This is a genomic window from Agrobacterium salinitolerans (assembly GCF_002008225.1).
GTDB classification, from domain to species: Bacteria; Pseudomonadota; Alphaproteobacteria; order Rhizobiales; family Rhizobiaceae; genus Agrobacterium; species Agrobacterium salinitolerans.
Genome location: NZ_MRDH01000037.1, coordinates 115,344 through 172,310 on the forward strand (window position 1 = coordinate 115,344; position 56,967 = coordinate 172,310).

55 protein-coding genes and 1 riboswitch (1 of these 56 cut by a window edge) are annotated in these 56,967 nt (G+C 60.2%); of the genes, 28 read left to right on the top strand and 27 right to left on the bottom strand.

Going from position 1 to position 56,967, the window contains the following annotated elements; genetic code table 11:
- Positions 1-18: 18 nt before the first annotated feature.
- The 7 genes from BS627_RS20870 to BS627_RS20900 form a co-directional block, all read right to left on the bottom strand.
- Entirely contained in the window at positions 19-2,805 is a 2,787-nt protein-coding gene (locus tag BS627_RS20870) for a TonB-dependent receptor (RefSeq protein ID WP_077985073.1), read from the bottom strand.
- Between the two features lie 149 nt (positions 2,806-2,954).
- A complete protein-coding gene (locus tag BS627_RS20875) occupies positions 2,955-3,950 on the bottom strand; it encodes a FecR family protein (protein WP_077985074.1) in 996 nt (331 codons plus the stop codon).
- Between the two features lie 110 nt (positions 3,951-4,060).
- Complete coding sequence (locus BS627_RS20880) at positions 4,061-4,561, bottom strand: RNA polymerase sigma factor (protein ID WP_077985075.1); 501 nt, start codon at positions 4,559-4,561, stop codon at positions 4,061-4,063.
- Between the two features lie 190 nt (positions 4,562-4,751).
- A complete protein-coding gene (locus BS627_RS20885) occupies positions 4,752-5,504 on the bottom strand; it encodes an ABC transporter ATP-binding protein (protein ID WP_077985076.1) in 753 nt (250 codons plus the stop codon).
- Positions 5,498-6,565: a FecCD family ABC transporter permease gene (locus BS627_RS20890; RefSeq protein WP_077985077.1), complete on the bottom strand. Its 1,068-nt coding sequence runs from the start codon at positions 6,563-6,565 to the stop codon at positions 5,498-5,500. The genes BS627_RS20885 and BS627_RS20890 overlap by 7 nt, the downstream gene beginning before the upstream one ends.
- Entirely contained in the window at positions 6,562-7,701 is a 1,140-nt protein-coding gene (locus BS627_RS20895) for an ABC transporter substrate-binding protein (protein ID WP_077985078.1), read from the bottom strand. The genes BS627_RS20890 and BS627_RS20895 overlap by 4 nt, the downstream gene beginning before the upstream one ends.
- A gap of 96 nt (positions 7,702-7,797) precedes the next feature.
- A complete protein-coding gene (locus tag BS627_RS20900; RefSeq protein ID WP_077985079.1) occupies positions 7,798-8,931 on the bottom strand; it encodes an ABC transporter substrate-binding protein in 1,134 nt (377 codons plus the stop codon).
- A gap of 113 nt (positions 8,932-9,044) precedes the next feature.
- Here BS627_RS20900 and BS627_RS20905 point away from each other — a divergent pair, with 113 nt between their 5' ends.
- Positions 9,045-9,869 carry a class I SAM-dependent methyltransferase gene (locus BS627_RS20905; protein WP_077985080.1) on the top strand — a complete coding sequence of 275 codons (825 nt, stop codon included), beginning with the start codon at positions 9,045-9,047 and terminating at the stop codon, positions 9,867-9,869.
- Positions 9,870-9,881: 12 nt separating this feature from the next.
- Here the strand turns inward: BS627_RS20905 and BS627_RS20910 are convergent, their stop codons facing one another.
- The 5 genes from BS627_RS20910 to BS627_RS20930 all read right to left on the bottom strand — a co-directional run bounded on the left by BS627_RS20910 (position 9,882) and on the right by BS627_RS20930 (position 14,522).
- A complete protein-coding gene (locus BS627_RS20910) occupies positions 9,882-10,361 on the bottom strand; it encodes a pseudoazurin (RefSeq protein ID WP_077985081.1) in 480 nt (159 codons plus the stop codon).
- Entirely contained in the window at positions 10,358-11,158 is an 801-nt protein-coding gene (locus BS627_RS20915) for an ABC transporter ATP-binding protein (protein WP_077985082.1), read from the bottom strand. Before BS627_RS20915 ends, BS627_RS20910 begins: the two co-directional genes overlap by 4 nt.
- Positions 11,155-12,108 (bottom strand): FecCD family ABC transporter permease, encoded by a 954-nt coding sequence (locus tag BS627_RS20920; protein ID WP_374637545.1) that lies wholly within the window; start codon positions 12,106-12,108, stop codon positions 11,155-11,157. Before BS627_RS20920 ends, BS627_RS20915 begins: the two co-directional genes overlap by 4 nt.
- A 71-nt stretch (positions 12,109-12,179) precedes the next feature.
- Positions 12,180-13,211: an ABC transporter substrate-binding protein gene (locus tag BS627_RS20925; RefSeq protein ID WP_077985084.1), complete on the bottom strand. Its 1,032-nt coding sequence runs from the start codon at positions 13,209-13,211 to the stop codon at positions 12,180-12,182.
- A 158-nt stretch (positions 13,212-13,369) separates the two neighbouring features.
- Positions 13,370-13,604: riboswitch (cobalamin riboswitch) on the bottom strand.
- A gap of 39 nt (positions 13,605-13,643) precedes the next feature.
- On the bottom strand, positions 13,644-14,522 hold the full coding sequence (locus tag BS627_RS20930; RefSeq protein ID WP_077985085.1) for a GNAT family N-acetyltransferase: 879 nt from the start codon (positions 14,520-14,522) through the stop codon (positions 13,644-13,646).
- 203 nt (positions 14,523-14,725) lie between these two features.
- Between BS627_RS20930 and argE the strand changes: the two genes are divergently transcribed.
- From argE to BS627_RS20960, 6 genes are all read left to right on the top strand, one after another.
- Positions 14,726-15,850: an acetylornithine deacetylase gene (gene argE, locus BS627_RS20935; RefSeq protein ID WP_077985086.1), complete on the top strand. Its 1,125-nt coding sequence runs from the start codon at positions 14,726-14,728 to the stop codon at positions 15,848-15,850.
- Positions 15,851-15,873: 23 nt separating this feature from the next.
- Positions 15,874-16,797 carry a 2-hydroxyacid dehydrogenase gene (locus BS627_RS20940; RefSeq protein WP_077985087.1) on the top strand — a complete coding sequence of 308 codons (924 nt, stop codon included), beginning with the start codon at positions 15,874-15,876 and terminating at the stop codon, positions 16,795-16,797.
- 27 nt (positions 16,798-16,824) lie between these two features.
- On the top strand, positions 16,825-17,181 hold the full coding sequence (locus BS627_RS20945; RefSeq protein ID WP_077985088.1) for a cupin domain-containing protein: 357 nt from the start codon (positions 16,825-16,827) through the stop codon (positions 17,179-17,181).
- A 189-nt stretch (positions 17,182-17,370) separates the two neighbouring features.
- The gene (locus BS627_RS20950; protein WP_077985089.1) at positions 17,371-18,834 is read left to right on the top strand and encodes an aldehyde dehydrogenase family protein; all 1,464 of its coding nucleotides are present in this window, start codon (positions 17,371-17,373) and stop codon (positions 18,832-18,834) included.
- 13 nt (positions 18,835-18,847) lie between these two features.
- Positions 18,848-19,891, top strand: coding sequence for a tartrate dehydrogenase (locus BS627_RS20955; protein ID WP_077985090.1), 1,044 nt, complete (start codon positions 18,848-18,850; stop codon positions 19,889-19,891).
- A gap of 15 nt (positions 19,892-19,906) precedes the next feature.
- Complete coding sequence (locus BS627_RS20960; protein WP_077985310.1) at positions 19,907-21,364, top strand: NAD-dependent succinate-semialdehyde dehydrogenase; 1,458 nt, start codon at positions 19,907-19,909, stop codon at positions 21,362-21,364.
- Positions 21,365-21,457: 93 nt separating this feature from the next.
- Here the strand turns inward: BS627_RS20960 and BS627_RS20965 are convergent, their stop codons facing one another.
- From BS627_RS20965 to BS627_RS24655, 3 genes are read right to left on the bottom strand one after another with little or no spacing between them, the layout of a single operon-like run.
- A complete protein-coding gene (locus BS627_RS20965; RefSeq protein WP_077985091.1) occupies positions 21,458-22,732 on the bottom strand; it encodes an NAD(P)/FAD-dependent oxidoreductase in 1,275 nt (424 codons plus the stop codon).
- A 15-nt stretch (positions 22,733-22,747) separates the two neighbouring features.
- Positions 22,748-23,416 (bottom strand): haloacid dehalogenase type II, encoded by a 669-nt coding sequence (locus tag BS627_RS20970; RefSeq protein WP_077985092.1) that lies wholly within the window; start codon positions 23,414-23,416, stop codon positions 22,748-22,750.
- Positions 23,413-23,772 carry a hypothetical protein gene (locus BS627_RS24655; protein WP_165691333.1) on the bottom strand — a complete coding sequence of 120 codons (360 nt, stop codon included), beginning with the start codon at positions 23,770-23,772 and terminating at the stop codon, positions 23,413-23,415. Before BS627_RS24655 ends, BS627_RS20970 begins: the two co-directional genes overlap by 4 nt.
- On the opposite strand from BS627_RS24655, the gene BS627_RS20975 reads away from it, so the two are divergent.
- From BS627_RS20975 to BS627_RS21005, 7 genes are all read left to right on the top strand, one after another.
- Positions 23,737-24,573, top strand: coding sequence for a GNAT family N-acetyltransferase (locus tag BS627_RS20975; protein ID WP_077985093.1), 837 nt, complete (start codon positions 23,737-23,739; stop codon positions 24,571-24,573). The genes BS627_RS24655 and BS627_RS20975 overlap by 36 nt on opposite strands.
- Positions 24,574-24,587: 14 nt before the next feature.
- Entirely contained in the window at positions 24,588-25,961 is a 1,374-nt protein-coding gene (locus tag BS627_RS20980; protein ID WP_077985094.1) for an aspartate aminotransferase family protein, read from the top strand.
- A 256-nt stretch (positions 25,962-26,217) separates the two neighbouring features.
- Entirely contained in the window at positions 26,218-26,931 is a 714-nt protein-coding gene (locus BS627_RS20985; RefSeq protein WP_077985095.1) for an HAD-IA family hydrolase, read from the top strand.
- A 93-nt stretch (positions 26,932-27,024) separates the two neighbouring features.
- Complete coding sequence (locus tag BS627_RS20990) at positions 27,025-28,635, top strand: ABC transporter substrate-binding protein (RefSeq protein WP_077985311.1); 1,611 nt, start codon at positions 27,025-27,027, stop codon at positions 28,633-28,635.
- 92 nt (positions 28,636-28,727) lie between these two features.
- Complete coding sequence (locus BS627_RS20995; RefSeq protein WP_077985096.1) at positions 28,728-29,678, top strand: ABC transporter permease; 951 nt, start codon at positions 28,728-28,730, stop codon at positions 29,676-29,678.
- Positions 29,678-30,529 carry an ABC transporter permease gene (locus BS627_RS21000; RefSeq protein WP_077985097.1) on the top strand — a complete coding sequence of 284 codons (852 nt, stop codon included), beginning with the start codon at positions 29,678-29,680 and terminating at the stop codon, positions 30,527-30,529. Before BS627_RS20995 ends, BS627_RS21000 begins: the two co-directional genes overlap by 1 nt.
- Positions 30,529-32,184: an ABC transporter ATP-binding protein gene (locus BS627_RS21005; RefSeq protein WP_077985098.1), complete on the top strand. Its 1,656-nt coding sequence runs from the start codon at positions 30,529-30,531 to the stop codon at positions 32,182-32,184. Before BS627_RS21000 ends, BS627_RS21005 begins: the two co-directional genes overlap by 1 nt.
- 43 nt (positions 32,185-32,227) lie before the next feature.
- Here the strand turns inward: BS627_RS21005 and BS627_RS21010 are convergent, their stop codons facing one another.
- Positions 32,228-32,704 (bottom strand): Lrp/AsnC family transcriptional regulator, encoded by a 477-nt coding sequence (locus BS627_RS21010; RefSeq protein WP_003506856.1) that lies wholly within the window; start codon positions 32,702-32,704, stop codon positions 32,228-32,230.
- A 230-nt stretch (positions 32,705-32,934) separates the two neighbouring features.
- Here BS627_RS21010 and BS627_RS21015 point away from each other — a divergent pair, with 230 nt between their 5' ends.
- The 4 genes from BS627_RS21015 (at position 32,935) to BS627_RS21030 (ending at position 38,132) form a co-directional block, all read left to right on the top strand.
- On the top strand, positions 32,935-34,260 hold the full coding sequence (locus tag BS627_RS21015) for an NAD(P)/FAD-dependent oxidoreductase (RefSeq protein WP_077985099.1): 1,326 nt from the start codon (positions 32,935-32,937) through the stop codon (positions 34,258-34,260).
- Positions 34,261-34,667: 407 nt separating this feature from the next.
- Positions 34,668-35,816 carry a mandelate racemase family protein gene (locus BS627_RS21020; RefSeq protein ID WP_077985100.1) on the top strand — a complete coding sequence of 383 codons (1,149 nt, stop codon included), beginning with the start codon at positions 34,668-34,670 and terminating at the stop codon, positions 35,814-35,816.
- Between the two features lie 6 nt (positions 35,817-35,822).
- On the top strand, positions 35,823-36,452 hold the full coding sequence (locus tag BS627_RS21025; RefSeq protein ID WP_077985101.1) for an SGNH/GDSL hydrolase family protein: 630 nt from the start codon (positions 35,823-35,825) through the stop codon (positions 36,450-36,452).
- An 81-nt stretch (positions 36,453-36,533) separates the two neighbouring features.
- Complete coding sequence (locus tag BS627_RS21030; protein WP_077985102.1) at positions 36,534-38,132, top strand: ABC transporter substrate-binding protein; 1,599 nt, start codon at positions 36,534-36,536, stop codon at positions 38,130-38,132.
- Positions 38,133-38,366: 234 nt separating this feature from the next.
- On the opposite strand, the gene BS627_RS21035 is transcribed toward BS627_RS21030, so the two are convergent.
- The 4 genes from BS627_RS21035 to BS627_RS21050 are packed head-to-tail and all read right to left on the bottom strand — an operon-like array spanning position 38,367 to position 41,875.
- A complete protein-coding gene (locus BS627_RS21035; protein ID WP_077985103.1) occupies positions 38,367-39,125 on the bottom strand; it encodes an ABC transporter ATP-binding protein in 759 nt (252 codons plus the stop codon).
- Positions 39,125-39,961 carry an ABC transporter ATP-binding protein gene (locus tag BS627_RS21040; protein WP_077985104.1) on the bottom strand — a complete coding sequence of 279 codons (837 nt, stop codon included), beginning with the start codon at positions 39,959-39,961 and terminating at the stop codon, positions 39,125-39,127. The genes BS627_RS21035 and BS627_RS21040 overlap by 1 nt, the downstream gene beginning before the upstream one ends.
- Positions 39,962-39,965: 4 nt before the next feature.
- Positions 39,966-40,853: an ABC transporter permease gene (locus BS627_RS21045; protein WP_077985105.1), complete on the bottom strand. Its 888-nt coding sequence runs from the start codon at positions 40,851-40,853 to the stop codon at positions 39,966-39,968.
- Positions 40,853-41,875 (bottom strand): ABC transporter permease, encoded by a 1,023-nt coding sequence (locus tag BS627_RS21050; RefSeq protein WP_077985106.1) that lies wholly within the window; start codon positions 41,873-41,875, stop codon positions 40,853-40,855. The genes BS627_RS21045 and BS627_RS21050 overlap by 1 nt, the downstream gene beginning before the upstream one ends.
- Before the next feature lie 10 nt (positions 41,876-41,885).
- On the opposite strand from BS627_RS21050, the gene BS627_RS24375 reads away from it, so the two are divergent.
- Positions 41,886-42,173: a hypothetical protein gene (locus BS627_RS24375; protein ID WP_131829432.1), complete on the top strand. Its 288-nt coding sequence runs from the start codon at positions 41,886-41,888 to the stop codon at positions 42,171-42,173.
- Positions 42,166-42,801, top strand: coding sequence for a LysE family translocator (locus BS627_RS21055; RefSeq protein ID WP_077985107.1), 636 nt, complete (start codon positions 42,166-42,168; stop codon positions 42,799-42,801). The genes BS627_RS24375 and BS627_RS21055 overlap by 8 nt, the downstream gene beginning before the upstream one ends.
- Before the next feature lie 27 nt (positions 42,802-42,828).
- Here the strand turns inward: BS627_RS21055 and BS627_RS21060 are convergent, their stop codons facing one another.
- The gene (locus BS627_RS21060; protein ID WP_077985108.1) at positions 42,829-43,560 is read right to left on the bottom strand and encodes a FadR/GntR family transcriptional regulator; all 732 of its coding nucleotides are present in this window, start codon (positions 43,558-43,560) and stop codon (positions 42,829-42,831) included.
- Between the two features lie 90 nt (positions 43,561-43,650).
- Positions 43,651-44,634 (bottom strand): GlxA family transcriptional regulator, encoded by a 984-nt coding sequence (locus tag BS627_RS21065; protein WP_077985312.1) that lies wholly within the window; start codon positions 44,632-44,634, stop codon positions 43,651-43,653.
- A gap of 128 nt (positions 44,635-44,762) precedes the next feature.
- Here BS627_RS21065 and BS627_RS21070 point away from each other — a divergent pair, with 128 nt between their 5' ends.
- The 7 genes from BS627_RS21070 (at position 44,763) to BS627_RS21100 (ending at position 49,655) form a co-directional block, all read left to right on the top strand.
- Positions 44,763-45,590 (top strand): alpha/beta fold hydrolase, encoded by an 828-nt coding sequence (locus tag BS627_RS21070; RefSeq protein WP_077985109.1) that lies wholly within the window; start codon positions 44,763-44,765, stop codon positions 45,588-45,590.
- Between the two features lie 26 nt (positions 45,591-45,616).
- Positions 45,617-46,408: an SDR family NAD(P)-dependent oxidoreductase gene (locus tag BS627_RS21075; protein WP_077985110.1), complete on the top strand. Its 792-nt coding sequence runs from the start codon at positions 45,617-45,619 to the stop codon at positions 46,406-46,408.
- 13 nt (positions 46,409-46,421) lie between these two features.
- Positions 46,422-46,907 (top strand): hypothetical protein, encoded by a 486-nt coding sequence (locus BS627_RS21080; protein WP_077985111.1) that lies wholly within the window; start codon positions 46,422-46,424, stop codon positions 46,905-46,907.
- 264 nt (positions 46,908-47,171) lie between these two features.
- Positions 47,172-48,467, top strand: a complete 1,296-nt coding sequence (blh, locus tag BS627_RS21085) for a bifunctional sulfur transferase/dioxygenase Blh (RefSeq protein ID WP_077985313.1) — start codon at positions 47,172-47,174, stop codon at positions 48,465-48,467.
- Entirely contained in the window at positions 48,461-48,817 is a 357-nt protein-coding gene (gene bigR / locus BS627_RS21090) for a sulfite-sensing transcriptional repressor BigR (RefSeq protein ID WP_077985112.1), read from the top strand. The genes blh and bigR overlap by 7 nt, the downstream gene beginning before the upstream one ends.
- The gene (locus tag BS627_RS21095) at positions 48,814-49,221 is read left to right on the top strand and encodes a YeeE/YedE family protein (RefSeq protein ID WP_120649316.1); all 408 of its coding nucleotides are present in this window, start codon (positions 48,814-48,816) and stop codon (positions 49,219-49,221) included. Before bigR ends, BS627_RS21095 begins: the two co-directional genes overlap by 4 nt.
- Positions 49,218-49,655, top strand: a complete 438-nt coding sequence (locus tag BS627_RS21100) for a YeeE/YedE family protein (RefSeq protein ID WP_077985114.1) — start codon at positions 49,218-49,220, stop codon at positions 49,653-49,655. The genes BS627_RS21095 and BS627_RS21100 overlap by 4 nt, the downstream gene beginning before the upstream one ends.
- Before the next feature lie 77 nt (positions 49,656-49,732).
- Here the strand turns inward: BS627_RS21100 and gpmI are convergent, their stop codons facing one another.
- The 5 genes from gpmI to BS627_RS21130 form a co-directional block, all read right to left on the bottom strand.
- Positions 49,733-51,250: a 2,3-bisphosphoglycerate-independent phosphoglycerate mutase gene (gene gpmI / locus BS627_RS21105; RefSeq protein ID WP_077985115.1), complete on the bottom strand. Its 1,518-nt coding sequence runs from the start codon at positions 51,248-51,250 to the stop codon at positions 49,733-49,735.
- Between the two features lie 213 nt (positions 51,251-51,463).
- Positions 51,464-52,738, bottom strand: coding sequence for a dihydrolipoamide acetyltransferase family protein (locus tag BS627_RS21115; protein WP_077985116.1), 1,275 nt, complete (start codon positions 52,736-52,738; stop codon positions 51,464-51,466).
- Positions 52,739-52,740: 2 nt separating this feature from the next.
- Positions 52,741-53,754, bottom strand: a complete 1,014-nt coding sequence (locus BS627_RS21120) for an alpha-ketoacid dehydrogenase subunit beta (RefSeq protein WP_065118089.1) — start codon at positions 53,752-53,754, stop codon at positions 52,741-52,743.
- Positions 53,755-53,757: 3 nt separating this feature from the next.
- Positions 53,758-54,996 (bottom strand): 3-methyl-2-oxobutanoate dehydrogenase (2-methylpropanoyl-transferring) subunit alpha, encoded by a 1,239-nt coding sequence (locus tag BS627_RS21125; RefSeq protein ID WP_077985117.1) that lies wholly within the window; start codon positions 54,994-54,996, stop codon positions 53,758-53,760.
- A gap of 44 nt (positions 54,997-55,040) precedes the next feature.
- Positions 55,041-56,168, bottom strand: coding sequence for an acyl-CoA dehydrogenase family protein (locus BS627_RS21130; RefSeq protein ID WP_077985118.1), 1,128 nt, complete (start codon positions 56,166-56,168; stop codon positions 55,041-55,043).
- Positions 56,169-56,495: 327 nt separating this feature from the next.
- Here BS627_RS21130 and BS627_RS21135 point away from each other — a divergent pair, with 327 nt between their 5' ends.
- Positions 56,496-56,967 carry the 5' portion of an Lrp/AsnC family transcriptional regulator gene (locus tag BS627_RS21135; protein WP_077985119.1) on the top strand. The gene runs 2 nt beyond the window's last position, so the window shows 472 of its 474 coding nt (coding positions 1-472); its start codon is at positions 56,496-56,498; only part of the stop codon is in view: it crosses the right edge, with 1 base visible at position 56,967.

Sequence of the window (56,967 nt, forward strand, 5' to 3'; positions counted from 1 at the left end):
GAGAATTTCTTCCACGGTTCAGAACTTCATGTTCATCGTCGCGATAAAGGTGCGGCCGGGCGCCGTATAAGCGCTGGCTGCCGGGATGTATTTGCGGTCCGTCAGGTTGTTGACGGCAAAGCGAAGGGTGGCCTTGTCGTTGAAGGCATAGGACCCATAGAGATCCACCGTCGTGTAGGGATCGGTCACCTCGCGGAGATTGCCTTCCGTATCCAGTGTGCGCGACTGTGTCGGCGTGACATGGTTGAGCCTTGCGCCCAGCGAGAATTTCTCATCGAAGAAACGCATGCCGCCATCGAGCGTCAGCTTCACCTTGGGCGCGACATCGCCCGGCCAAGCGACGATTTCGCCCGTCGTGGTGGTCGTGCCGTTGGAAAAAACCTGCGTCTTTTCAGGCCATTCCGTCTTCAGAAGCGTCGCCGAGCCGCCGAGCCAGAAATTGCGGGCATCGTAATTGCCCTCGAATTCAAGCCCGCGCATATAGGTCGTACCGTCCAGATTGACGAAGCTGGTATAGGTGCGGTCGAGAACCTGATCGGTGACGAGATAACCGAGCGCGATATAGTCCTTCACCTCGCGACGAAAGGCGGCCATTTTGATGCGAATGGAATCGTCGTCCAGCAGCACGCCGTCGAAGCTCACATTCGCGCCGATTTCATAGGTCGTCGCCTTTTCGGCGCGCAGAGCCTGATTGGGAGCGTATTCGTATCCGGCGCTGTCGCCCGGACGCGCACCGGCAAAAAATGCCTCGAGGATTGTCGGCGGACGCAGGCTCTGGGAATAGCTTACGTAAGGACGGAACCAGTCGACGGGTTTCAGCTCGATGGTGGCGGAGGGCAGCCAGGCGCTGTAGGTGCGATCAATATCGACATTGTGCTCAGGGTACTCGATGACCGGTATCGGCCGCCCCGTTGTTCCGGTGCCAGGCATACAGCCTGCCGCGATGTTGGGCCAAGCCCGCGCCAGATAAAGCGCGTAGGGCCAGGCTGGGTTAGCGGGACGGAATATCTGATTAAAATAATCGAGAGGCGTGTAGTGGCTGCTGACCGGATCGCAAGGGATGGAAGTATCGATCTGATAGTTACGAGTACTGTAATAAGTCGCTGATCCCTTGAGACGCGACCAGTCGTAACGCACGCCGCCACTCAGCGTGATCCAATCGGCCGGCTCAAGCTCACCATTCAGGAACAGGCTGGCGACATCGCGTCGCCCTGCAGGGCTGAATGACGTGTAGCTGCTGGCGAAAGAAGGATTTTCGGCGATTTTGGCACTTGTCGCAACGGACGTGGCGATGTCCCGGAAGGCTTCCGCTCCGTAGTTCAGGCTGAGCGCGCCCGCCGCCGTATCAAAGCGACTGGTATTTTCCAGGCTGCCGCCGAAACTGCGCAGGCCCATATCGAGGTTGGTTTCCGCTGCATACCCGACGCTTCCATCAAGTTTATTGCGCGCCGCGCGCAGTTCATGCGTCATATTATCGTTCAGCCACAGCGACGACTTGAAATCGATGAGTTCACTCTCCGGGTCCCAGTCCAGCTTCGCGACGACGCTGTCGTTTCGCACGCTTTCCCGGTCGATCACCTCAGATGCGCCCTGAACGAAGTCATTCTCCTGATGCATCCAGGAGAGCGAAGCCTTCACGTCGCCAAATTCGCCTTCGCCCTTGAAGAAGGTGGACCAGCCGTCGCGGCCAAGCAAATCCTTCATCGTCAGCGCGGTGCTGCGGGCCTCGCCCTTCGTTCCGATCTTGTATTCATCCATGATCGTGCGGCTGTAACCGGCGACGAAGGAGAGAGGACCATCCGGCGAGCGAGCAGCGCCGAGAACCGAACCCTGAAAATCATAACCATTGGTGCCGCGGGAAACATTCACTTCCCCGCCCTTGTTTTCACCCTCGGCAATCAGATCGTCGGCGCTGACGGTTCGGAACTCGACCTTACCGCCCAGGGAGCCCGCATTACCCGACCGCGCATTGGTTATTTTTTCGATCTCGACGGCACGGATGAAAGCGACATCCACATAGCCCTGCCCGGCACTCGCAGTATAGCTTGCGGTGCCGCCGAAGGTCGCACCACGCTGCGCATTCTGCCGGGCCCCGTCGATTGAGACAACCACGCGGCCGCTTTCCTGCAAACCGCGCACATTCGGCGAAACGGTTGGGAAGCTGCCATTGCCCTCGCCGGCATAAACACCGGAAACTCGGTTGAAAACATCGCGCGTGTTGCGCACGCCGGCCGACTGGATCGCCTCGCGGCCGACCACGCTGACGCTGGCGGGCGTTTCATAAACCCAGTCGGGCGTCCCCTGATAACCGGAACCGGCAATGGAGTTGCGCCCGGTCTTGCCGGTCAGGGTAATGGTTTCCAGAACCGTCGTACCCTCCGCCGCGGAAAGATCGACGGTCGATTGCCCCGTGCCGATGACGACGGTTCTGCCATTGCCGGCGATACGGAAATTGACGCCCGTTCCCGCCAACAGCCGTGACAGCGCCTCCCGCACCGTGAAACTGCCGGTGACGGCATTGGTGCGCACATTGCCCGCCGCCGGCGTGGCAAGCGTGACCTGAAGGCCGGATTGCCGCCCGAAAGCACCCACGACCGATGACAGCGACTGGGCGGGAATATTGAATGGCCTCGTCGCCCCCTGCTCGCCGCCTGGACGCTGGGAATTGGTGGCGTCAGCTCCGGTCTGGGCCAGAACGGGCGTCGCGAATGAAACAATGACCGCCGTTGTCGCCAGCAGCACGGCCCTGCGAGCCCGCTTTGCTGCTTTTTCCCCTGAACCGGTCTTGCATGTCTGGAGGCGCATATTGCTTTTGTCTTCCTGTCTTTCGCTCCGGATATATCTTGACCGGATTACTCAACAAAAAGACGATTGCCTCGTCGATTTTTTTCAGGATTTCGGAAGAAATTTTATAAATCACTGAAAATAAATATGATTTTTTGTTTTGGAATGTTTCAGAAACGGGTGATGATGCGGGCACTGTCCCCAATCGCATGCACCTTGCCCTTATAGGGTTCCACCAGGGCTTCCAGCGCGCGATCCGGGTCGCGCAGATCGTAAAACCCTGTCACTCTCTGCTCGGCAAGTCGCTTGTCGGCCATGGTAAGCCACGCCGGATGGTAACGCTGGATCTGCTCCACGACCGAGCCTATCGTCGCATCGACCACATAGAGTTCGCCATTGCGCCAGCCGCCAATATCCTCGACGGAAACGGTCTCTTTGCGGATCGCGCCGGAAGCGTCGACGATCAGCATCTCGCCCGGCACGAGCCGCGTTGGCGGCGCATTACGGAAGGACGCCTCCACGGAACCGTGCGCCAGCGCCACCTGGGTTACTCCATCCGTCAGGTCGACGTCGAAAGCCGTGCCCAGCACCTGAACGGTCAGGTTTTTTGCCTTCACGACGAAGGGACGCGTTTTATCCGGCACCACGTCGAAAAAAGCTTCCCCCTTCAACACCGTGACATTGCGACGGCCATCCGTGAAATCCGCTGAAAGCGCACTCGCGGCGGCGAGCTGCACTTTGCTGCCGTCTTCGAGGGTGATCGTGCGGCTTTCAGCAGTGGTGGTCTGATAGTCAGCCTGCAAGCGAACGAAAAATGCCGGAACGAACAGCACCGCAAGACAGAGCGAGGCCGCCGCCACGGCCGCGCCGGCATAGCGCCGCCCGGACCAGCGCCGCCGCTGCGGCTTTATCGCGGCCTTGCCCGGCAGATGCGGGGCACCTTCCCAGAGGCTCTTGAATTCTGGCTCCACCAGTCCGAGGTTTCGCCACGTCCTGCATGTTCGTTCCCAGGCGAGACGGTTTGCCGGCTCTGCCCCCAGCCATTGCTCAAATTCCGCCTTCAGCCGCGATTCCGCCGAGCCGGACTGCAAACGCAGCAACCAGTCGGCCGCCTCTTCCGCCTTACCGGCCGGCAATTCAGTTTTTTTCTCTGGATCAATGGTCATTGAACCGGGCCAGTTCCTTTGGGGCGCGCAGCAGGAGCGTCGTCTTCTGCATTGTTATAAAGACGTTTAACGAAGAGATTTTTTTCACAAGGTGGGACAATCGGGACTATTTACTTCATTTCTCTGGTGATCGCGGCAATGCTGCCCTTGATCAGACGGTGTGCGCTGGCCACGGATACGCCAAGGTGACGCGCAATCTCCTCCATATTGTAACCACCGAATCTGTGCATTTCCAACGCCACTCTTGCCTGAACCGGCAGGCCGGCCAAAACAGTCCGCATCTGGCGGACTTCATCGCAGAAAAGGGCGTGTTCCTCCGGCGTGCCATTGTCCTGCGGCACACCCCAGAACGGCGTATCGTCCGGCCGTTCGCGAATGTCCTGGCGGCTGCGCCGGCGATTGTCGAGGGCAAGATTGCGAACGATACGAAAGAGATAGGATTTGAGATTGGCGGGATTACCGGAGGCCTCGGGAACGAATTTCAGGAACGCTTCCTGAACCACGTCCTCCGCATCCGCCCGCGACCCCAATATGACGGTGGCGTATTTGATCAGGTCGACCCTATGCGCGACGTAAGCGTTATAACGCTTGTCATCTTCCCGTATGCCCATGTCTCAACCGAGAGAAATTTGAGGGGATCGACGAAACCTGCCGTCCGCCGAGTGGCCGCGCAGTTTTGCCGTTCAAAGCTCTAGCATTCAAACCATGGCTCGAACAGATATTTCATGACTATTATCATCAAGAATTTGTGCAGGCCGCATCGAGCGGACCCGGCAGCAAGGGCGGCCGGGCTTTGACCTGTCAGATGGCCCCGTCGACGATAACCATCGGCCTACCCTGCGAGCAGGGCTCGATACGCGCATCGATGCGATAGATATCGCGCAGCATCTCCGGGGTTATAACCGCCTCCGTGCTGCCGCTCACCACCATTTCACCGCGCGCGATCACCATCGTATTTTCGCAATAACGAAGTGCATGGTTGAGGTCATGCAGGGCGATCAGCACGATCATGCCGGTCTTCTGCGCCAGATCGGTGACGAAACCCAGGACCTCGATCTGCCGGTGAAGATCGAGCGCAGAGGTCGGCTCGTCCATCAGCAGCACTTCCGGCTTGCGCGCCAGCGCTTGCGCCAGCGACACAAGCTGCCGCTGGCCCCCGGACAATTCGCCAAGCCCGCGGAAGGCCAGATCGTGGATTTTCAGCGCCTTGAGAATGGCGTCGATCTCGAACAGCTCATCGTCGTGAACCCGCCAGCCGCCGCCCTGCTTGGCGGAAAGAAGTATGGATTCATAGACCGTCAGCACGGCGTTGGCGCCGGTATCCTGCGGCATATAGCAGATGGCGCGGTTGCCGCGCGCCGTGTCCGACAATTCGACCAGACCCGGACCGGAAATCAGGCTGGCGATGCGCTTGAAGAGCGTGGACTTGCCGGCCGCGTTCGGGCCGATCACGGCCGTAACACTGCCGCTTTGCAGCGTATCGATGCCAACCTTGGAGAGTACCGTGATGCGCCCATAGGCGGCGCCGACATCTTTCAGTGCGAGCGCTACCATGCGCGTCTCCTGTTACCGAAAATGAGCGCGAAGAAGAATGGAACGCCGACAAGCGCCGTGATGACGCCGATCGGCAGGATCGCGCCGGGAATGAGGATTTTACTGATGACCGAGGTAGCCGACAGAAGCAGAGCCCCGCAGATGATAGAACCGGGCAGGAAGAAGCGTTGGTCCTCACCGACAACCATGCGGGCGATATGCGGACCGACCAGCCCGACGAAGCCGATGGTGCCGACAAAAGAAACAGGAATCGCCGCCAGAAGACTGACCGTCAGCATGGTCGACAACCGCAGACGGCGCACATTGATGCCCATGCTGGCCGCCTTGTCATCGCCGAGCCTCAGCGCCGTCAACGCCCAGGCATTGCGCATGAACAGCGGCACGGTGACGAGGAGAATGGCGCCGGTGATGTAAACCTTTTCCCAAGTCGCTTTCGTAAGGCTGCCCATTGTCCAAAACACGACGGCAGCGAGCGCCTGTTCGGACGCCAGATATTCGAGCAGGGACAGCGCCGCATTAAAGGTGAAAACCAGCGCGATGCCGAGCAGAACGATGGTTTCCACCGTTACGCCGCGCATCGTTGAGGCGAAATGAATGAAGAGAGCCGCAATCATCGCCATAATGAAGGCGTTGATGGGCACCATATACTGCACGGCTCCCGGAAAGATCGCCACGCCGCCGACAAGCGCCAACGCCGCGCCGAAGCTTGCGGCGGCGGAAATGCCGAGTGTGAAAGGGCTTGCAAGCGGGTTGGACAGAATTGTCTGCATTTGTGCGCCGGCAACAGAAAGCGACGCTCCGACGGTAACCGCCATCAGCGCGATCGGCATGCGAATGTCCCAGATCACCACCCGAAGCTGGTTACCGACCGCCGCCGGGTCGGCAACGGTCGCCAGAACCTCTGATAGCGTGTAGCGGGCCGGGCCGAGCGCCATGTCTGCGGCCAGGCTGAAGCACAGCGCGATAAAAAGTCCGAAAAGGATAATGATCCTGCGCGCGGCAAGAGCGCGATATTGATCGCGCCCACTCATGCCAACTGCGCTTTCATTCAGCGACGTCATTGGTTCAAACCTTTGTCGAGCGAGGCGAAATAGCCCGGCTTGTAGGTGATGGGGAGGAATTTGCGGTGAAACTCCTCAAAATTCCTTTCCGGATCGAGATCGGCGAAGAGATCGGGATGAAACCACTTGGCGAATTGCTGGATCGGGAAGAATTCGTAGGGCGCGCCATAGAACTGGTGCCAGACGGCATGGACATTGCCTTCCTTCACGGCCTTCAACTCCGGAAACGGCGTGCGCTTCATCAGGTTGGCAAGTCTCTCACGGGAAAGAACCATATCCGCACCGCGTCCGACCGGAACGAACTGGTTGATGTCGGATTCGGCTGCCCAGTTGGAGCCGGTGACGATGACCTGGTCCGGATCGGCAATCACGAGCTGTTCGGGATTGAGGTCGCCGAACGTCGTCTTGATGATGCCGTCGGCAATGTTTTGGCCGCCGGCGAGATCGACCATCGCGCCGAAATTGACCGGTCCGAAAGTGCGGCAGCAATTGTTTTCGCCGGAAATGCCGGGGGCGCGTTCAATGAAGACGTTCGGGCGTTTCAGGTCCTTGACGCTGGCGAGCCGGTCGGTCACGCGGGCGATTTCGGCGCGGCGATAGGCGATGAATTCCTTCGCACGCTCTTCGGCGCCGAACAGCTTGCCGAGAATTTCAACCGAGGCTTCGCTGTTCTTTTCAGGATCGATGCGGAAATCGAGATAGATGACCTTGATACCGGCGGCGGCGGCCTTGTCTTCAAAACCGCTTTCCTTCGCGGACTTCTCAGCCTCCAGATTGAGGGTGATCACATCTGGCGAAAGGGTGATGGCGGTTTCGAGGCTGAAATCGCCCTGCGGCACATAGCCGAAACGCGGCAGTTTCTCGATCTGCGGAAAACGCTCGACATAAGCGGCATAGCTGTCGGGATCCTTCTTGAGAAGATCGTCACGCCAGCCGACGATGGTATCGAAGGTCTTGTCGCCCTTGAGCGCAGCGATCACATGCACCTGGCGGGCCTCACCGACGATGATGCGCTTGGCCGGCAGGTCCAGCTCGACCTTGCGCCCGGCGACGTCGGTAATCTCCCCGGCATGTGCCGTCATGGCGAGAAGGGAAAATGCCAGCACCGCAAGATGCCTGAGAGCGTTGAGCCGCATGAGAAATCCTCACTGAGTTCCTAAGCAGAACGATGAAGCCGCAGCGCTGCGGCTTCATCCATCGATCGGACGGCGCTCCCCTTCACCGTCCCTGAATTACTTCCCGTCCTTCAGCGACACGAAGTAGCCGGGCTTGTAGTCAAGCGGCAGGAAGCGCGCATGCAGCTCCTTGAAGGTGGCCTCGGGGTCGAGGTCCTTGAAGAGATCCGGATGCAGCCATTTGGCAATTTCCTGAATGGCCACGAACTGATAGGGATTGTTGTAGAACTGATGCCAGATGGCGTGGACATTGCCGTCCTTCACCGCCTGCACGCCGGTGAAAGCTGGACGCTTGGTCAGGTTTTCAAGCTTGCGATGGGCTTCCTTCAGATCCGCGCCATAACCGACGCCGACCCAGTTGCCGCCCGGAACATAACCGTTCCAGTTGCCGCCGGTGATGATGATCTGTTCTGGATTGGAGGCGATGATCTGTTCCGGGTTGACGGTGCCGAAGGTGCCGGGAATGATGTCCTTGGCCATGTTGATGCCGCCGGCAAGCTCCACCATCTTGCCGAAATTCTCGTTGCCGAAAGACATGCAGCAATCGTCGGAGTAACCGCCGGCGCGCTCCATGAACACGACGGGCTTCTTCGGATTGGCCTTTTCCAGCGTATCTGTGACCTTGGCGATGGAGTCGGCGCGGAACTTGATGAAGTCCTCGGCGATCTTTTCCTTGCCCGTCAGCTGGCCCATGAGGCGCATGCTCGGCTCGGTGTTTTCCATCGGCTTTTCGCGGAAGTCGACGTAGACCAGCGGAATGCCGACCTTGGCGAGCTTCTCGATATAGCCCGCTTCTTCGGTCGCCGTCTTGGCGTCGATGTTCATCAGGATCACGTCAGGCTTCAGTGCGACAGCCTGTTCTATGTCGAAGGTGCCGTCTTTCATGCCGCCGAAAGTCGGCAGCTTGGCAATCTCAGGATATTTCGCGAGATAGGCTGCATAGGTTTCCGGGTCGGCTTTCGCCAGGTCGTCGCGCCAGCCAACGACGTGCTGGAAAGGATTTTCCTTGTCGAGCGCAGCCAGGAAATAGATCTGACGGCCTTCGCCGAGGATCACATGCGAAACGGGCACATTGACTTCGACATCGCGGCCCGTCACATCCTTGACGGTGACCTTTTCGGCGAAAGCCGGCCATGCGGCGGATACGAGAAGGCCAAGGGCAAGTGCCGCGGATTTGGCTGAAATGCGCATCGGATATTGCTCTCCAGTGTTGACTGGCGCGGCTGTATTATTTTCTGACTGTACTAGTCAACATTTATGTTTTAGAGCCATTCTTAACTGACCGGTATATGAGTTTAAGGCCGATGATCGATACTACCCAATATGGCAAGAACGACAGTCTGAGAGACGAAATCAAATCCTATTGGTCCGGCCGCGCCGCGACTTTCGACCTTTCCCCCGGACATGAAATTTTCTCCCAAGACGAGCGCGAGGCCTGGCACGCGCTTATCTTGAAACATCTCGGCCACGGAGAAGGCCGCAAGGCGCTCGATCTTGCCAGCGGCACCGGCGTCATCTCGCACCTGATGGACGATCTCGGTTTTCAGGTCACCGGTATGGACTGGTCGGAGACGATGCTGGGGCTTGCCCGGGAAAAGGCAAAAAGCCGTGGGCGCAGCATCCGCTTTTTTGTCGGCGATGCCGAAAATACGATGGAGCCGGATGAAAGCGCCGACGTCATCATCACCCGCCATCTGGTCTGGACGCTGGTGGACCCGCAGGCAAGCTTTGCCGAATGGTTCCGTGTTCTGAAACCCGGCGGGCGGCTTCTGATCGTCGACGGCGATTTCGTGAATACCGGCTGGCGCGAAAAGCTGGTGAAGAAACTGGCCACCGGCCTGGAGAGCATCGGCCTCGTCAAACCGGACCAGCCGCACAAGCCGGCGGACCCGGAAAATACCTTCAACAGCATTCTTTCCCGCGTTTATTTTTCGAAGGGCGCAAGGGCCGGCGATGTCGCGGCGCTGTTGCGTGCGGCTGGCTTCGAACCTGTTGCAATCGATCAGGAGCTTCAAGCCATTCACCGCGCCCAGGCGAAAAACTTCAGCCTGCTGAAAGGCATTCTGCGCGGGCTGCAGCACCGTTATGCGGTCTGCGCGGTGAAGCCGGGTGTTTCCGTAAAGGGGTGAGGCGGTATCCCTTTATTTTTCCGCCTGCTCGAAGAGGTCCTCGAACCTTGGCTTTGCCCGGACGGGCACGTCCACAGTCCGGTAGCTCTGCGGCAGGGTGGCCTCGCCGACCTTGATCAGCATGACCATGCCCATGCCATAATGCGGCGAGCATTTGATGCCGTAAAAGCCCGGTTTTTCAAAGCCGGTCTCAAATTCGTCATTGATCCGGCTCTTGAAACCCTCGACACCTTCTGGAACCATGCCGTCAATGGTCGCGGCATTGTGGCTCTTGTGGGTCGGCACGAAGCGCACGCGGTCACCGGGGGCGATCTCGAGAAAATCGGGCTCGAACACCATCGGGCCTTTTTCGCCCCTGTTCATCATCTTCACCTCGAAGGTCTCGGCCAAAGCGTGAAGGGGAAACCCTGCGGCCGAAACGGCGATTGCGGCAGCGGCACAAAACCGTCTGGCCTTTGCAGCAGAGCTTGCGAACGTAATGACTGTCATCATCGTGCCAATACTTTCCTTGCATGCTCGGCCCGCCCATGGGCCGGCAAAAAACGAATATGGGAAAAGCCCCCCTCATCCGTGGTGACCACGCACTCCACCCCGAAGACGGCGGCTATTGTCGCCGGTGTCAGCACCTCGCGCGGCGGACCGACCGCGATCATCTCGCCCCGGTGCATGATGGCGACGCGGTCACAGAACATGGCGGCGTGATTGAGGTCGTGCAGCGCCGCTACAACGGTCAGGCCTTGTCGGCGCACCAGATCGAGCAGGCCGATCTGGTGACCTATGTCGAGATGGTTGGTCGGCTCGTCCAGAAGCAGGACATGCGGCTCCTGCGTCAACGCGCGGGCGATATGCAGGCGCTGCCGTTCGCCGCCGGAAAGATGGTGCCAGCTGCGCTCCGCCTTATCAGCCATATCCACATTGGCGAGTGCTGCGTCAACGATGGCGTCATCCTGCTGCGACCAGGCGGAAAGCGGCCCGAGGTAGGGCGTGCGTCCAAGCTCCACGGCCTGTCGTGCGGTGATGCGTTCGGTGGTTTCAGCCTGCTGCTCAACGAAGGCGAGCCGGCGGGCAAGGTCTCGCCGTCCCAGCGAGGCAAGCGGTTCATCTCCGAGCGTAACGTGACCCCGGCGCGGCTTGCGAATGCCTGCCAGCATGGAGAGCAGCGTGCTTTTGCCGGAACCGTTCGGTCCGATGACACCGAGAAACTCACCGGAACCGACATCGAGTGAAACGCCGCGCAAGATGTCTATATTGCCGGCGTGGAAATGCAGGTCGTGGGCGGACAGTTTCATGAACGCCCCCTCTTCTGCCCGAGGATGAAGGCAAAGGCGGGCGCGCCGACGAGCGCGGTGATGACGCCGATGGGCAGCACCTGGCCCGGAATGACGATGCGAGAGAGAATATCCGCGACGATCATGAAAACCGCGCCGGTCAGCGCCGTCACCGGCAGCAAGATACCATGGCGAACGCCGACGAAGATGCGCGCAGCATGCGGAATGACGAGGCCCACGAAGCCGATGGAGCCGACCAGCGACACCATCGCAGCCGTCATGATCGCCGAAACCGAGATCAGCACGGTATAGACCCAGCGCACCGGAATACCGAGCGAGGCTGCGGCCTGACCGCCGAATGCGAAGGCATCGAGCGCCCGCGCGTACCAGAGACAAACGATAAGGCCCGCAAGGCTGACCGGTAGCGCCAGCCAGACATCCGGCCAGCGCACGCCGGAAAGATTGCCGAGCAGCCAGAACATGATACCGCGCGCCTGTTCAGCATTGGCGGATTTGGTGACGATGAAGGAGGTCATGGCGTTGAACAGTTGCGAACCGGCAACGCCCGCCAGAATGATGGCGCTGTTGCCATGCCCCGCCCGCACGGCCAGAAGGCTGACCAGCGAAAAAGCGACAAAAGCGCCGATGAGCGCGCCCGCCGGCATCGTCAGAAAGCCCGCGCCGAAGCCCAGAAGTGCCACGGCGACGGCACCGGTGGAGGCCCCAGCGGAGATGCCGAGAATATAGGGATCGGCAAGCGGATTGCGTAAAAGAGATTGCAGCACTGCTCCGGCGAGCGCCAGCGACGCCCCGCAGCAAGCGGCAACAACGGCGCGGCTGAGGCGGTAACTCCAGACGATGCCTTCATCCAGCGGTTCAAGCGGATAACCCGCATGGAAAACGCGGTTGGCAATCGTCTTTGCTACAACATCCAAAGGGATGGCAGTCTCGCCGATGGCCGCCCCGGCCATCAGCGCGACGAGCAGCAGGGCGAGCGCGGCAAATGCCAGCCCCGCCCTACCAAGATGGGTGGTGAAACGGTTCACTTGGCGAGGCCAGCGGCCGAAATCGCCTCGGCCAGCGTTTCAATACCTTCGATGGTTCGAATGGTCGGGTTCATCGCCTGTGCATCCATCTCGAACACATGACCTTCCTTGACGGCGGGCATGATGCTGGCCACGGGATCGGTGGCGAGGAACTTCAACTTGACGGCGATGTCGTCGGCGGGGAAACGGCGGCGATCCATCTTGCCGGCGACGATGATGGACGGATTGGCCTTGGCGATGGTTTCCCAGCCGACGGTCGGCCATTCTTCATCGCTTTCGATGACGTTCTTTAACCCCAGCGCGGACATGATGTAGCCGGGAGCGCCATTGCGACCTGCGACATAGGGATCGATATCCAGCTCGGCGCTCGAGAACCAGAAGACGGCGGAAAGCTTGCCATTGGCTGAGGCGATCTTGGCACGGGCGGCTTCTTCACGCTTCTTCAGGTCGGCAACGACCTCTTCACCGCGGTCCTGCACGTCGAAGATTTTGGCGAGGTCGCGGACTTCCTGATAGATCAACTCCATGGTGAAGCCGGTGTTGCGTACACCATCACCACCGCCGGAATTGTCCTTGCCGACGCAATCGGCAGGCGAGGTATAGACGGGAATACCGAGTTCGGCGAATTGCGCCGGCGTTCCGACAACACCCTCGGGACCGATCTGCCACTGGAACTGCGTCGTGACAAGGTCCGGCTTCTTGCCGACGACCGCCTCGAAGCTCGGATCATTATCGGCCAGTCGCTCGACCTTGGCATTGGCCTCCTCGTAGCCCTTCAGAACCGGACCGATCCACAGCGCCGTGCCGACGACCTTGTCCGCAACGCCAAGCAGGTAAAGAACCTCTGTCGTGCTCTGGCCAACGGAAACGGTGCGGGTGGGCGCCTGCTTGAAGGTGATCTCCTGACCGCAGCTGTTGATTGTCAGGGGATAGGTGGTTTCGGCGGCATTGGCGCCGACCACAGGCAAAACCGAAAGCACGGTTGCCAGAAAGCCGGCGTGAACCGGCAGGCGTCTAGAATGAAACATGTGTTCTCCAGTCGAAAGTAAAACTTATTCCAGAGCAGCAGGCGTCAGAACGCGCAGCAACAGCGGGACGTCTTGTACGGAGAACGGTAATAGGACGCAAACGAAATGTTATGAAATAACATTACAAAATCCTCCTCCGGGCTTCCCCGCCCGTAACGATGGTTCATATTTTGACGGCAGGTCTCCTGGCTCACGGATTTGCGTCTCTCATCTGCCTTCCCGTATTCCGAAAAATACAGTGGCATGACGCCTTGAAGCGTCACGGGGATGAACGACAATCCGCTTACAGTTGCGGGGGCAGCCACGGCATTGGGCGAAAAAGATCGCCCGCACCATGTTCCCTATTAATCCCTTCGCCTTTCGGCTGCAGGAACCGTCGCTTTCTCACATAAGGGGCAAGAAGCGGGGCGTCAATTGCGATAGTGCCGCACCTCAGCACAAAGACGGGCCTGCCAGGGCGAAAATCATTGCGGAACCGCAGCCTGCCGGTTGCGGCGCGCCTTTCGACATGGTGGTGAGCGTTTCGATCACCACCAGCCCGGATTGCGCCAGGAAGTCGGTCAGAAGACCGCTGTCACGAACGGCATCAAGACGGACAAGCTGACCGCCCAAATCGGAAAAATGCCGCCTGACCAGCGCGATGGCCGCCGTTTCGTCGCCCGCAACGACCGGGCCGACAATATGGCCCCGCCCCGCTGCGCGTCGCAATGCAAATGCCTCAAGACGATCCGCCTCAAACAGGCCATAACCTTCGTCTTCCCGCAGGAGACGCTGCAGGACGCGCCGGCGCGAGACACCGAAAGCCGTCTCATCCAGATCCGCAACAGCGGACAAATGGTCCTCCGAAAGTGGCTCGATCCTCTGTTTTCTTCCAAGCGCCGGCATCTCGGCAAGGCAGCGCGCCTTGCCCCGAAGGAGATGTACTTTTTCCGTCTCTCCGGCAAAACCCAGCCCGGCAAACAACCGCCTCGACTCGTCCGTGGCGTTGAGCCTCAGGGATATGGCAGGGAATTTCGCCAGAAGCAGCCGCACCAGCCATGGTGCCACGCCCTGCCCCTGAAGGCGCGGCGAAACGATGACCATGCCGAGCGTCGCAAAACCCTCATCATAGCGAAACAGCATCGCAGTTGCGAAAACGCGGTCGATTTCGTCAAGCGCGGCAAGACCGACGCCACATTGACGCAGGAAACACCATTCATTCGCGTGATATCGCCACCCGACAGCCATGGAGAGGGCGTGCAGATGATCGGCCTCCACATCGGCGATATCCACGGTTCGCAACTCGAAACTATCGACCTTGAGCAGCTCCATGACAAACGGCTCTCATTTCCTCCGGCGCGGAACCTTGATCCCGGCAACCCAGCCCACGACATCCGAAGATAACCAGCCTTGCCGGCAGGAATTTTCCGAAAGCGCTGGAAGGACACAACAATCTACTGAAATCACCCCTATTTCAGCAGATAAACGCCGCAGGCCGCTCTAAGCTTTTCGGCGTTGAAGCGACGGAGACAGCCATGAACGCAATCGACATTCTGGAGCGTCTTGTCGGCTTCCCATCGGTCGTCGGAACCGCCAATGGCGATATCGCCGGATGGATCGCCGATTATCTGGAAAGCCACGGCGCGAAAGTATCGCTGCTTGCCGGCCCGGAGGGCGACCGCGTCAATCTCTTCGCGAGCTTCGGCCCGACGGATGTCGCCGGATACATCCTATCCGGCCATATGGATGTGGTACCTGCCGGTGAGCCGGAATGGTCCTCCGATCCCTTCACGCTGAGAGCCGAAGGCGAGTGTCTTTACGGGCGCGGAACCACGGACATGAAAGGTTTTCTTGCCACGGTTCTCGCCGCTGCACCGGCATTTTCGCGCATGGCGTCGAAGCGGCCCGTGCATATTGCCTTTTCCTATGACGAGGAGGCGGGCTGTCGCGGCGTGCCGCACATGATCGCCCGATTGCCGGAACTATGCGCAAAACCGGCGGGCGCGATCATCGGCGAACCGAGCAATCTGCGCGCCGTGCGCGCCCACAAGGGCAAGGCCGCCGCACGCATCACTATTCGCGGCTGCTCCGGCCATTCCTCACGGCCGGATCAGGGCGTGAACGCCATTCATCTGATGACCGGCATCATGGCAAAGGCGGTCGAGACCGCACGGGCTCTCACGGAGGGGCCCTTCGAAGCGACGTTCGAGCCGCCCTATTCCTCCCTGCAGATCGGCACGGTGAAAGGCGGACAGGCGATCAATATCATCCCCGATCTCTGCGCCATCGAACTGGAAGCGCGGGCAATTGCCGGGGTATCGCCGGTGGCTCTGCTCCAGCCGGTGCGCGACGGCGTCGAAGCGCTTGCCGCCGAGGGCATCGATATCGAATGGACGCCGATGAGCGATTATCCGGCTCTGTCCCTTGCCGCCAATGCACCGCTCGTGAAGCTTCTGGAAGAATTGACCGACGCGCCATGCATCGCCGCCGTCAGCTACGGCACAGAGGCCGGGCTTTTTCAGGCGACTGGCATCGACGCTATCATCTGCGGCCCGGGCGATATCGGCCGCGCCCACAAGCCGAACGAATTCATAACGGTCGGTGAACTGTCGGCTTGCCAGTCAATGCTGGAAACACTGGCGAACCGCTGCACGGTTTAAACCTTCGGAACCACGGATTTCAGATGACTTTCTTCTTCAATTCCGACGCGAAGCGCGGCGAGATTTTCCGGCAGGCTCTGGCCCGCGACTTGCCGGAACTGCCTTTTTCGATGGATGCAGCCAGCGTTGATCCGGATGCGGTTCGATACCTCATCACCTGGACTGTACCTGATGATATCGGCCGCTACCGCAATCTCGAAATCCTGTTTTCCATCGGTGCTGGCGTCGATCAGTTCCACATCGAAGCCGTCCCTGCGCATGTAAAAGTCGTGCGCATGGTGGATGACGGCATCATCCGCATGATGCAAGAATATGTGAGCCTCGGTGTGCTGGCGCTTCACCGCAACCTGCCGGTTTATTTGAAGCAGCAGCGCCAGCAACTCTGGAAGGCCCTGCCGCAGCGTCAGGCGGAAGAGTGCCGGGTGGGCGTTCTCGGCCTCGGCATGCTGGGCGTTGCGGCGCTGGAACAGCTGAAACCCTTCGGATTTCCGCTTTCTGGCTGGAGCCGCTCACCGCGCGAGATCGACGGCGTGACCTGCCATCATGGGGAAACCGGATTGGCCACCATCCTCTCGACAAGCGATATTCTCGTTTGCTTGCTACCGCTGACCGAAGAGACCACCGGGCTTTTGAACGGCGAACGTCTGGCGATGCTGCCCGAGGGCGCGGGGCTGGTTCATGCCGGGCGCGGCAAACAGCTCGACCACGACGCCCTTATCGATGCGCTGGATCGGGGCTTGCTTTCGGGCGCGATGATTGACGTCACCGATCCGGAACCGCTTCCGGAAAACCATGCCTTCTGGACCCATCCGAAAATTCTCCTGACGCCGCATATCGCCAGCGTCACCCAGCCGCATTCGGCAGCGCGCACCGTTGTCGAGAACATCAAACGATACCAGTCCGGTCTCGAGCCGCTCGGCCTCGTTGATCGTAACCGCGGATACTAACCCACACCGTTCCAGGAAAGGACACCCATGCCGCTTCTCAAGACCATAGACACCAATCCCGCCTTCGAACCCAAGGCCTCCAAGGCCCTGCCTGAACGCCTCATCGCCGGCGATCCGGCCTTCAAGACCTGGGCGCTGGACGAAGCCCGCAACGGCACCGTCCACACCGGCATCTGGGAAGCCACCCAGGGCGAAACCCGATCCATCAAGGGCGAGACCTTCGAATTCTGCCATATTCTCGAAGGCGTCATCGAAATCACACCGGAGGGCGGCGCGCCGCTGCGTTACACGGCGGGCGACAGCTTCGTCATGAAGCCGGGTTTCGTCGGCGTGTGGAAGACCATCGAGACCGTGCGCAAGATTTACGTCACCGTGAACGGATGAGCTGAGATCCTGCATTCCGGCATCGCCCGTGAGGGTTTGTGCCGGGAAAATACCGGCGGACACACGCACCGAAGATTGCGCTGTCCGCCGGCGGCAAAACAGGATTTTCGTTCACCGCCCCCACCGCAGTCGGTCGATGCTGCTTGCCATCAGGGACTAGGTTTGAGGCATCTCCACAGAGGGTTTCCCATGACGCTCAGCTTCGATCCAGACAGCCTGTCCTTGCCGATCGGCCATTTCATCGGCGGTCAGCTGATCCCGGCTCAAAACGGCATCGACATGCATCGCCCTTCGGACGGCGTCGAATATGCCGGCTGCCCCAGGGCGGATGCCGCGCTGGTCGATGAAGCGGTGCAGACTGCCAAGGCCGCGCTGAAAAGCAGCAACTGGGGTGGCGTGCGCCCGCGCGAACGCACGAAGGCCCTGCAGCGCTGGGCCGACCTGATCGAGCAGGAAGCCGAGACCCTGGCGAAGATCGAAGCGCTGTCCTCCACGCGGCCCGTCGGCCAGCTGATTGCCGGGGACATTGCCGTGACCGCCGAACAGATCCGCTTCTTCGCCGAATTCGCCGACAAGGAAGGCGGCGATCTCGTACCGACCGACGATACGAGCCTCGGCATGATCATGACCGAACCCTATGGCGTGGTCGGCGCGATTACCCCTTGGAATTTCCCCGTCTCCATGGCGGGCTGGAAACTCGGCCCGGCGCTCGCGGCCGGCAATGCCGTGGTGCTGAAACCATCGGAAATGACGCCTTTCTCCAGCATTTTCATGGCTGAACTGGCCATCAAGGCCGGCCTGCCCGCCGGCCTCATCAACATCGTACTCGGCGACGGGCCCGTGACGGGCAACGCCATCACCGGCCATCCCGAGATTTCCAAGGTCAGCTTCACCGGCTCAACCGCCGCCGGTGCCGCCATCATGGCCAATGTCGCCCGCACCGGCATCAAGCCCATGACGCTGGAACTCGGCGGCAAAAGCCCGCAGCTGGTCTTTGCCGATGCCGATATTGAAAAGGCGGCAGCAGCGATCGCCGGCAATATTCTTTCCAATGCGGGACAGGCCTGTGTCGCCGGCTCGCGCATCATCGTTGAGGAAAGTGCGGCCGACGCCCTTTGCGCCGCGATCATCGCCCGCATGAAAACGGTGAGGCCCGGCCCGACCTGGGATGAGACGACGCAATATTCCCCGATCATCTCCGAGGTGCAGCGCAAGCGCATCGATGGCATCGTGCAGGCGGCGGTCGCCCATGGCGGCGAATGCCTGACGGGTGGCGCAGTGATGGATGGCCCCGGCTATTTCTATCAGCCGACGCTGATCGCCAATGTCGACCAGACCTCCCCTGCCGTCACCGAGGAAATCTTCGGGCCGGTGCTGACACTACAGACCTTCCGCACGGAAGAAGAGGCTCTGGCGCTTGCCGATCATCCGACATACGGTCTGGCGGCGGGTCTTTTCAGCCGCGACGTCTCGCGTGTCCTGCGACTGTCGCGCGCGATCCAGGCCGGAACGATCTGGGTCAATCGTTACGGGCGTTCGCGCGACCACATATTGCCGACCGGCGGTTACAAACGCTCCGGCATCGGCAAGGATCTCGGACGCGCGGCCTATCTCGCCAACCGCAAGAGCAAAAGCGTCCTTATCGGACTGTAACAGGGGAATTCTCTTGAAAACGCATCGCATCGCACTCATTCCCGGAGACGGCATCGGCCAAAGCGTGACGGACGCGGCGTGGCAGGTCCTCAATGCCGTCGCCCAAACCTCCGGTTTTGCGCTCGAAGGAACCGAATTCCCCTGGTCCTGCGCCTTCTACAAGGAAACCGGGTCGATGATGCCGAAGGACGGCATCGAAACGCTGCGCGGCTTCGACGCCATCATGCTCGGCGCGGTCGGCTGGCCGGCGGAAGTGCCTGACTCGGTGTCGCTGCACGGTCTACTGCTGCCGATCCGCAAGGCTTTCGTGCAATATGCCAATATCCGCCCGCACCGGCTGCTGCCCGGCGTGCAAGGGCCCTTGAAGGCGGACGGCTTCGATATTCTCTGCATCCGCGAAAACACGGAAGGCGAATATTCCGGCGCTGGCGGGCGTGTGCATCAGGGCACGGACGACGAGGTCGCCGTCGAAACCTCGATCTTCACCCGCAAGGGTGTGGAGCGAATCCTGCGCTTCGGTTTCGAACAGGCGCAAAAACGTCGCGGCAAGCTCGCATCCATCACCAAGTCCAATGCCCAGAAATATTCGATGGTGTTCTGGGACGAGGTGACCCATAAGCTCGCGGCGGAGTATCCAGATGTCGAGGTCACGAGCTACCACATCGATGCCATGGCGGCGCGCATGGTGATGGCGCCGGAAAGTCTCGATGTCGTGGTCGCCTCCAACCTCTTCGGAGACATTCTGACCGATCTCGGCGCGGCCATTCAGGGCGGTCTGGGTTTTGCCGCCTCCGCCAATATCAATCCCGACCGCAGCGCGCCCTCGATGTTCGAGCCGGTGCACGGTTCCGCCCCTGATATCGCCCATCTCGGCATCGCCAACCCCATCGCCGCCATCTGGTCCGGCGCGATGATGCTGGAGCATCTTGGCGAAAAGGATGCGGCAGCAAGGATCATGACGGCGCTGGAAACGGCGACCGCTCGCGGCATCGGCACCGTGCCGGGCAAGGACAAGACGGACACCATCACCGCCGCGGTTCTCGCGGCACTCGCCTGATTTCGGAGACTTATGATGCAAGGCTTGAAGGACAAGGAACTCTTTCGCCAGACGGGCTTGATCGGTGGCGCATGGAAGGCGGCAGCATCGGGCAAGGTGGTGGATGTCATCGATCCGGCGACACAGGCGGTTATCGGCACCGTGCCTGATATGGGCGGCGCGGAAACCCGCGCGGCAATCGAGGCTGCCAACGCGGCCTTCGGTCCATGGAAGAAAAAGACCCATGCGGAGCGTGCCGCCCTTCTGGAAAAATGGTTTGCGCTGATGATCGAGAATATCGACGATCTCGGCCTGCTCCTCACCATCGAACAGGGAAAACCGCTTGATGAGGCCAAGGGAGAAATCCGCTACGGCGCATCCTTCGTCAAATGGTTTGCCGAAGAGGCCCGGCGCATCGGCGGCGGCACCATCCCCTCACCGACGCCAGACAGGCGCATCGTGGTGCTGAAGGAGCCGGTCGGCGTCTGCGGCATCATCACGCCATGGAATTTCCCGAATGCGATGATCACCCGCAAGGTCGCGCCGGCACTCGCCACCGGCTGCACCGTCGTTATCAAGCCTTCGGAATTCACGCCCTATTCGGCCTTGGCGCTTGGCGTGCTCGCCGAACGGGCGGGCATCCCCGCAGGCGTCATCAACATCGTCACCGGCATGCCGACTGATATCGGCAATGAAATCATGGCCAACGAGACGGTTCGGAAAATTTCCTTCACCGGTTCCACCCGCGTCGGTTCGCTGTTGATGCGCGGCGCTGCGGACAGCATCAAACGGCTGTCGCTGGAACTGGGCGGCAATGCGCCTTTCATCGTTTTTGACGATGCCGATCTCGATCTCGCCGTTGAAGGTGCGTTGGTTTCGAAATTCCGCAATGGTGGCCAGACCTGCGTCTGCGCCAACCGGATTCTGGTGCAGTCTGGCGTTTATGACGCCTTTGCGAAGAAGCTGGCGGATCGCGTCGACGCCATGCGCGTTGGCCCCGGAACGGAAGCGGGCGTTTCCATCGGCCCGATGATCAACCAACCGGCCATCGCGAAAATCCGCGCCCATATCGATGACGCCGTCTCCAAGGGTGCCACGATCATCACCAAGCCGCGCAATCTGCCTGATGGTCCGCAATATACAGCGCCCGTGGTGCTGACGGGCGCAACGACGGCGATGCAGCTGGCGAGCGAGGAGACTTTCGGACCGGTCGCTCCGCTCTTCCGCTTCGAGACGGAAGAAGAGGCGCTCGCCATCGCCAATGGAACACCCTTTGGCCTTGCCGCCTATTTTTACACCGAGAACCTCAAGCGCGCCTGGCGCGTGGGCGAAGCGCTGGAATTCGGCATGGTCGGCCTCAATACCGGATTGATCTCCACAGAGGTCGCCCCTTTCGGCGGCGTCAAGCAATCCGGTCTCGGCCGCGAGGGCGCGCAGATCGGGATCGAAGAATATCTGGAAACCAAGGCCTTTCATATCGGTGGGCTTGCCTGACGCCCACTTCTTTCCTCCCCGCCTAAAGGGCCGCTCTGCGGCCCTTCTTTTTTGCAGATGCAACAAAAAAGCGGCCCGGAGGCCGCTCTTGAATTATCGAAACGTGTCGAGCATCTTGTAATAATAGCCTACCAGCGGCAGGAACCAGGGCTTTCCGAAGTGCCCCGGCACCGCCGGCCAATCCAGCCCTTTTAGCGGGTTCCTGTCCGGCCGTCCCAGAATGGCGTCAGCCATGATCATGCCGAGATGGGTGGAAAGCTGTGCGCCATGGCCGGAATAGCCCATGGCGTACCAGACACCGTCATGAAAACCGGCGCGCGGATAACGGTCCTTGGTCATATCGACCAGTCCGCCCCAGCAATAATCGATCGGCACATGGGCAAGCTGCGGGAAGATGCGATGCAGGCTTTCAGTCAGGATCGCACCGCTCTTGGCGTCGGAACGCTGGTCCGATGTCGCGGAAAAACGGGCGCGGCCGCCGAAAATCAAGCGATTGTCCGGCGCCAGACGGAAATAATTGCCGATATTCATGGTATTGACGTAGGTTCGGTTGCCCGGAACCGAAGCCTTGATCTCGGCATCCGTCAGCGGCCGCGTGGCGATGATGAAACTGCCGACCGCGATGATGCGGCGGCGGAAATAACCAAAGCCGGAAGGCGTATAGGCACCGGTCGCGACCAGAACATTGTCGGCCGTCACCTTGCCGCGCGGGGTTTCCAGCTCATGGAGCTTGCCGTTCTGAGTATGCTTCGTCACGGCAGCATTTTCGAAGATCACCGCGCCATGCCGGCTGGCGGCTTCGGCAAGACCGGCGACATAACGGCCCATATGCATCATGGCGCTTTTTTTAGAGAGCATCGCGCCGTAGAAAGGCGAGCCGATTTCCGCCTTCAGATCAGCGGCGGACAAAAGCGCCGTATCAGGATCGACCTCGGCGTGAACGGCTTCGAAATTCCTGGCAAGTCCTTCGAAATGCTGTGGTTTCGATGCCATTTTAAGCTTTCCGGCGCGCCGGAAATTGCACTCGATCCCCTCCTCCGCAATCAGCGCCTCCAGCGTATCGATGGAGGAATCGAGCGCCTGGTAGAGCGCGATGGCCCGCTCCTTGCCGAGTTCCGCTTTGGCGGAGAGATAGGAATGGGCAAGGCCATTGTTGAGATGGCCACCGTTGCGGCCCGAAGCGCCCCAGCCCACGCGCTGCCCTTCCAGAACGACGACGCGCGCACCGGCTTTCACAAGCTGGCGCGCGGCACCGAGACCCGTGAAGCCGCCACCGATGACGGCCACATCATAATGGCCTTCGACAGGACCTTGCGCCGCCCCCGCAAAGAGGGGCGCCGTGTCGTGCCAATAGGAGACGAGCTTCATGATCAATGTCCTCTCTTACAGTCCGACAACGCCAGCAAGGCCGGAAATATCGGCAATTTCCGTGTAACCGTAATAGGGGTTTGCAGGTTCATGGCCACGGTTAACCCAGACCTTGTTCTTGATGCCGAGATCGTGCGCCGACATCAGATCGTAGCGGAAGGAGGACGACACATGCAGGATGTCCTCCGGGCCGCAACCGAGCATGTCGAACATATATTCGAACGCCTTGAAATGCGGTTTGTAGGCCTGTGCCTGTTCGGCCGTATAGACGGCATGGAACGGTGCGCCGAGTTTTGCAACATTCGACATGATCTGTGAGTTCATGGCGTTGGACAGAATGACCAGCGGAATCTCCTTGGCGACCTTTGAAAGACCCGCCGGAACGTCCGCATGCGGCCCCCAGGTCGGAACCCGCTCATAGACCATTGCCGCATCCTCGTCCTTGAAAGCGACACCATTGCGCTTGCAGGTGCGCGACAGGGCATTGTGAACGACCTCTGCGTAGGGCTTCCAGTCATGCATGACCTCATCAAGACGATAGGCGGAAAAATTCTTGATGAATTCCTCCATCTCCGCTTCTCCCAGACGATCACCGTAGAGATCGCGGGCAGCCTCTGCCATCTGGAAATGAATGAGCGTGCCGTAGCAATCGAAAGTGATGTATTTCGGGCGGAAGATTGTCATCTCGTCGTCATCCTTGCTTGGGGATTGGTGGTGGCTGCAATAATCAGATCATAGATGCCTTTGTCCGATCGGCGCACCGCAATTGCTGTTCGCGGAAGCAGATTGTTGCGTATCCAGCCGCCAGTTTGGCAGAGAGTTGCGCCGGGGCGGACTGGCAGATCCCCCTCTCCGGCACTCCGGACCGATGCGAACAAGACGCGGCATAAGATGCGGCGGCGGATAAAAGCAACAGCGAAACATATCGAACCTTCCCATTTGTCGGGACAATCTTCTTTCGGCATCGGTCTATCAATGAATAAGCAGAACAAGGGAGTACCGGCATGCAGGCGAGCCTGATCGATATCCAAACGTTTCAACCGGACCACCTCGACGCGGCCGTTGAACTTTCCCGCCAGGCCGGATGGCCGCACCGGAAAGAGGACTGGGCCATGGTCCTTTCCATCAGCAAGGGTTTCGTCGCCGTTGAGAACGGCCGCGTCGTCGGGACCGCAATGGCGAGCCTGCTCGGCGACAGTTGTGCCACGGTGAATATGGTGATCGTCGATGAGGCGATGCGTGGCCGCGGCGTCGGCCGTCAGTTGATGCAGGCGGCGCTGGCAGCAGCAGAAAATCGGGAATGCCGTCTGACGGCGACGTCCGACGGGCTGCCGCTCTACGAAAAAATGGGCTTTGTTGCCTGCGGCCAGGTGCTTCAGTATCAGGGTGTTCCACTCGCCACCGACAAACCGGCTGGCGTTGCATGGGCAGACAGGGTTGAGCCAGCCGAACTTGCAGTGATTGATGCGCAGGCCTTTGGTGCAGATCGAGGCAACCTATTTGTAGAGCTTGCAGAGAGGGCGCGCTTTGCACTCGTGCAGGAGCAAGGCGTCACCAAGGGTTTTGCCGCCCTGCGCGCCTTCGGACGTGGCGAAGTCATCGGCCCCGTCGTGGCGGAAAATGTTGAAATTGCGAAAGATTTGATTGCTTTCGTCATTTCCGAACGAGCCGGTGAATTCCTGCGTTTGGACACCACGGTCGATACGGGTCTTGCCCCCTGGCTTGCCGAACACGGCCTTGCCCATGTGGGTGGCGGCATCGCCATGCGCCGGCCGAAAGCCGACATCTCAGCCGACAAACAATTCAAAACATTTGCATTGACCAGCCAGGCACTCGGCTGAATCCGGAGAGACCCATGTTAAGCAATTCACTGATCGAACTGGATCGCGCCCATCTGGTGCACCCCGTCTCCTCCTTCCGCGGCCATGAAAAACTCGGCGTGCGGGTGCTGAAATCGGCAAGCGGCGCCACCGTCACCGACATGACCGGCCATCAGTTGATCGATGGTTTTGCCGGCCTGTGGTGCGTCAATGCCGGTTATGGTCACGACAGCATCGTTGAAGCGGCGGCAAAGCAGATGCGGGAATTGCCCTATGCGACGGCCTATTTCGACATTGGCAGCGAACCGGCGATCCGGCTCGCCTCCGAGCTTGCCGACCGCGCGCCGGGCGATCTCAACCATGTCTATTTCACGCTTGGCGGTTCCGATGCGGTGGACAGCACCATTCGGTTCATCCGCTACTACTGGCATGCCAAAGGTCAGCCGCAACGCGACCAGTTCATCTCCATCGAACAGGGTTATCACGGCTCCACCACCGCCGGTTCGGGCCTCACCGCCCTGCCCACTTTCCATGCCGGTTTTGGCGTGCCCTACGACTGGCAGCACAAAATCCTGTCGCACTACGCCTACCGTAACCCGGTGGGAAGCGACCCGGCCGCCATCATCGCATCCTCCCTGCAAATCCTGAAGGACAAGATCGAGACGATCGGTCCGGACCGTGTCGCCGCCTTCTATGCGGAACCGATCCAGGGTTCCGGCGGGGTTCTCGTACCGCCTCCCGGCTGGATCAAGGCCATGCGCGACCTCTGCCGGTCCTATGGCATCCTCTTCGTCGCCGACGAGGTCATCACCGGCTTTGGCCGGACGGGGCCGCTGTTTGCCTGCGCTGACGAGGATATCGTGCCGGACTTCATCACCACCGCCAAGGGCCTCACCTCCGGCTACGTGCCGATGGGCGCCGTCTTCATGGCGGACCACGTCTATGATACAATAGCCGACTTCGCAGGCGAGGCCGCAATCGGGCACGGCTACACCTATTCCGCCCATCCCGTCAGCGCCGCCGTCGGTCTCGAAGTGCTGAAACTTTACGAGGGCGGGCTGCTGGAAAACGGCCGCCGCGCCGGCCAAAGGCTGATGGCCGGGCTTGAGAGCCTGAGAAGCCATCCGCTGGTCGGCGATGTCCGCGGGCGCGGCATGCTCGCCGCCCTCGAACTCGTGACAGACAAGGACAGGAAGACGCCCTTGCCGACCGCGGCCGCCCCCGCGCGAAAAGTTTTCGACCGCGCTTGGGAAAACGGCCTGATCGTGCGTGCCTTTGCGAACGGTATTCTGGGTTACGCGCCGCCGCTCTGCTGCACCGACAGCGAGATCGACGCCATCATCGAGCGGACGCTGAAGACCCTCGATCAGACGCTCGAAGACCCCGCGGTGCGGGCCGCCATGGCCTGAGGCTATAGCCGGGAGGCGTTGCGCCACCCTCTCGAAATGTCGCAACGCACCGCATATTCGCAATATTCTGCCGAAGAGCTATTCCATTTCGGCGAATCCGGCGCGCCAAAAGTGCCAAACTATTAATGCAAACGGCAATAAACGCCATAAAAAAGGGCGTAATCGCAAATGGGAACGGGGCAAGGACCCCGTCCGGGAACAGAATAATCTGCCGCAGTCTCCCCAAGAGACCGAGGCGGCAAAGCGGAGACCGACATTGCCCAAAAAACTGAGCGACTTCAAATATATGAGCTTCGACGTGGTGGGGACCCTCATCGATTTCGAAGGCGGCCTGAAATCGACGCTGACCGCAATCGGCGCGGAAAACGGCGTGGAGGTCGATGGTGAAAAGGCGCTCGCGCTCTACCGTGCGGCCCGTTATTCCGACGCGACCGACCTGTTTCCGGATGACCTCGTGCGGGTGTACCTGATCATCGCTCCCGAACTCGGCCTGCCGGCGGAACGCGCATTCGGTGAGCGCCTGCGCGATGCGGCAAAAAGCTGGAAAGGCTTTGAAGACAGCCGCGCCGCCATGGCCGTGCTTGCCAAGACGCATCGCCTCATCGCCATGACCAACGCCCAGCGCTGGGCCTTCGAATATTTCTCGCAGGAACTCGGCAATCCTTTTCATGCCGCTTTCACGGCGGATGACACCGGCACCGAAAAGCCAAATCCCGCTTTCTTCGAAAAGGTCTTCGCCTTTGTGGAAAGCGAGGGCGCATCGAAGGACGACATTCTGCACGTTGCGCAAAGCCAGTACCACGATATCGGCATTTCCCGGAAACTGGGCATGACCAATTGCTGGATCGAACGCCGCCACGCCCAGAAGGGATATGGCGGTACGATAGAGCCGGAAAACTTTACCGAGCCGGACTACCACTTCACCTCGATGGCCGGCCTTGCCGAAGCATTGAGACAGACGGGCGGCTGAGCCGCCCCGCCAATGGCGCGCCGCGAACTGGGATGCGGCATGCCGGAAATTTATTCAGACGCATTTCAACAAATCATACAAAAGGGGAAGACCATGAGTGACAGGATTACAAACTGGACCCGTTCCGACGATGCCGCCGTTGAACAGGCCATCCGGCGCGGCGCAACGCGGCGTGAGCTGCTTCACATGCTGCTGGCGGGCGGCGTCGCCCTTTCCGCCGGTTCGGCCATTCTTGGTCGCGCCTCAAATGCCGTGGCCGCAACGCCGGTCTCCGGCGGCATGCTGAAAGCCGCCGGCTGGTCCTCCTCCACAGCCGATACGCTCGATCCGGCGAAAGCCTCGCTTTCGACGGACTATGTCCGTTGCTGCGCGCTCTATAACCGCCTGAGCTTCCTCGATGCTTCGGGCACGCCACAGATGGAGTTGGCCGAAGCCATCGAGACGAAGGATGCCAAGACCTGGACCGTGAAGCTGCGTTCCGGCGTCACCTTCCATGACGGCAAGGCGCTGACCGCCGACGACGTGGTCTATTCGCTGAAGCGCCATCTCGATCCGGCCGTCGGCTCCAAGGTCGCCAAGATCGCCGCCCAGATGACCGGCTTCAAGGCTCTCGACAAGAGCACGGTCGAAATCACGCTGGCGAACCCGAACGCCGACCTGCCGTCCATTCTGGCCCTGCACCATTTCATGATCGTTGCCGATGGCACCACGGATTTCTCCAAGGGCAACGGCACCGGCGCCTTCAAGCTCGAAAAGTTCGAGCCGGGCGTGCGTTCGATCATGGCCAAAAACACCAATTACTGGAAGTCCGGCGGCCCACACATCGACAGTTTCGAATTCATGGCGATTTCGGACGACAATGCCCGCGTCAATGCTCTTATTTCCGGCGACATCCAGCTTGCTGCCGCCATCAACCCCCGCGCGCTCCGCCTGCTCGACAAGCAGGAAGGTGTCGTGCTGTCCAAGACGACATCGGGTAATTATACCAACCTCAACATTCGGCTTGATCAATCACCGGGCAACAAAACAGACTTTGTCGCGGGCATGAAATCGCTGATCAATCGCGAGCAGATCGTCAAGGCGGCGCTGCGCGGCCTCGGTGAAGTCGGCAACGACCAGCCGGTTCCGCCAATGAGCCCGTATCATAACCCGGACCTCAAACCGAGGGCCTTCGATCTGGACAAGGCCAAGTTCCATTTCGAAAAAGCCGGCGTCATCGGACAGTCCATTCCGGTCATCGCATCGGATGCTGCGGGCTCCTCTGTCGACATGGCGATGATCATGCAGGCTTCCGCGGCGCAGATCGGCGTCAAGCTGGACGTTCAACGCGTGCCATCGGATGGCTATTGGAGCAACTACTGGCTGAAGGCGCCGATCCACTTCGGCAACATCAACCCGCGCCCGACGCCGGATATTCTGTTCTCGCTGCTTTATGCCTCCGACGCGCCGTGGAATGAGAGCCAGTACAAGTCGCCGAAATTCGACAAGATGATGCTTGAAGCACGCGGCATGCTCGATATCGAGAAACGCAAGCAGATTTACTTCGAGATGGAAAGAATGATCGCCGATGAAGCCGGCACCATCATCCCCGCCTATATATCGAATGTGGACGCCATCTCTTCCAAGCTGAAGGGTCTGGAAGCCAATCCGCTGGGTGGCATGATGGGTTACGCCTTTGCGGAATACGTCTGGCTCGAAGCCTGATAGACCACGGAGCCGGGCACGAAACTGCCCGGCGACCTTTCCGCCGATGCGGGAAGCCTCCACAATAAGGGTCGGTCGCAGGAGCATATGGAATGAACAGCCAAATAATGTCCCTTATCGCCAGGCGGCTGGTCGTCATGCTGACGACGCTGCTTATCGTGTCGTTTATCGTCTTTTCGGCCACCAGCCTGCTGCCCGGGGATACGGCGACGATCCTTCTTGGCCAAGCGGCCACGCCGGAAGCCGTGGCCGGCCTGCGCACCGCCATGCATCTCGACGATCCGGCCCTGCTGCGTTTCGTGCGCTGGCTTCTGGGCCTGCTGCAGGGTGAACTCGGCACGTCCTACGCCAACAACATGGCGATTGCCGATCTCATCGGTCCGCGCTTCGTCAACTCCATGAAGCTCGCCGGCATTACCACCGTCATCGCCGTGCCGCTGGCGCTGACCCTCGGCATCAGTTCCGCCATGCTGCGCGGAACGCTTTATGACCGGGCCGTCACCGTGCTGACCATCGGCGTCATCTCGGTGCCGGAATTCATGATCGCCACACTCGCCGTGCTACTTTTCGCCGTCTATCTGAAATGGCTGCCGGCGCTGTCGCTGGTGAGCGAAGTTCACACGCTTTTCGATGTGCTGCGGGTCTATGCAATGCCAGTCATCACGCTGACCTTCGTCGTTTCCGCACAGATGATCCGCATGAGCCGCGCCGCCGTGATCGAGACGCTGGATACGCCCTACGTGGAAATGGCGCTTTTGAAGGGTGCGCCGCGGATGCGCATCGTGCTTCGCCATGCGCTTCCCAATGCGCTCGGCCCCATCGTCAATGCGGTGGCCCTGTCGCTCTCCTATCTCGTCGGCGGCGTCATCATCGTCGAGACGATCTTCAATTATCCTGGTATCGCCAAGTTGATGGTCGATGGCGTCGCCACCCGCGACCTGCCGTTGATCCAAAGCTGCGCGATGATCTTCTGCGTCGGTTATCTCCTCCTCATCACGACGGCGGATATCATCGCCATCATGTCCAATCCGAGGCTGCGCTGATGGCCGACAATATCAAAACAACTTCGGGGACCTCGCGTTTGGGCTACAAGATCAACGCAGTCGGCGTTTTCGGCTTTCTCGTCATTTTTTTCTGGGCCATGGTCGCAATCTTCGCGCCCTATCTCATTCCGCATCCGGTCGGTGAAATCGTCGATCTCGATTATTTCGGGCCGATGACATCCGATCTCTGGCTCGGTTCCGATTATCTCGGCCGTGACGTATTTTCCCGCATTCTCATGGGCGCGCGTTTCACGGTCGGCATATCGCTCGCAGCCGTCACCATCGCCTGCACCTCCGGCGTTTTGCTCGGCATGTGCGCCGCCGTCATCGGCGGCTGGTTCGATGCAGCACTCAGCCGGTTTCTCGATGCGGTGAACTCCATTCCGAGCAAGCTTTTCGGCCTCGTGGTCGTCGCCGCCGTCGGCTCTTCCATACCGGTGCTGATCATCACGCTCTCGGTCATCTACACGCCGGGCGCCTATCGTTTCGCGCGAGCGCTGGCCGTCAATGTCAACACCATGGATTTCGTCACGGTCGCCCGGGTGCGCGGTGAAAGCCTGTTCTACCTCATCGGCTCGGAGATCCTGCCGAACATCGTCCGGCCCGTACTGGCCGATCTCGGCGTGCGCTTCGTGTTCATCGTGCTGCTTCTGTCGGGCCTCTCCTTCCTCGGCCTCGGCCTTCAGCCGCCAAATGCGGACTGGGGCGCGCTGGTGCGTGAGAACATCGGCGGCCTGCCGTTTGCGGCCCCCGCCGTCATCTTCCCGTCGCTGGCCATTGCCAGCCTGACGATCAGCGTCAACCTGCTGATCGACAATCTGCCGCAGAAAATCCGCGACAGGAGCGAATAATGAGCAATCTTGTTGAAATCCGTGGACTGAAAGTCGAGGCCACCACCGATTCTGGCCGCCGTATCGACATCATCAAAGGCGTGGACATCGACATCGCCGATGGCGAAATCGTCGCACTGATCGGTGAAAGCGGTTCCGGCAAGACCACCATCGCGCTGAGCCTGATGGGCTATGCCCGGCCGGGCTGCCGTATTTCCGGCGGCAGCGTCAAGGTGGCGGGCCAAGACATGGTGCAGCTTTCCGAAACCGAACGCGCCAAAGTCCGCGGCACAAAAGTGACCTATGTGCCCCAAAGCGCGGCCGCCGCTTTCAACCCGGCGCAGAAGATCATCGATCAGGTCATCGAAGTCACCCGCATCCACCATCTGATGCCGCCGCAGGAGGCGCGCAGACGGGCGGTAGAACTTTTCAAGGCGCTGTCATTGCCCAACCCCGAAACCATCGGCGAGCGCTACCCGCATCAGGTGTCCGGCGGCCAGCTTCAGCGCCTCTCCGCCGCCATGGCACTGATCGGCAATCCGAAGCTGGTCATCTTCGACGAGCCGACCACCGCGCTCGACGTCACGACCCAGATAGAGGTTCTGCGCGCCTTCAAATCGGCAATGCGCGAGAACGGCATCGGCGGCGTTTATGTCTCGCACGATCTCGCCGTCGTCGCCCAGATCGCCGACCGGATCGTTGTGCTGAAAGGCGGCGAGGTTCAGGAAACCGGTACGACCACGGATATCCTCGAAAATGCCCGGCATCCCTATACGAAGGAACTGCTGACCGCCTTTCATGACAAGGCGCGCGTCATCACACCCGCCAAACCGGAGCAGGCAACGCCGCTGCTAGATATCGAAAACCTGATCGCCGGCTACGGAACGAAGGGCGGAGACAAGATGCCGCTGGTGCGTGCGGTGGATAGCGTCAGCCTTTCGGTCTATCCCGGTCGCAATCTCGGCATCATCGGCGAGTCCGGCTGCGGAAAATCGACGCTGGCGCGCGCCATTGCCGGCATTCTGCCGGCGGCCGGTGGCCACGTCATCTTCGAAGGCCGGGAACTGGATGCGGATGCACGGCATCGAACCGGCGACCAGCTACGACGTATGCAGATCGTGTTCCAATATGCCGATACCGCACTCAACCCGTCGAAACCCATCGAGGATATTCTCGGCCGGCCGCTGACCTTCTATCACGGCATGAAAGGTAAGGCGCGCGACGCCCGGATCGATGAGCTTCTCGATATGGTGAAGCTGCCGCGCTCGGTCCGCCACCGCCACCCTTCCGGCCTTTCCGGCGGGCAGAAACAACGCGTCAATTTCGCCCGCGCACTTGCCGCCGAGCCCTCGCTTATCATCTGCGATGAAATCACCTCGGCCCTCGATACCGTGGTTGCGGCCGCAATCATCGATCTTCTCGGAGAACTGCAGCGGGAGCTGAACCTCTCCTATATCTTCATCAGCCACGATCTTTCGGTGGTGGAAACCATCTGCGACGAGATCGTCGTGATGTATGGCGGGCAGAAGGTGGAGCATCTGGAAACCGAAGCGATCAAATCGCCCTCCCACCCCTATTCGAAACTGCTGTTCTCCTCGGTGCCGAAACTCGACCCGACATGGCTCGACAATCTTCAGCAGGATGCGGAGCTGGTGCGGGCTTTTTCGAAAAGGTGAGAATGGAATGATACGGCCCTGCAAAGGGCCGTTTTCTCACAGCTCAAAGCGGAAACAGGCTGGTCAGCGGCATATGCGATTTGATGATCGGCGATTTCAGCACCACGAAGCTGAAATATTTGTCGATGCCCACGTCCATATCGGTCAGCCGCTCCATGATCGACTGATATTCAACGATGCCAGAGGTGACGAATTTCAGCAGATAGTCGTAACCGCCCGAAACGAGGTGGCATTCCACTACCTGGTCGATCTTTTCGACAACGCCGAGGAAGCGGGCGAAATCGATCTGGCGATGGTTCTTCAGCGTGATTTCCGTAAATACCGTCAGTGTCTGGCCGAGCTTGTTGATGTTGATCTGCGCGGAATAACCCTCGATATAACCTTCCGCCTGTAGCTTCTTCACGCGCATCAGGCAGGGGCTTGGCGACAGATTGACAAGCTCCGCCAGCTCGACATTGGTGATGCGACCGTTTTTCTGCAATTCGTAGAGGATCTTGATATCGATCCGATCAAGTTTCATCACGTGCGGAACCCCTTTTGTGTTTTTTGAACACGCGGCATAAAATTCTGGCGCGGCAAAGGAAATCTTACCACATGGGCGAGCCCTGTCGACGTGGGGATATTTTTTTGATGCAGCATAAAGAGTTGCAGAGGCGTCACCCAACAGCAGGAGATTCCGGCAAGACGCGGAGTCTGGCAGCGTTTACACGTCAGCTAGGGTAAATTAGGACGAATACAAGGAGTCCGACCATGCCCGCCCCGCTGCAACAGATCACGACATCGCCGGAACTGCCGACATCCGCAGACGCCGTCATTATCGGCGGCGGCATCGTCGGTGTCTTCGCCGCCTATTATCTTGCCCGGCGCGGCCTGAAAGTGGCGCTGGTCGAAAAGGGTCTGATCGGGGCGGAGCAATCCAGCCGCAACTGGGGCTGGTGCCGCCAGCAGAACCGCGACGCCCGCGAATTGCCGATTTCCACCAAGAGCCTGTCGCTCTGGGAAGAGTTTGGTGCAGAGAGCGGCGAGGACACGGGTTTTCGCCGTTGCGGGTTGTTTTACCTGAGCGACAATGAGGCCGAACTTGCCGGCTGGGCACGCTGGCGCGACTTTGCCATTACCGCAGGCGTGACGACCCATATGCTGAGCGCCGATGAGGCGAGCGAACGCGGCCGATCCACGGGAAAGCGCTGGAAGGGCGGCGTGTTTTCGCCGACCGACGGCACGGCCGATCCTTCCATGGCAGCACCCGCCGTGGCGCGTGCCATCATCAAGCTGGGCGGCACGGTGCATCAGAATTGCGCCGCACGCGGGCTTGAGACGGAAAGCGGCCGGGTCAGCGCCGTCGTCACCGAAAAAGGCACGATCCGCACCAATACCGCCATCATGTCCGGCGGGGCCTGGGCGTCGTCCTTTTGCCGACAGCTCGGAATTCGTTTCCCGCAGGCGTCCGTCCGCTCCTCCATCCTGTCGGTCGCACCAGGTGCTGAAGGCCTGCCGGATGCACTGCACACCGCCGCCGTTTCGGCAACGAAGAGAAAAAACGGCGGTTACACACTCGCCATCAGCGGGCTGGGACGCATTGACCCGACGGCGCAGCAGATGCGGTTTGCCCGAGAATTCATCCCGATGTTCCTCAAGCGCTGGCGAAGCCTGCGGCCAGGCGGGTTGGAGGGCATTCGCGGTGGCCACGAGACCCTGAAGCACTGGCGCCTCGATGCGCCGACACCCATGGAGCGGGTGCGTATTCTCGACCCGAAACCCAATGCCGCCGCCATCCGCGAGACCCATAGAAGGGCGCTGGAGCTTCTGCCCGCCCTGGGCAAAACGCAGATTTCCGCCGCCTGGGCCGGTTTCATTGACAGCACGCCCGACGGCGTGCCCGCCATTGGCGAAACCAGCGAATTGCCCGGCTTCATTCTCGCCGCCGGTTTCAGTGGTCATGGTTTCGGCATCGGACCGGGCGCCGGCCATCTGATCGCCGATATTGTGACAGGCTCGAGCCCGATCGTCGATCCCACGCCCTATCACCCCAGCCGTTTCCTTGGTTCTTCCTGGGGCAAAGTCGCGGATTTCTGACCCTCCCTTGGTAGGATGCGACGCACATCCGCGCCGGTCAGTTGCGGGATGGCTTCACGCCTTGATCCTCAAGGAGCGCGACGGCGGCAAGCCGGCCGGAGGCTTCCGCACCATCTGCACCGAGAATGCGCACGCCATCACCCGGCGCGAAAGATCATCCAAGCCGAGGTAGCTGCCATTCGGCTCAGCCCGCGCTCATGCGCCCCGCCAGATTTTCTTCCACCAAGACGCAAAACCTCCCTCATGAGCCAAGTTTCACCGATTCCCTGTGAAACAGCGTGCGCAAATGGTCTTGATTTTCGGCACCAACATGTAATACAGATTATCTTACATGTTGACAAATAACGCATACATGTATGACATTGCAGCAACCGCAAACGCTGCCATACCGGCATGAGGGAGGAATTATGATCATCACCGACGTCGAGGTCCGTGTTTTCCGCACGACGACCCGTCGGCACTCGGACAGTGCCGGTCACGCACATCCGGGTCCGGCGCATCAGGTGGAACAGGCCATGCTGACCATCCGCACGGAAGATGGTCAGGAAGGTCATTCCTTCACCGCGCCGGAGATCGTTCGCCCCCATGTCATCGAAAAATTCGTCAAGAAAGTCCTGATTGGTGAGGATCATCGCGACCGGGAACGGCTGTGGCAGGACCTTGCCCACTGGCAGCGTGGCTCAGCCGCACAGCTGACTGACCGTACGCTGGCGGTGGTGGATTGCGCGCTCTGGGACCTTGCCGGCCGCTCGCTCAATCAACCTGTATACAAGTTGATCGGCAGCTATCGCGACAAGGTGCTGGCCTATGGCTCCATCATGTGCGGCGACGAGCTGGATGGCGGGCTGGCGACGCCGGAAGATTACGGCCGTTTTGCCGAAACGCTGGTGAAGCGCGGCTACAAGGGCATCAAGCTGCACACCTGGATGCCGCCCGTCAGCTGGGCGCCGGATGTGAAGATGGACCTCAAGGCCTGCGCGGCCGTGCGTGAGGCGGTCGGCCCCGATATTCGCCTGATGATCGACGCCTTCCACTGGTATTCCCGCACCGACGCGCTGGCGCTGGGCCGTGGCCTCGAAAAACTCGGCTTCGACTGGATCGAGGAGCCGATGGATGAGCAATCGCTGTCCTCCTACAAATGGCTTTCCGATAATCTCGATATTCCGGTCGTCGGCCCGGAAAGTGCGGCCGGCAAGCATTGGCATCGCGCCGAATGGATCAAGGCCGGTGCCTGCGATATTCTGCGCACTGGCGTCAACGATGTCGGCGGTATCACCCCGGCGCTGAAGACCATGCATCTGGCCGAGGCTTTCGGCATGGAATGCGAGGTGCATGGCAACACAGCCATGAACCTGCATGTTGTCGCCGCCACCAAGAATTGCCGCTGGTATGAGCGCGGCCTGTTGCATCCCTTCCTCGAATACGATGACGGCCACGATTATCTGAAGTCGCTGTCCGACCCGATGGACCGCGACGGCTTCGTGCATGTCCCTGATCGGCCGGGCCTTGGCGAGGACATCGATTTTACCTTCATCGACAACAACCGGGTGAGGTAACGGGCGATGAAAACCGTGCTCGCCTTCGGAGACAGCCTCACCTGGGGCGCAAACCCGGCAACGGGCCTCCGGCACCCGGCCGAACACCGCTGGCCGGAGGTACTGGAGGCAGAGCTTGCGGGAAAGGCGAAGGTTTACCCCGAGGGCCTTGGCGGGCGCACCACCTGTTATGACGATCATACCGGCCCCGCCTGCCGCAATGGCGCGCGGGCGCTTGAAGTCGCGCTTTCCTGCCATATGCCGCTCGATCTCGTTATCATCATGCTCGGCACCAACGACATCAAACCGGCGCATGGCGGACGGGCGGAAGCGGCCGTTTCCGGTATGCGGCGACTGGCGCAGATCGTCGAGACCTTCATCTACAAACCGCGCGAGGCCGTGCCGAAACTGCTGATCGTCGCCCCGCCGCCCTGCGTTGCAGGTCCTGGCGAAGAGCCGGCGGGCGGGAGGGATATCGGGCAATCGCTCAGGCTTGCGCCGCTTTACCGCAAACTCGCCGCCGAACTGGGGCACGCCTTCTTCGATGCCGGGTCGGTTGCCAGCGCCTCACCTGTGGATGGCGTGCATCTGGATGCGCCGGCAACGACCGCAATCGGCCGGGCGCTCGCAGCTCAGGTCAGAGAGATTCTTGGCTGATCAAGCGACACCTGTGGAGGAACCAGGCGCGTGGATCAAAACGTGGAAAGGCCGTATGAACCGGCCGTATTGGGAGGAAAGATGAAACATTTTCTTGCAACCGCAGCGCTTGGCGCCTTGCTGATCGGCGCGATGCCGCTCGGTGTTTTCGCCGAAACGCCGAAAGACCAGCTCATCGTCGCCACGACCATGAGCAATATCCTGACCCTCGATCCCGCCGCCATTACCGGCCGCGAGACCGTACAGGTTCTGAACAACGTTTATGACACGCTGGTCGTGCTTTCACCAAAAGACCGCAGCGTCCAGCCACGCCTTGCCGAACGCTGGGAAATTGCCGAAGACCGCAAATCCATCCGTTTCCATCTGCGCGGCGATGCGAAATTCGCCTCCGGCAATGCGGTGACAGCAAAAGACGTGGCCTGGAGCCTGAAGCGGCTGCTCGCCCGCAATCTGGCGCAGTCGTCCTTCCTGAAAACCCGCGGTTTCAAGCTGGAAGAGGCCGACAAGCTCTTCGTCGCCGAAAACGACCAGACCTTCGTACTGAATATTCCGAAGCCGGACGATCCCAACCTTCTCCTGATGATCCTTGCGCAGAACGGCCCAGGCTCGATCATCGACAGCAAGATGGCTCTTGAGAACGAAAAGGACGGCGATCTCGGCGGCGCTTGGCTGACACTGAATTCGGCCGGTTCCGGCCCGTTCAAGCTGACGCAATGGAAATCCAACGAATATATCATCCTCACCCGCAACGATGATTATTGGGGGGAGAAGGCCAGCATGAAGCGCATCCTGATGCGCCATCTGCCGGAATCGCAATCGCAGCGGCTGATGCTGGAAAAAGGCGATATCGACGTCGCCTACTCCTTGCAGGCCCCGGATCTGAAATCGCTTGAGGCCGACAAGGCTATCACCATCGAATCCACGCCCGGCTCCGGTTTTTATTACCTCAGCGTTTCGATGAAGGATGAGAAATTTGCGAACAAGAAGGTGCGCGAGGCCCTGCGTTACCTGATCGATTACGCCGGCCTCGACAAGGCGGTCATGCCCTATTACGGCAAGCTGCATCAGCGCTCCCTCAGCACCGGTGTGATGGGTTCGCTTCCGGATCAGGGCTACAAGCTCGACATCGAAAAAGCCAAGGCGCTTCTGGCCGAAGGCGGTTATCCGAACGGTTTCAAGACGACGCTGCGTGTGCTTTCGGAAGACCCCTTCATGAAAGCGGCAACGGCGATCCAGAACACGCTGGCCCAGGCCGGCATTCAGGCCGAACTGATCAGCGGCTCCGGCGATCAGATTTACGGCGCGATGCGCGAGCGAAATTTCGAACTGCTGCTCGGCCGCGGCGGCGGCGGCCAGCAGCCGCATCCGGACAATAATCTGCGCTCCATCGCCTATAATCCCAACAATGCCGATGACGCGAAGCTCACCAATTACCAGAGCTGGCGCACCAGTTTCTTCGATGAGAAGCTGAACAAGATGATCGAGGCGGCGCTGGTCGAGCGCGACGTGGCGAAACAGACAAAGCTTTATGAGGACCTGCAGGGTTATATGGACGAGATCGTCATGTCCATTCAGCCCTTCTCCGAAGTCATCGACACCGCCGCCTTCCGCAGCGACGTCAAGGGCATGATCGTCAGCCCCTGGCTTTCGCGGTTTGAAGAGGTGAGCAAGGAGCGGTGATGCATCCATAAGCCTTCATCCTCGGGATTGACCCGAGGATGAAGGCGGAGGGAAGCCAATATGGTAGTAGAATGTCGTCTGCAATCCCTGAGGCGCGGCTAAACCCGCGCCTTTTCTTTTTTCACCCCACGCCCGGCATCACTCCCAAAAAAAGCCCGGCAGTGAAGCCGGGCAAGGAAGGAGGATGTTGTTATCGCAACGCCCCGGAGGAGCACGGTCAGGTTCTTGGAGCCGTCACGCGCCTTCATATTCCAGAGAGGCGCCGATCAGTTCGCGCGCATAGGGATGCGTCGCGCCATTGCCGGCGATAGCGTCGCGCGGCAGGGTTTCGGTGATTTCACCGCGCAGCATCACCGCGAAGCGGTCGCACATGTGATCGACGACGGCGAGATCGTGGGTCACCATGATATAGGTGAAGCCACGCTCTTCCCGCAGGCGCTGGAGGAGGTTGAGGATTTCCGCCTGCACAGAAACATCGAGCGCAGACGTCGGCTCGTCTAGCAGAAGCAGTGACGGTTCAAGGATCAGCGCCCGGGCAATCGCCACACGCTGCCGCTGGCCGCCGGAAAGCTGGTGCGGGAAACGATCCAGAAAGGCTACGGGCAGGCCTACATCCGTGATGGCCTTGCGCATGCGCTCTTCGCGGTCGCCGAGCTTGTGGATGGCTAGCGATTCCGAAAGCACGGTGCGCACCGACTGGCGCGGATGCAGCGACCCGTAGGGATCCTGAAACACCATCTGCAGCATGCGGCACCGCTCGATCAACGGCATATCGCGCACCGACCTGCCATCGATGAGGATGTCGCCGGTCCAGAAATCGTTGAGCATCGACACGCAGCGAAGGACGGTGGATTTGCCCGAACCGCTTTCGCCGACCAGCCCGAAACATTCGCCCGGCTCGACGCGGAAGGATACGGAAGGCAGCACGTTCAGCGCAGTAGGGCCGCTGCCGAAGGTGATTGAAAGATCGCGGGTTTCGACTGAAACGGCCATTATACGTTCTCCTCCAGCCATTCGGGGCGGCGGTCGAGCACCGCAAGTGGCGCACGCCTGCCGCCGATGCGCGGCTGCGCCGCCAGAAGGCCGCGCGTATAGGGGTGCTTCGCCTGATCGAGATCGCGTGCGGCGAGCGTTTCCACTACCCGGCCGGCATACATGATGAGTACCCGGTCGCAGAAATTGCGCACGAGATTGAGATCGTGGCTGATCATGATGAGGCCGATGCCGCGATCCCGCACCAGACCGTCGAGAATATTCAGGACCTGCAACCGCACCGTCACGTCAAGCGCCGAGGTTGGCTCATCGGCAATGACGAGATCTGGATCGGCGAGCAACATCATGGCGATCATCACACGCTGGCCCATGCCGCCGGAAATTTCATGCGGATATTGCTCGTAGACGCGGGCGGCGTCGCGGATTTTCACCGCATCCAGCATGGCCAGCGCCTTTTCCCGGGCTTCCGATTTCGAAGCCTTGAAGTGGCGCAGATAGGTTTCCGTTACCTGATCGCCGACACGGCGGATGGGATTGAGGGAAAATTTCGGATCCTGAAGGATCATCGACATGCGCCGGCCGCGAACCTTCAGCATCTCCTTTTCACTCAGAGACAGAAGATCGAGACCGTCGAAATCAAGCTTGTCGGCGGTTATTGTCGCCGATGGCAGGAGCCGCAGCAGCGCCCTGCCGACGGTGGATTTACCCGAGCCGCTTTCGCCGACAATACCAAGCCGTTCCCGACCAAGGGTGAAGGAGATGCCGCGCACCGCCTCGGTGGGCGAGCCGCCATAGCGAATGCGGAGATTTTCGACATCGAGGATTGGTTTTTCCATGGCCCTATCTCCGGTTCATCTGCTTTGGATCGAGCGCATCCCGCAGGCCGTCACCCAGCAGGTTGAAAGCAAGGCTGACGGAAAGGATCGCAACGCCGGGGAAGGTGACGAGCCACCAGCTGTCGAGCATGTAGCGGCGTCCGGTCGCGATCATCGCTCCCCATTCCGGCAACGGCGGCTGCGCGCCGAGACCGAGGAAGCCGAGGCCGGCGGCGGTGAGGATGACCGTCGCCATATTCAGCGTCAGGCGGATCAGGACAGAAGGCAGGCACATCGGCATGATCGATTTGACGATGATGCGCAGCGGAGAGGCGCCCTGAAGCCTTGCGGCGGCAATGTAATCCTCCTTGCGGAAGGTCATGGCCTCGGCGCGTGCGAGGCGCGCAATCGGTGGCCATGAAGTGAGCGCGATCGCGATGATCGCATTGTTGAGGCTTGGCCCAAGTGCTGCGACGAAGGCGAGCGACAGGATGAGGCTCGGGAAGGACAGGAAGATATCCGTGATGCGCATCATCACCGTATCGAACCTGCCGCCGAGATAACCGGAAGCCGTGCCGACCAGAAGGCCGACGGGACCGACGATGATCGACACCAGCGAGATGATGGTGAGCGTGATGCGTGCGCCCCAGAGAAGGCGGCTGTAGATATCCCGTCCCAACTCGTCCGTACCGAAGACGTGGCCATTACCCGGCGCCTGCAGCGTGTTGGCAAGATCCTGCGCGTAGGGGTCATGCGTCGCTAGCCAGGGAGCGAAAATCGCGGCGATGACGAGCAACAGCAGGACGGCCAGGCCGAAGACCGATGTCGGGCTTTTCAGCAGGAAAACGACGATGTTCTTCAGCGCGTTCAAGGGCGCCGGAAGGCGGAAAGAGGTTTCTGCGCGGGCCGTCATCAGCGGGTCCTCGGATCGAAAAAGCGGTAGAGAATGTCGGACAGGAGATTGAGCCCGATAAAGATGACGCCGACGATCAAAACGCAGGTCATCACGGCATTCATGTCACCGATGATAAGATTGCTGGTGAGATATTGGCCGAATCCCGGCCAGGCGAAGACGGTCTCGATGAGAACCGCCCCTTCCAGCAGCGAACCGTAAGCAAGGGCGATAATGGTGACGAGCTGCACGCGAATATTCCCAAACGCGTGCAGCCACACCGTCTGGCGTTGCGACAGGCCTTTAACGCGGGCGGTCGTCACATATTCCTGGCCCAGCTGGTCCAGCATGAAGCTACGCGTCATGCGGGTGATATAGGCCGAGGAGGAATAACCGAGCAGCGCGGCGGGAAGGATGAGGTGGTTGATGGCCGACCAGAACACTTCCATATCGCCCGCAAGCAGGCTGTCGATCAACAGAAAGCCGGTGCGCTCGTCCACCAGACCGATATAAAACTGGTCCATACGGCCACCGCCGCCGACAAGGCCGAGATGGGCGTAAAAAACGATCAGCGCGATCATGCCGGTCCAGAAAATCGGCATGGAATGGCCGAACAGGCTGAGGACGCGTACCAGATGATCCTGCCAGCGGTCTTTATTGACCGCGGCATAAACGCCCATGGGAATGCCAAGGCCAGCGCCGATCAGGATCGCGAAGGTCGCAAGCTCCATCGTCGCGGGCATGACGCGTATGATATCCTGGATGACGGGCTGGCCCGTGCGGATCGAGGTTCCGAAATCGCCGGTGAAGACATCGCCGAGATAATAGATGAACTGCTGCCAGAGCGGACGGTCGAAACCGAGCGCATGGTAGACCTGTTCATAGGTTTCGCGCGTCGCGTCCTCGCCCACAATCGCCCGCACGGGATCGGCGGGCATCAGGCGGCCGATAAAAAAGGTCAGCAGCAGCAATCCAAGCAGCGTAACCGCAATACTTCCGATCTGGCCGGAAAGGCCATAAAGCGAAAGGCGTCTTTTTGACATGATTCCTCCCTTGCCAGAGATCGATTGCGCAAGTGACCAAAGCGCAATCCTGTCTGACAACTATTCACAAGTTGTCACAGGTGTTGGAGGCTGTCAAGCGAGTACCGGCGAAATCCGTATTGCCCAGGAACCTGAAGGCGTGCCGAAACCGTCGGGCTTTCTTTCTGCTTTGGGAAAAGCACATGCATTGTGGCGCCAGCAAAAGCCTGTATTCTCCCACCGCGCAGAATGCACGGACGCCTGCTCCGGCGATGATGCCGATGACACCCGCGCCTTCAGGGGGGAGAAATATGGTTGACGTGACACTTCTGGCATTTGCCGTGGTCGCTTTTATCGGCATTGCCACGCCCGGCCCTACCGTTTTGCTCGCGCTTACAAATGGTTCAAGATTCGGAGTACGCCGCGCCATGAGCGGCATGGCTGGCGCCGTTCTCTCGGATTTTGTCCTGATCGGCGCAGTAGCACTAGGATTGGGGGCGTTGCTCGCCGCTTCCGAATTCTGGTTCGGTGTCGTCAAATGGGTGGGCGTCTGCTATCTAGCCTTCCTCGGCATCATGCTTTTGCGCTCAAGAGGCATGCTCGATGGCGCCCTTCAACCGGCAGAGGCCAACGGGGCTGCTTCCGTTCCCTCGATCTTCCTCAAAAGCTTTCTCGTGGCGGTCACCAACCCCAAGGGATATCTGTTCTTTTCCGCTTTCCTGCCGCAATTCATCGATCCCGCTGCACCGCAGCTCCAGCAATATGCGGCGCTTGCGCTGATCTTCGCCGCCGTCGATTTCATCGTGATGTTCGGATATGCCCTGCTCGGCTCGCAGGCCGTCCGGCTGCTGCGGAAATCCGGAGCCCTGTGGCTCGACCGGATTTGCGGCGGCGCGCTTCTGACGCTCGCCGCCTCGCTAGCCTTTTATCGGCGAGCGACCGTTTAACCCATTGACTCATGAGCAATTTCTGGATCACTCAGCGGCAGTGCGGGAGCGCAGAAGCACTTTGTAGCGCTCAAGACTGCCGCGCAAATGCGCCGCCATATATTGGCGGGCGCCATCGGCATCACCTTCGATGATGGCGTCGACAATCCTCGCATGCTCCTCCTGGAGATGCAGGTTGTAGTCCTTCGGACGCGATCCGGGCGCTGCCCCCTGCAATTCGCCGCGAGGAATGATGCCGGTGCGAATGAGCTGAAGAAACTCGGGAAACCTCCTGTTCTGCGTCGCCTGCGCAATGGCCAGATGGAACTCGAAATCAGCGTCCCGCGTCGGCAAACCGGCGGCGAGACAGTCGCCGACGCGCCGGTGCGCATCCACAATCGCCTCCACCTGCACGGCGGAACGGCGCGATGCCGCAAGCCCGGCGGATTCAACCTCAAAGACCGTGCGCAATTCCAGCAACTCGATCACCGAGGAAATCCGTCCCACGGCCAGATCGTTAAAAGGCAGCTCCTTGGCCGGCTTTACTTCGACGGCAAAAACGCCCGCGCCCTTGCGGGCTTCAACGAGGCCGTCGGCGCGTAGAATGGCGATGGCTTCGCGTACCACTGTGCGGCTCACCGAATATTCCCGCGTGAGTTCGCTTTCGCTTGGAAGACGGTCGCCGGGGCGAAAAACGCCTTCGGACAGATCCCGCCGCAATGCCGAACTGATTTTCGCCGCGAGCGATACCCCTTGCTTCGTGTTGCTCTCAACGTCCATTCCGGCCCACCTGTTTCAAACTTGTCTGGCATGTTAGCAAACACCCGCCACATTGCAAGGGCCGCGCACCGCCGGGACGGTCGGCCGCCCTCACGCCGCAGCCATGGCCGAACTGCTGGAAAAGCGGCTTCTATATTCACCCGGCGAGAGGCCGAGAATGCGGTGGAACACCCGGCGAAAGGCGGCCGCGTCCTCATAACCCACCGACCAGGCGATCTGATCGACAGAACGGCGGGTGAATTCCAGCAGTTCCCGCGCCTTGCCGATACGCAGATGCTGGACATATTCGATGGGCTTCATGCCGGTGGCGGCCTTGAAGCGGCGCAGGAAGGTCCGCTCCTCCAGCCCTGCATGGCCGGCCATGTCGGTAACGCTCGTCGCCCGCCCGGCGCGGGCCTGCAGCCAGTGCTGCACCTTCAGGATCGGCTCGTCGCCATGCGTCAGCCTTGGGGCGAAGCTGCTATAATGGCGCTGTTCACGCCCCGAGGGATCGATCAGCAGGAACTTGCCGGTCTCGATCATCACCGAAGGTCCGAGAAGCCGGTCGACGATGCGCAGGCCAAGATCTGTCCATGCCATCAGCCCGCCAGCCGTGATGATATCGCCATCCTCGATGACGATCTTGTCTATCTCCAGCCGGATATCGGGAAAACGCTCGCGGAAACGCTCGGCAAACAACCAGTGGGTGGTAGCCGGGCGGCCGGACAGGAGGCCCGTTGCCGCAATCATAAAGGAGCCGCCGCAACTGGCGGCAAGCGTCGCCCCCTGCGCATGCCGATCCAGCAGCCAGCGGGCGTAAGGCTCGGCTTCCTCGATTTCGGCTGGCCCGGTCAGCCTCCCGGGTACGATAAAGATATCGGGATGCCCCGGCCCTGGATCGGTATCCTGACAGCGCGCGAATTCACCGCCCTCCCCCATGCTCCAGTGACTGACCCGCAATTTCGGCCCGCCGCGATCCTGAGAAAATACCGACGCGATGGCAAAAAGATCGGTGATCCCATGCACCATGGCGATCTGACAGTCCCTATAGAGGACCAGTCCCACTTCCAGCGCGCTTCCCGTTACACCTGCCATGACCCACACCCCGTTTTGTCAGTTTTGGCTCGTTTTCTGTCAGAAGCGCCAATCCAGTCCCGGCTGTCTCCAGAGTATCTCTATTCCCACGGGACGCAAGCAAGCTCCCTGCAACAGGAGAGAAAGCCATGACAACGATCACCACCAGAGACGGAACGCATATCTTCTACAAGGACTGGGGCCCGAAAGACGGGCAACCCATCATCTTCTCCCATGGCTGGCCGCTCAGCGCCGATGCCTGGGATGCGCAGATGGTGTTCTTCGCCAATCACGGTTTCCGCACCATCGCCCATGACCGCCGCAGCCACGGCCGCTCCGATCAGGTCTGGCATAACAATACCATGGATCAATATGCCGACGATCTGGCCGAGCTGATCGAACAGCTCGATCTTCACGACATCATTCTGGTCGGCCATTCCACCGGCGGCGGCGAGGTGACGCGCTATATCGGCCGTCATGGTACGGCCCGCGTCGCCAAGATCGCCCTCATCGGCGCGGTGCCGCCGCTGATGCTGAAGACGGAAAGCAATGCCATCGGCCTGCCAATCGATGTTTTTGACGGCATCCGCAAGGGCACCTATGACAATCGCAGCCAGTTTTTCAAGGACCTGACCATTCCCTTCTACGGCTACAACCGCGAAGGCGCCGTGATATCCGAAGGCATCCGCGACGAATTCTGGCGGCAGGGCATGATGGGCGGCCTGAAAGGTCAGCTCGACAGCATTCGCGCCTTTTCGGAAAGCGATTTCCATCAGGACCTGAAGGCTTTCGACAAGCCGACGCTGGTTCTGCACGGCGATGACGATCAGATCGTGCCGGTCGGCGCTTCGGCGCTCTCCACGGTCAGAATAGTCAAACATGCGGTGCTCAAAATCTATGAGGGCGCCGACCATGGCCTGACGCAGACCCATCAGGACCGGTTCAACACCGACCTTCTCGCCTTCATCAACGCCTGAAACCGCAGCACAAAGGAGACACGGATATGACACAGAATACATTTCTCATCACCGGCGCATCCGATGGCATCGGTGCGGTCTATGCCGAACGTCTGGCAAAACGCGGCCATGACCTCATCCTCGTGGCGCGGCGTGCCGAAAAGGTGAAAGCATTGGCCGCACGGTTGGAAAAGGATCATCACATCGCAGTCGAGGTTCTCTCCGCCGATCTTGCCAAGGCGGAAGACCTCGAAAAGGTGGAAGTGCGGCTGCGCGACGACCGGCGGATTACCGGCCTCGTCAACAATGCCGGTATTGCCGGGGAAGGCGCAATCACGGCGCTGGACCCGGCCTATGTGACAACGATGATCAACCTCAACATCCTTGCCGTCACCCGGCTCGCAGCGGCCATCGCGCCGCGTCTTGCCGACGATGGCAAGGGCACGATCATCAACATCACTTCGGTCACGGCGCTGATGCCGGCGGCATTCACCGCCGTCTACCCGGCCACCAAGGCCTTCGTGCTTGCCTTCACCGAGGCGCTGCAGGCGCAGCTTTCCCCCTCCGGCGTGCGAGTTCAGGCCGTCCTGCCGGGCATCACCCGCACCGCGATCTGGGAAGAGGAACGGCTCGACGCCATTCCGGCCGCCATGGTCATGGATGTTTACGAAATGGTGGATGCGGCCCTTGCCGGTCTCGACCTCGGCGAAGCACTGACCATTCCGTCCCTGCCGGATACGGCTGATCTTGAAAATTTCCTTGCAGCGCGCGCGGCGTTAAGGCCCAATCTGTCGCATGCACTTGCCGCCAGCCGGTATCGTGCAGCCAAAACCGAATAGAGGGAGACGTATCATGATCCTCGGACTGACCATTCCCCAATTCACGGCATTGCATGTGGGCCTAAGCTTCATCGGCATCGCCGCCGGACTGATCGCCCTACCCGCTTATGCGGCGGGGCGATGGATGCCGCGCATGATGGCGCTTTTCCTCGTCACCACGCTCGCCACCACACTCACCGGCTTCCTGTTTCCAATCGGAAACTTCACGCCGGCGCTCGGTGTCGGCGTCATCTCGACCCTCGTTCTGGCAATTGCACTGGTTGCGCTTTATGGATACGGCCTGAATGGCAGGGCGCGCATTATTTATACGATCACCGCTACGATCAGCCTTTATCTCAATATGTTCGTGTTGATCGTTCAGGCATTTCTCAAGGTCGAAACACTCAACAATCTGGCGCCGAACGGCAATGAACCGCCCTTCGTCGTCGCCCAGACGGTTCTGCTTGTTGCAGCCATCTGTCTCGGCTGGAAAGCGACACGCCGCAGGCTCGTCGTCTGAAACGAGCCCGAATTCGAACCGGTGTCCACGAAAATGCCTTGTGCCTCCATATTCAGGCCGCAAGGCATTTTTCGCATACAGAAGACAGGCAATCTCCGTCCAGCCGTCACAAAACGAAGAAATCCCACCTCTAGGATTTTCTTCCGAACCTTTCCTGAACGATGCAGCAGGAGATATCCGGAACGAAGCCACTTTGCGGCCTTGCAAACAAACAATATACATTATACAATAATATATATTAAATTATAGTAACAGGAGATGTCGATGAATGCCGTGAAGATCAACGAGCGTCTGACAGTTGCGGGCCAGCCGATGATCGACGATTTCCCATTGCTCGCCGCCCAAGGTTATAAAAGCATCGTCAATGCCCGGCCTGATGGTGAAGAGCCCGGCCAGCCGGGCAATTCCCAGGAAAAAAGCGCCGCCAGCGCCGCGGGCATGGATTATGGCTTTATCCCGGTCAGCGGCCAAACCATCACCGAAGCCGATATCCGCGCCTTCCAGCAGAAAATGGCGGAAGCGGAAGGCCCCGTTTTTGCCCATTGCAAGGGCGGCGCCCGCGCGCTCACGCTTCATGTTCTCGGGGAAGCTCTGGATGGGCGCATCGAAAGGGACGATATCGAGGCTTTCGGCAAGGCGCACGGCTTTGACCTTTCCGGCGCCACCCGCTGGCTGGAACGGCGCGCAGCGGCGGCTCCGCACGTCAAGGCATTCTTCGATCCGCGCACATGTAGCGTGCAATATGTCGTGTCCGATCCCTCGACCGGGCGCTGCGCCATTATCGACCCGGTCTATGATTTCGATGAGAAATCCGGCGCAACCGGAACGATGAATGCCGACGCCATTCTGGACTATGTGGAGAGCCAGGGCCTGACGGTGGAATGGATTCTCGATACCCATCCGCATGCCGACCATTTTTCCGCTGCCCATTATCTCAAGCAGAAGACCGGTGCGCAGACAGCCATCGGCGCGAAAGTCACCGGCGTCCAAAAGCTCTGGCAGGAAAAATACAACTGGCCGAATCTAAAAACCGACGGCTCGCAATGGGACCGGCTGTTCGAGGCGGGCGACAGGTTCAATATCGGCTCCCTTGAAGCGCGCGTGCTATTTTCGCCCGGCCACACGCTGGCCTCCGTCACCTATGTGGTAGGTAATGCCGCCTTCGTGCACGATACGCTTTTCATGCCCGATTCCGGCACCGCGCGCGCCGATTTCCCCGGCGGCAGCGCCAGCGAACTCTGGGCGTCCATTCAGGCCATTCTCGCCCTTCCCGACGAAACACGGCTTTTCACCGGCCACGATTATCAGCCCGGCGGCCGCACGCCGAAATGGGAAAGCACGGTCGGCGAACAGAAACACAGCAATCCGCATCTTGCCGGCGTGACGGAGGAGGGTTTCATCCGTCTCAGGCAAGCGCGGGATCGCACCTTGCCGATGCCGAAGCTCATTCTCCACGCCCTGCAGGTCAATATTCGCGGCGGTCGCCTGCCGGAGCCGGAGGCGAATGGCAAGCGTTATCTGAAATTCCCGCTCGACGTGCTGGAGGGAAGCATATGGTAAAGGAAAACAAGCTGGAAAAGCCCCCCCACATTGCTGAAATTCCCCTTCCCGCCATGGAGGAGAGGGCTGTCGAGGTCGCACTGCTTCTGAAAACGCTTGCACACCCGGCGCGGCTGATGCTCGCCTGCACGCTGGCGCAGGGGGAATTCTCCGTCGGCGAGCTGGAGGCCAAGCTGGATATTCGCCAGCCGACGCTCTCCCAGCAGCTGGGCGTGCTGCGGGAAGCCGGCGTGGTCGAAACCCGGCGCGACGCCAAGCAGATTTTTTACCAACTGAGCGAAGCGAAAGCAGCGCAACTGATCGAGGCCCTTTACACCATATTCTGCGCGCCAGAGGAGGAGACCCCGTGAGCCCCTATTGGCCCTCTCTTTTTGGCGGCATGCTGCTCGGTCTTGCCTGCATTCTGCTGTTTCTTTTCAATGGCCGTATTGCCGGCATCAGCGGGCTCATAGGCAAAATGCTCGGCAGGGAGCGGCGTCTTGCCGATCTCGCCTTCGTCGCCGGCTTGCTGGCCGGACCTTATATCTATGCCGCGGCATTCGGCCGGCTGCCGGCCATCACCATCGTTTCACCATGGCCGCTCATCCTCATTGCCGGGCTGCTGGTGGGTTTTGGCACGCGCATGGGCTCAGGCTGCACATCCGGCCATGGCATCATGGGGCTGGCGCGATTTTCCCGGCGCTCCATCGCCGCGACCGCCACCTTCTTGATTACCGGTATTTGCGCCGCGACGATAACTGGAGCCCTGTCTTGAAAAATCCAGCCGTGGCAAGTGTTTTCCTGGCATTGGCCGCCGGAGCCCTGTTCGGCTTTGGCCTCTCGCTTTCAGGCATGGTTGATCCGGCCCGCGTTTCCGGCTTTCTCGACGTGGCGAGCGGCCATTGGGATCCGAGCCTGGTATTCGTTCTCGGCGGTGCGGTGATGGTCGCCGTGCCGGGTGTGCTGCTCAGCCGGCGTCTCGCCAAACCGGTCCTCGCAGAAGGTTTCAGCCTTCCCGCAAAAACCCGCATCGACCGGCCGCTCATAACAGGCTCGGCCATTTTCGGCATCGGTTGGGGGCTTGCCGGTTTCTGTCCCGGCCCGGCACTATCGGCTTTCGCCCTCGGGCTGACGCCGGTCGTTCTTTTCGTCGGCGCCATGATTGCCGGCATGCTGATCCACGACCGCCTCTACGCAAAGCAGCCATGAAGGCAAGACTCGTTCGGGGCGGGGAAACGGGCCGTCGCGCGAGGCTGGAACGCTCCCGCGCGACGGCGTGTGATTATTTAGAGGTCAATCAGGCTTTTGCCCGTCATTTCCGGCGGCAGCGGCACATTCATCAGTTGCAGCAGGGTGGGCGCGACATCGGCAAGAATGCCGTCATGCAGCTTCGCACCTTCCGGGCCGCCGAAAAGGATCACCGGCACCGGATTGGTGGTGTGGGCCGTATGCGGGCCGCCGGTCACTGGGTCGACCATGGTTTCGCAATTGCCGTGGTCCGCAATGACAAGCATCGCGCCGCCCACTTTTTCAAGAGCGGCAACGACGGCACCAAGCCCACGATCCACGGCTTCACAGGCCTTGATTGCGGCCTGCAGATCGCCGGTATGACCCACCATATCGGGGTTGGCGTAGTTGGTGACGATCAAATCGTAACCCTTGCCGATCGCCTCGACGAATTTTTCCGTCACTTCCGGCGCGCTCATCTCCGGCTGCAGATCGTAGGTCGCGACCTTCGGGGATTTCGGCATGAAACGGTCTTCGCCCACTTCCGGCTCTTCCTTACCGCCATTCAGGAAGAAGGTGACATGGGGATATTTTTCCGTTTCGGCGAGACGAAACTGCGTGAGCCCCTGCTTTGCCACCCAGGCGCCGAGCGTATTGACGATATCCCGTTTCGGATAAGCCGTCGTCATGAATTCATTATGGCGGGTGGAATATTCCACCATGCCAAGCATAGCCGAAAGGACAGGCTTTTCGCGCGAAAAACCGTCGAAATCGTCCGCCCCTATGGCGAGCAGGATTTCACGGGCACGGTCAGCCCGGAAATTCAGGCAGAACAGGCCATCGCCGGCCTTGAAACCTTCATAACCATCGATCACCGTCGGCAGGATGAATTCGTCGGTGACGTTGTTCCTATAACTCTGAGCAACGGCGCTTACCGCATCCCGCGCGTGTTCTCCTTTCGCCAGAACCATGGCGTCATAGGCTTTCTCGACGCGCTCCCAGCGGTTGTCGCGATCCATCGCATAATAGCGGCCGATCACCGTGCCGATGCTTGCCCCCTGCGGCAGGCTCGCCACCAGTGCCGCCACAAATTCTTCAGCCGATTGCGGCGCGACATCGCGGCCGTCGGTGATGGCATGTACCACCACTTTCAGGCCGTGGCTGATCATCAGCCTCACCGCCGCCTGGCCGTGGAGGATATGGCCATGGACGCCGCCATCGGAAACGACGCACATCAGATGCGCCACACCGTCCGCGGCCTTCACGGTGGCGGCGAAATCAAGCATCGCCGCATTGCGGAAAAAGCTGCCATCCTCGATCGCCAGATCGATCTGGCCGAGATCCATGGCGACGATGCGGCCCGCGCCAATATTGGTGTGGCCAACTTCCGAATTGCCCATCTGCCCGGTGGGCAGACCGACATTCGGGCCGAAGGTGGTGAGCCTCGCATTCGGGCAGGTGGCGAAAAGCCGGTCCATGGTGGGCGTATTCGCCAGCACCGGCGCATTGCTGGATGTGTCCTCGTTCAGCCCCCAGCCATCGAGAATAGTCAGGACAACGGGTTTGGGAGTGCGCATGGGAGGACCTTCTTCTTCATTCGGTTGTCGGCGGAGGGCGGACCGCCGGGCACCGGAGCGCCCTCGTCCGCCACTGTGATCATGATGAGAAAACATGTTTCTCGTTCTTCTCTTCTATACCCGAAGATAACGAACGCAAGCCTATACCAACACCGAAACAGTTCCATGAAGCCGGAGCGCCTCATGGAAGAAAAGCTTCTTACGAATGAATCTTCAGCCGTCGATAAAGATCAGCGCCGGTTTTTCCATAAGCGCCTTCACGGCCTGGATGAATATCGCCGCATCCCAGCCATCGACAACCCGGTGATCGAAGCTCGATGAGAGGTTCATCATCTTGCGCGGCACAAACCGCGTCCCATCCCACACCGGGCGCGTCACGATCTTGTTGACGCCGATGATCGCCACCTCCGGGTGATTGATGATGGGTGTCGAGACCACACCGCCCAAGGCTCCCAGCGAACTGACGGTGATGGTGGAGCCCATCAATTCTTCCCGATGGGCCGTGCCGGTGCGGGCCGCTTCGGCGACGCGTGCGACTTCGTCCGCGCATTCCCAAAGGCCGAGCGTTTCCGTATGGCGCACGACCGGAACGGTGAGGCCCGACGGCGTCTGCGTGGCGATGCCGATATGAACCGCTTCATAGTGGCTGACGACCCCTTTTTCGTCATCGAAGGTGGCATTCATGCCGGGATGATCGGCAACGGCTTTCACCAGCGCGCGCATCAGGAACGGCAGGATCGTCAGCTTCGGTTGCCCGGAACGGCGATTGCCGTTCATGGTTGCCCGCAAATCCTCCAGATCGGTCACGTCGACTTCCTCGACATAGGTGATGTGGGGAATGCGGGAGGCGGAAAGCACCATCTTCTCGGCGATCTTACGCCTGAGCCCGGTCACCTTCACCTCCTCGACAGCGCTATCGTGGGGCGCTATCGGCTCGGGACGGTCCGGCCGTCCCCGCACGGTTAAAAACCCGTCGAGATCGGCATGTGTGATATGCCCGTCAGGCCCCGTGCCCTTGACCTTGGTGAGATCGATATCGAGATCGTCGGCGCGCTGGCGAACAGCGGGAGACGCCAACGGTTTATGATGCGGTTCGGCGGCGGGCGCCGGCGGCGCCTCCTCGGCCTCTCGCGCCGCAGGTTGGGTTTCAACGGGTGGCGGCGTGTCCGTCATGTCGGCAGGCGCTTGCGTCATCTGGGTGGGCACTTCCGCTTCCGGCGCGCTGCCATTGGGAGCGGCGACGGCGACATCGGTTTCGATGCGCAGCAGCGGCGCCTTTACCGGCACGGTATTTCCAACCGTCACGGCAAGCCAGGTGACGATCCCCGCCACCGGGGATGGGATTTCCACCGTCGCCTTGTCGGTCATCACCGCGGCCAGCACCATGTCCTCATGGACGAGATCGCCCGGTTTGACGTTCCATTCCACCAGTTCGGCTTCCGCCACACCTTCACCGACATCGGGCATCGTGATAACAAATTCCGCCATAATCAGGCCTCCATGACATCGACAAGGGCGCGCCCGACGCGGGCCGGTCCCGGAAAATAGTCCCATTCCTGCGCATGGGGGTAAGGCGTATCCCAGCCCGCGACGCGGACGACGGGAGCCTCGAGGTGATAAAAACAATGCTCCTGCACCAGAGACACGACTTCGGCCCCGAAGCCGGAGGTCAGCGTCGCCTCATGCACCATGACGCAACGGCCGGTCTTGGAAACGGACTTGACGATTGTATCGAGATCGAGCGGCAAGAGGCTGCGAAGATCGATGATCTCAGCATCCACGCCAGTCTCTTCCGCCGCCGCCAGCGCCACATGCACCATGGTGCCATAAGCGATGACGGTCACAGCGTTTCCGGGACGGCGTATCTCCGCCTTGCCGATGGGAATGGTGTAGTGCCCTTCCGGCACCTCCCCCATCTCGTGTTTGGACCACGGCGTCACCGGCCGGTCGTGATGGCCATCAAACGGACCGTTATAAAGCCGCTTCGGCTCCAGAAACATAACCGGGTCGGGATCTTCGATGGAAGCGATCAGCAGCCCCTTGGCGTCATAGGGATTGGAAGGAACCACCACCTTCAGCCCGCAGACATGGGTGAAAAGCGCTTCCGGGCTCTGACTGTGTGTCTGCCCGCCGAAAATGCCGCCGCCGGTCGGCATGCGAAGAACGATCGGGCAGGTGAAATCGCCGTTGGAGCGATAACGGATACGCGCCGCCTCCTGGGTGATCTGGTCATAGGCGGGATACATGTAATCGGCGAACTGGATTTCGACACAGGGCCGCAACCCATAAGCAGCCATGCCGATGGCAGTGCCGACAATGCCGGATTCACTGATCGGCGCATCGAAACAGCGGGTCTTGCCGTATTTTCCCTGCAGCCCCTGCGTGGCGCGGAAGACCCCACCGAAATAGCCCACATCCTCGCCAAACACCACGACATCGTCACTGCGCTCCATGGACACATCCATGGCGCTACGGACGGCTTCGATCATCGTCATTCTTGCCATGCCTTACCACCCTGCCTTCTGACGTTGCCGGACGAGATGCGGCGGCATCTCGGCGTAGACACCCTCGAAAATATCCTTTTTCGGCGGTTTTTTGCCTTCGTGCAGCGTGCCGTGGCTTTCCGCCTCGCGCTGAGCTTCCAGCACCTCATCGGCAATTTCCGCCTCTGCCTGCCGGTGCCGTTCCTCCGACCAGACGCCGCGCAGGATGAGATGTTTTTTGAGCCTCAGAACCGGATCGCCCAGCGGCCATGCCTCGGACTCCGTCTTGGGGCGGTAAGCGCTCGGATCGTCGGAAGTGGAATGGGCGCCGACACGATAGGTGACGTATTCAATGAGCGTCGGGCCGAGATTGCAGCGAGCCCGCTCCACCGCCCAGCGCGCCACGGCATAAACGGCGAGATAGTCATTGCCGTCGACCCGCAGTGCGGGAATGCCGAAGCCCAGGCCGCGTGCCGCAAAGGTTCCCGAGCCGCCGCGCGCGATGCCCTGAAAGGTGGAAATCGCCCATTGGTTATTGACGATATTGAGAACCACCGGAGCCTTGTAGGTGGAGGCAAAGACCATCGCCGAGTGAAAATCCGACTCCGCCGTCGAACCGTCACCGATCCATGCTGCGGCGATCTTCGTATCGCCCTTGATGGCCGACGCCATCGCCCAACCGACCGCCTGCACATATTGCGTGGCGAGATTGCCGGAGACGGTGAAGAAACCATGCTCCTTCGAGGAATAAAGCACCGGCAACTGCCGCCCATGCAGCGGATCCAGTTCGTTGGAATAAATCTGGTTCATCATGGTGACGAGCGGATAGTCGTCGGCGATCAACAGCCCGGCCTGCCGGTAGGTCGGGAAATTCATGTCGCCTTTGGAGAGCGCCTTGCGGAAGGCGCAGCTCACCGCCTCTTCGCCCAGATGCTGCATGTAAAAAGAGGTTTTACCCTGCCGTTGCGCCATCAGCATGCGCGCATCGAAAGCCCGAAGCCGCATCATATTCTTCAGGCCCACCAGCAGGTCCTCATCCGAAAGCAGCCCTGCCCATGGCCCAACGGCCTCGCCCTGATGATTGAGGACACGGATGATCGAATAGGCAAGATCGCGCATGCTTTCCGGCGCGGCGTCAACCTCCGGGCGCGGCACGGAGCCAGCCTTGGGTATTTTCACATTGGAGAAATCCGGCTCCCCGCCGGGCCGCACCGCAGGTTCGGGAACATGCAGGCTGAGACGTGGCGTTTCGGTTATGTCCATTCTACTCCTCCCGTCGCGGTCTCCTCCAGACCGCGAAACAACGCTCAAAGGTTCCGCGCGATCACCATTCGCTGGACATCGCTGGTCCCCTCGTAAATCTGGCAGATGCGCACATCGCGATAGATCCGCTCCACCGGATAATCCGCCATGTAGCCGTAACCGCCGTGAATCTGGATGGCGTCCGAGCAGACGCGCTCGGCCATTTCGGAAGCGAAGAGCTTCGCCATCGAAGCCTCCGAAAGACAGGGCTCACCCGCTTCCTTCAGCGCCGCCGCATGCAGCACCAGCTGCCGCGCCGCTTGAATGCGCGTCGCCATATCCGCGAGGCGAAACGCGACTGCCTGATGTTCGATGATTGCCTGCCCGAAGGCCTTGCGCTCACGGGCATAATCCCGCGCCGCCTCGAAGGCCGCCTGCGCCATGCCTACCGCTTGCGCGGCGATGCCGATGCGGCCGCCTTCCAGATTGGCAAGCGCAATGCGATACCCCTGCCCCTCTTCGCCCAGCCGCAATTCGGCTGGCACCGCCATGTCGGTAAAGGCGATCTGGCAGGTATCGGATGAATGCAGGCCGAGCTTTTCTTCGACCCTTATGACCTCGTAACCCGGCGTGTCCGTCGGCACGATGAAGGCGGTGATACCCTTCTTGCCCGCCGTCGCGTCGGTGACGGCAAAAACGATGACGACATCGCCATTTTTACCTGATGTGATGAATTGCTTAGCGCCATCAAGAATATAACGATCACCATCGCGCCGCGCTTTGGTCTTGAGATTTGACGCATCGGAGCCAGCCTGCGGTTCGGTCAGCGCGAAACCGCCGATCCATTCGCCGGAAGCCAGTTTCGGCAGGAAGCGCTGCTTCTGGCCTTCGGTTCCGAATTTTAGGATAGGCACACATCCCACAGAATTATGGACGCTCATGATGGTGGAACAGGCACCATCCCCGGCAGCGATTTCCTCCAGTGCCAGTGCGTAAGCAACGGCGCCGGTCTCCGCCCCGCCATACTCTTCGGAGACCAGCATGCCGAGGAAACCGAGCTCGCCCATCGCTTTCAATTCGTCTTTGGGAAAACGGCTTTCCCGGTCACGCGAAGCGGCGCCAGGGGCAAGCCGCTCGCGGGCGAAGTCGCGGGCCATATCTCTGATCTGTTGCTGGGCTTCGGTGAGCATCATCGCGGCCTCTCCCCCAAAAGGCGAAGCGCATGAAACACGTCGACGTCGCCTGATGCCGGCAACGTCGCAAACTGGAATTGGTTCTGAGGCCTGCCCACGAAAGCATGGGCGGCCCCGTCGATCACGACAGGGTCATGCACAGCCAAATTCACCTCCCTTGGCCAGCCCTGATGTGAGGAACCGGCCCGCCGCAGATCTCCTCCAGACCGCGACTGATGTGAACGCTATCACTATCTCGAATTCATTTCAAAGCTATTTTGATTGACAGTTTTTTGATTGGCGATATCTTTGATCCAACAAATAGTCATATCATAGAGCAAATGATCCATGATTGAGCTCGACAGTTTCGACCAGAAGATTCTGCATGTTCTCGGCGATGACGGGCGGGTCAGCTGGCGGGATCTTGCCGCCCGCATCGGTCTCTCCTTCACGCCGACGCTGCGCCGCGTGCGCAAGCTGGAAGAGGAAGGCATCATTCGCGGTTATACCGCCGTGTTCGATGAGAACCGTCTGCTCGGCAACATGGGCGTCTTCATCTCCGTCACGCTGGAGCGGCAGATCAAGGAAGCGTTGACCACCTTCGAACACCACGTCGCTTCCATTCCGGAAGTTGTGGGCGGTTATCAGACCAGCGGCAGTTCCGATTATCTGATCCACGCCATGGTGCGGGATTTGCCGCATTATCAGGAGCTACTGGATTTCCTGACCACGGTTCCCGGCGTGTCGCGCATCCAGTCCAATTTCGCCATCAAGACATTCGTGCGCCGTTCCGCCGCCTTCACCGGAGGTGACGCGCCAT

Coding starts and splice junctions, on each gene's coding strand:
- BS627_RS21015 (WP_077985099.1), top strand. CDS start 32,935: ATGCCCGCCCCGCTGCAACAGATCACGACATCGCCGGAACTGCCGACA.
- BS627_RS20975 (WP_077985093.1), top strand. CDS start 23,737: ATGCAGGCGAGCCTGATCGATATCCAAACGTTTCAACCGGACCACCTC.
- BS627_RS21130 (WP_077985118.1), bottom strand. CDS start 56,168: ATGATGCTCACCGAAGCCCAGCAACAGATCAGAGATATGGCCCGCGAC.
- BS627_RS20880 (WP_077985075.1), bottom strand. CDS start 4,561: ATGGGCATACGGGAAGATGACAAGCGTTATAACGCTTACGTCGCGCAT.
- BS627_RS21120 (WP_065118089.1), bottom strand. CDS start 53,754: ATGGCAAGAATGACGATGATCGAAGCCGTCCGTAGCGCCATGGATGTG.
- gpmI (WP_077985115.1), bottom strand. CDS start 51,250: ATGCGCACTCCCAAACCCGTTGTCCTGACTATTCTCGATGGCTGGGGG.
- BS627_RS21040 (WP_077985104.1), bottom strand. CDS start 39,961: ATGGAAAAACCAATCCTCGATGTCGAAAATCTCCGCATTCGCTATGGC.
- BS627_RS21080 (WP_077985111.1), top strand. CDS start 46,422: ATGATCCTCGGACTGACCATTCCCCAATTCACGGCATTGCATGTGGGC.
- BS627_RS21025 (WP_077985101.1), top strand. CDS start 35,823: ATGAAAACCGTGCTCGCCTTCGGAGACAGCCTCACCTGGGGCGCAAAC.
- BS627_RS21050 (WP_077985106.1), bottom strand. CDS start 41,875: ATGTCAAAAAGACGCCTTTCGCTTTATGGCCTTTCCGGCCAGATCGGA.
- BS627_RS21020 (WP_077985100.1), top strand. CDS start 34,668: ATGATCATCACCGACGTCGAGGTCCGTGTTTTCCGCACGACGACCCGT.
- BS627_RS20920 (WP_374637545.1), bottom strand. CDS start 12,108: ATGGCCGGGGCGGCCATCGGCGAGACTGCCATCCCTTTGGATGTTGTA.
- blh (WP_077985313.1), top strand. CDS start 47,172: ATGAATGCCGTGAAGATCAACGAGCGTCTGACAGTTGCGGGCCAGCCG.
- BS627_RS20915 (WP_077985082.1), bottom strand. CDS start 11,158: ATGAAACTGTCCGCCCACGACCTGCATTTCCACGCCGGCAATATAGAC.
- BS627_RS20870 (WP_077985073.1), bottom strand. CDS start 2,805: ATGCGCCTCCAGACATGCAAGACCGGTTCAGGGGAAAAAGCAGCAAAG.
- BS627_RS21070 (WP_077985109.1), top strand. CDS start 44,763: ATGACAACGATCACCACCAGAGACGGAACGCATATCTTCTACAAGGAC.
- BS627_RS20900 (WP_077985079.1), bottom strand. CDS start 8,931: ATGCGCATTTCAGCCAAATCCGCGGCACTTGCCCTTGGCCTTCTCGTA.
- BS627_RS20995 (WP_077985096.1), top strand. CDS start 28,728: ATGAACAGCCAAATAATGTCCCTTATCGCCAGGCGGCTGGTCGTCATG.
- BS627_RS20965 (WP_077985091.1), bottom strand. CDS start 22,732: ATGAAGCTCGTCTCCTATTGGCACGACACGGCGCCCCTCTTTGCGGGG.
- BS627_RS21065 (WP_077985312.1), bottom strand. CDS start 44,634: ATGGCAGGTGTAACGGGAAGCGCGCTGGAAGTGGGACTGGTCCTCTAT.
- BS627_RS20960 (WP_077985310.1), top strand. CDS start 19,907: ATGCAAGGCTTGAAGGACAAGGAACTCTTTCGCCAGACGGGCTTGATC.
- BS627_RS21115 (WP_077985116.1), bottom strand. CDS start 52,738: ATGGCGGAATTTGTTATCACGATGCCCGATGTCGGTGAAGGTGTGGCG.
- BS627_RS20980 (WP_077985094.1), top strand. CDS start 24,588: ATGTTAAGCAATTCACTGATCGAACTGGATCGCGCCCATCTGGTGCAC.
- BS627_RS20950 (WP_077985089.1), top strand. CDS start 17,371: ATGACGCTCAGCTTCGATCCAGACAGCCTGTCCTTGCCGATCGGCCAT.
- bigR (WP_077985112.1), top strand. CDS start 48,461: ATGGTAAAGGAAAACAAGCTGGAAAAGCCCCCCCACATTGCTGAAATT.
- BS627_RS20990 (WP_077985311.1), top strand. CDS start 27,025: ATGAGTGACAGGATTACAAACTGGACCCGTTCCGACGATGCCGCCGTT.
- BS627_RS20940 (WP_077985087.1), top strand. CDS start 15,874: ATGACTTTCTTCTTCAATTCCGACGCGAAGCGCGGCGAGATTTTCCGG.
- BS627_RS21000 (WP_077985097.1), top strand. CDS start 29,678: ATGGCCGACAATATCAAAACAACTTCGGGGACCTCGCGTTTGGGCTAC.
- BS627_RS21055 (WP_077985107.1), top strand. CDS start 42,166: ATGGTTGACGTGACACTTCTGGCATTTGCCGTGGTCGCTTTTATCGGC.
- BS627_RS20890 (WP_077985077.1), bottom strand. CDS start 6,565: ATGACGTCGCTGAATGAAAGCGCAGTTGGCATGAGTGGGCGCGATCAA.
- BS627_RS21125 (WP_077985117.1), bottom strand. CDS start 54,996: ATGGACATAACCGAAACGCCACGTCTCAGCCTGCATGTTCCCGAACCT.
- BS627_RS20885 (WP_077985076.1), bottom strand. CDS start 5,504: ATGGTAGCGCTCGCACTGAAAGATGTCGGCGCCGCCTATGGGCGCATC.
- BS627_RS21010 (WP_003506856.1), bottom strand. CDS start 32,704: ATGAAACTTGATCGGATCGATATCAAGATCCTCTACGAATTGCAGAAA.
- BS627_RS20875 (WP_077985074.1), bottom strand. CDS start 3,950: ATGACCATTGATCCAGAGAAAAAAACTGAATTGCCGGCCGGTAAGGCG.
- BS627_RS20945 (WP_077985088.1), top strand. CDS start 16,825: ATGCCGCTTCTCAAGACCATAGACACCAATCCCGCCTTCGAACCCAAG.
- BS627_RS21045 (WP_077985105.1), bottom strand. CDS start 40,853: ATGACGGCCCGCGCAGAAACCTCTTTCCGCCTTCCGGCGCCCTTGAAC.
- BS627_RS20895 (WP_077985078.1), bottom strand. CDS start 7,701: ATGCGGCTCAACGCTCTCAGGCATCTTGCGGTGCTGGCATTTTCCCTT.
- BS627_RS21005 (WP_077985098.1), top strand. CDS start 30,529: ATGAGCAATCTTGTTGAAATCCGTGGACTGAAAGTCGAGGCCACCACC.
- BS627_RS21075 (WP_077985110.1), top strand. CDS start 45,617: ATGACACAGAATACATTTCTCATCACCGGCGCATCCGATGGCATCGGT.
- BS627_RS20905 (WP_077985080.1), top strand. CDS start 9,045: ATGATCGATACTACCCAATATGGCAAGAACGACAGTCTGAGAGACGAA.
- BS627_RS20910 (WP_077985081.1), bottom strand. CDS start 10,361: ATGATGACAGTCATTACGTTCGCAAGCTCTGCTGCAAAGGCCAGACGG.
- argE (WP_077985086.1), top strand. CDS start 14,726: ATGAACGCAATCGACATTCTGGAGCGTCTTGTCGGCTTCCCATCGGTC.
- BS627_RS20925 (WP_077985084.1), bottom strand. CDS start 13,211: ATGTTTCATTCTAGACGCCTGCCGGTTCACGCCGGCTTTCTGGCAACC.
- BS627_RS21060 (WP_077985108.1), bottom strand. CDS start 43,560: ATGGACGTTGAGAGCAACACGAAGCAAGGGGTATCGCTCGCGGCGAAA.
- BS627_RS20930 (WP_077985085.1), bottom strand. CDS start 14,522: ATGGAGCTGCTCAAGGTCGATAGTTTCGAGTTGCGAACCGTGGATATC.
- BS627_RS20970 (WP_077985092.1), bottom strand. CDS start 23,416: ATGACAATCTTCCGCCCGAAATACATCACTTTCGATTGCTACGGCACG.
- BS627_RS21030 (WP_077985102.1), top strand. CDS start 36,534: ATGAAACATTTTCTTGCAACCGCAGCGCTTGGCGCCTTGCTGATCGGC.
- BS627_RS21035 (WP_077985103.1), bottom strand. CDS start 39,125: ATGGCCGTTTCAGTCGAAACCCGCGATCTTTCAATCACCTTCGGCAGC.